Genomic DNA, 55,421 nt, shown 5'->3' with positions numbered 1-55,421 from the left:
ACCCCTGCACCGCACAACCCCCTCGACCCGGTAGAACCTCATCCCTTCCCGACCAGACAACCTACGAACACCTCGCGAGGACGCAACCGGAACCATGGCTGCTGGTATCCCTCGTCGGCGGATGTCGAGGCGCTGACCTGCGCGAACGATGCCAGAGTGCGAGTTCTCGCAACTTTCCGGCAGCGACGCGTCTTGGCAGGGGACGACGCCGCAGAGTCTGCTCCGCCCTGGCACCGAACAGCGGGCGCAAGGCGGCTCCGCCGTCAGCTCCGGGACCCCAGCGCCCAACCCGATGGCACCGCCGCTGAGCAAGCAGGCCTGCGGGGTGTCGCGCGGTAGTTAGCGGCGCGCAGCGGTGGTGTGCAGGACCTCATTCACGTCACGCACCTCCTCGCCTCCCACAGCGTGTGACGACCAGACCCAGCCCGCGATCAGCCGGCCCGGCCCAGACGCTCGAAGCCCGGAACCGTCCGCGCCCGTCGGTGGGAGGGGCTACCGTTCCGACGCAGTAGCCGGGAAGTGCAGCAGGGGGGATGGTCATGGGCAACGACGCGCCGGCGGGGTGGTACCCCACCGAGGCAGGGCAGCGGTACTGGGACGGGCAGCGGTGGACCCAGCACATCGTGCCGGCGCCGCCGACCTATGTCCCGCCTGCACAGCAGACCGCGACTCCGGCTTGGTCCGGCTCGCAGCACCCGGTACGACGGATGGGTCCGGCGGCCTGGGCGGGGTGGGGCGGGCTGGTGCTCACGGCGGGGCTGGGTGCCGCCAGCTCCGGGCTGAGCGGTCTGCTCATCATGACCAGCGTGTACGCCCTCGTCGTTGCGGTTGTCGGCCTGGCCCGTGGACACGTCTCCTGGGCGCGCCTGAGAGGCCGCGCCCAGGCCGGCGCCGCTCTCGCGGGTGCCATCGTGCTTGCCGGAGTCGGCGGCGCCACCGCCGACACGCCTCCACCGACCACCTCCGCTGTCGCCTCGGCAACGGCCCTCGCACCTGCAGAGGCGAGCGCGTCGCCGACCCCGACGCAGACGGCCGCCCCAACACCGACGGCGACGCCCAGCGCGTCCAGCCCTTCGCCGTCGCCCAGCGCGACCCCCACCACCACTCCGACCAAGCCGGCTGCGGGGCGCGGGACTGCTCTGGCGGCTCTGGCCGCCCTGGCGGTCAAGGGCCGCGCACCCAAGACCGGCTACGACCGGGCCAACTTCGGTCAGGCGTGGGCGGACGTGGACCGCAACGGATGCGACACCCGCAACGACATCCTGCGCCGCGACCTGCGGGGCATCACACTCAAGGCCGGCACGAACGGCTGCCTCGTCCTCACCGGCACCCTGCGCGAGCCCTACACGGGCAAGGACATGCGCTTCGTGCGCGGGCAGGGCACTTCTTCCGCCGTCCAGATCGACCACGTCGTCGCCCTCTCCGACGCGTGGCAGAAGGGCGCCCAGAAGCTGGATGCCGGCACGCGGGCCCGTTTCGCCAACGACCCCCTGAACCTGCTGGCCGTCCACGGCCCGACCAACCAGTCCAAGAGCGACGGCGACGCCGCCACGTGGCTGCCCCCGAGCAAGAGCTACCGCTGCGCCTACGTGGCCCGGCAGGTCGCCGTGAAGGCCAAGTACAAGCTCTGGGTCACCGCCGCCGAACACGACGCGATCGAGCGGATCCTGACCTCCTGCCCCACCCAAAAGCTCCCTACCACCAAGGCCATCCCGCTCGGCGGCGGCCGGGTGGAACCCGCAAAGACGGCAGCCCCCAAGCCCAAGCCTTCGGCGACCAAGCCACCGAAGCCGACCACCTCCACGGATCCCCACTTCGGGACATGCAAGGCGGCCATCGCCGCCGGCTACGGCCCGTACTACAGCGGCAAGGACCCCGAGTACGACTGGTACCAGGACCGAGACCACGACGGGGTCGTCTGCGAGTGACCGGGACCGCATAGTCGACGACCAAGCAGAAGGCCGGACGCACCTCCACGGCCCTGCGCATGCTTGACGTCTTCTTCGTCATCGGCGCCGGGGGCTGCCCCGTCACCCAGACCGTGTCGCTCTTCCGCAAGGTCGACGGCACATCGGCCATCCATGGCCAGGCCATCAACATTAGCTCTGGCGCCCTCGAACGCGAGAGCTGAGCCACGGGCATCTGGGGCGGAGCGAGGGCGCCACGCCCCCGCCGTGGCGAGGGTCCCTGAAGTCGTGGGAAAGCATGGACCGCAGCCTCCAGCGGAGACGTCTATCGCCTGGGACCGCCCCAGGCCCAAGGGAGGCCGTGAATCCGTTCCGCGCGCTGCTTTGGCCAAGGCTTCAAGGTTGCAGACGCAGGCTGCCCGACCGGTGTGCTGAAGAGTTCGGCCTCTAGGACGCCTCAAGGTAGCTGTCGGAAAGGTCGAAGGAGATGCGGGCACTCTTGAAGCGGTCCGCAGGAGGGCCGATCATGCTGCTCTGCAGTGCAACCTGTCGTGTTTTGCCGGGTCTGAATGATCCGGGCGTGAACCCGGAGCTTCCGCCGACCACGTTTCCATCGGCGTCGAAGTAGGCAATGTAGAACGGCATTCCATCGCTGGTTTTGACGTCGAGGCTGGACGTCACGGTTGCCCTAACTATGGCGTCGAAGGAACGCCCGCTCACGCTAACCCTGCTACCCAGCTCCCCCGAAATCGGGCTGTAATCCTCGGCGTAAGGGGAGTCATCACCGGAGATGTCAACCTCGATCCTCTTGACGCCCTTCTCATCGAACAGGCCCGCGACGTAGCTCTCGCCAGTGGGCACCCGGCTCAGGGTCTCGCTGGTGGTGGCGACCGCCTCTCCGGATTTGCTCAAACCGGTCACGGTGACGTCGACAAGGGAGAGGTCCGGACCGGCGTTGTCAAGAACGACCGCCCACGACATGAAGGCGCCGTCGGCCACCGTCCCAATACCTGACTTCCGCACACTGAGCGCACCCTCGCTCGTGGCTGGCTCGGCGGCATCACCGGTGCTGTCTTCCTCACTCGGTGTGGGCATCTCACTGGCTGTGGGGCTCTCTTGATCCGTTGCGGCGCTAGTCGAGAGGCTGGCCGTGGGCGTCGGGCTCGGCGAGGAAGCTGTAGCGGTACTGCTGGTCGGCGCCGCAGGGTTTGCGGCGCAGGAGCTGATCAAAAGGGCGATGCCGACAGCTGAGGCGGTGGTCAGGCCGACTCTGAACAATGTGTCCCCCTGGAAGGTGATGAAGTGGCCTCGCGGGCCGATGCGTTCAGCATCCTGCCACCCGTGGCCATGATCCGTGGATAGCGCGAGCAACAAGGGTCGTTGGACCGATCGATGTGGCTCTGACGACAGCTCGCGGGCGTGTGGACTTCGCGCAGAACCGAGCGGCGCAGACGGCTCTAACAGGCAGGGAAGCGGGCAAGAAAGTCATCAAATGCTTGAAGGCTTGGCCGCCAGTTGGGGGCGAAACCTAGATAGTGACGTTTGGTCGAATCCTCGTCCCAGCAGATAAGACCATGTCCGACAGGTCCGTCGGAATCCGACCGGCCTTAAGGATCGAGGCCAAGTCGATATTATTTTCCTCAAGAAGCGCTCTGGCCTTGCCTAGGAGGCGGGGAGATTCGGCAGGACCGAGCTCCCCGGGCTCCGGGAGGCCCCAGATGGCAAGCTGCTGGTTTGCCCTGCGGTACGAGGCGTCGCTGAGGCGACCCAGTTCGTGCGCGCGGTACACCAGCGCGCGCAAGCTGACCTGCCATGTCTGCTTCAGGTCGTGAAGTGTCGGCCAGTCGATGCGCTTGGGAAGAAGAGGCTCAATCTGCCTGCGTGGCATGAGGAACTCTGCCGCAAACGCGTGCGCCTGCCGCTCGACCGTCTTCGAGCCAGGTTCGGTGTCTGGGTGCAACACCAAGTGCCCGAGCTCGTGGGCCGCATCAAAGCGTCGACGGGCCTTGTCGCCAGCACCCGGCTTGAAGAAGACCAGGGGGCGACCGCCGGCGGCCGTGGAGAACGCGTCGACCTTCCTGTCCGTGGTCTCGGGCAGGGGAAGGGCCAGGATGCCGTGCGCTTCCAGGAGGCTGACCATGTTCGCGATCGGTCCTTCGGGGAGGCTCCAGGCTGCCCTGACCTCGGCGGCGCACGATGCGATTGCCTCTGGGGACATGCTCTCGGGCACGGAGATGTCGGGCAGGTTCAGCGGTGGGAAGTCGACGTAGTTCTCGATCAGCCGCACAACCTCCAAGCTGACTTCGCCGAACGCCAGGGCCTTTTCACGCTCAGTGGCGCTGGTGGAGCGCAAGGACCGGAAGTGCGCCTCGGAGGCGGGTAGGAGTGCCAACGGGTTGCCGGCTCCGAAGAAGTCACGTGGCAGGCCCAGCGTCAGGCACATCTGGGCCAGCACGCCGTGACTCGGTCTCGCGCCGCCTTTCTCGAACTGCGTGATGGCGGTGGGCGAGATCCCGACCTCGCGAGCGAGCGCGGCTTTGGACATGCCGCGCAGTCGTCGGGCCACCGTGAGGCGCGACGGGTCGAAGTCGGTGGACTGCCCGGAAGGCCTGGTCGCTCTCACGCCTCGCCCTGGCTGTCCCTCGGGCGGGCCTTGAGGCGCACGATGGGCTCGAGGTCACCCTGCGCGGCAATCGCCTCGTTGACCTCTTGCTCGTCGCGTCGGGCATCTGCGGTCGAGGACCCGTCTGCGTCTGCCCACAGCTGCGTGACGCCCGCGAAGTGGAGCTCGGGCCAGGCCACCGGAACAGTGAGCCAGCCCGAGGTCTCGCCCGTGTTGAGGTCGCCGCCCCACACCACCATGAAGTCACGGACCCTGCCCGGGGTGACTTGGTCCTCGGGCCCGAACGGCAGCTCGCCCTGCTGGGAGTTTCTCGGCGCGGTTCCACCCAAGACGACGGCGTTCTTGCGCGCCAGGTCCTGTCGGATGTAGCTCTCTGTCTCCCACTCTGGGAATCGGGCCCACAGCGGCTCCCGTCCTTGGACGTGTGGCGCCTTCTTGAAGACGAGTGAGATGCCGGACAAGCGCATGGTCAGGACGTTCTTGGGCGTTCCCACCCACAGGCCCGGGATGTCCCACCTTTCCTCGGCGGGGACGGCCTCGTCGCCCAAGAAGCGCCGGCTGGCGATCACCCTCAAGTTCTCGTAGCACTGCCAGCCCAACGACTTGCTGGTGTCGCCGTGCTCCTCGGGGGCGAAGCGGGCGACATTGGTCGACCAGACCTCACGCACCAGCTCGGACAGCGCGACGCCGAGCCCGCTGTCCCCCACCAAGGTAGCGGCGTCCGCGAGCGCGACCCCGGCGGCCTCCACAGATCGATTCATGCGTCGAGTGAACCACAAGCTGCGACTCCTGTCGACAGGATCAAGTCGGGGTGCGCAAAATATGCGAGAAAGTGAAGCGTATGGTCTTGTGCGGCGCTGCTACCGTGTGGTTCCGTAGTTAACGAGCATGAGGCCCCGACCGGGGTCTCCCGGTTCGAGGCCTCACGATCCACTGCCGAGCGGATCCGCCGAGGCTACTCGTCTTCTTCGTCGCCGAACACGGCGGCGGGCGGGTGTCGGTCCGGGAAGGCGCTCAGAATCGAGGCCATGTCATGGCCAAGTCCATCAACCGCAGCGCCCGCACCGGGCGCTTCGTCACGGCAGCAGCTGTGCGGCGGTCCCCGGCAACCACGACCACGGAGCGGGTCGGCCGGGGGACGGGCAACTCCCGCGCCGTGAACCGTTCCGCGAGTACGGGGCAGTTCGTCACCGATGCGGCGGCCCGCCGCAACCCCGGAGGCACCATCCAGCAGCAGGTGTGACCCGTGGGCGGTGGTGGCCACGCAGATGCGGGGCCACCACCGTCGTCGCCCTCGGAGAGAGCCGCCGCTCCCTCGAGCCGGGGAGGGATGGGAGGCGTTCAGGGGCTCTCGGGGCGGTGAGAGAGATGGCGCCGTCGTGCCGAAGAGCGGGGAGGTGTCGTGCCTCAGGCCGTCGATGGGTCACGCCCATCTGTGCTGGCGTGTCGCAGACGGCTGCGTACGGGGGAGTGCCAGGGGTGTCGCGGCCGTCACGTTGATCGCAGCTACGAGCGGAGGTCGCGGTGCGGATGCAGAGTCAGACCCTGGCGGGTTTCCGGCGGACACGGACATGTGTCTGCGTGGACACAACGAAGGAGAAGGTAGGCAGCATGATCGACCGGCTGGTTGAGCATCGCGAAGGAAGGCCGTGCGCGGCCCAAGACCAGGATCAGGGCGCATCTGCGCAGGTCACGGGCCTTGCACTGTCCTGCGACAGGTCTGGATTTCGGACTGGGGGCACCCGTCCGGTATCGTCTGGGCGTCCCCGCAAGGGGACGGGCGCCCGTAGCTCAACGGATAGAGCATCTGACTACGGATCAGAAGGTTAGGGGTTCGAATCCCTTCGGGCGCGCACTGTGTTGAGACAGTAGGACGGGCCCCGATCAGCGGAAACGCGGTCGGGGCTCTGCTCTGTCCGGGGTCTGGAGCTGCCCGATCGAGGGTCTGGGCCCCGGCTGCTGGCCCGCCGACGGGCTGCGAGCTCTCGCATCGGCCACGTGGGTGGTGGGACTTGCGGGCGGCATCGTGCCCCGCGTCAGAAGATGGCGCGCAGGCGTCGGTGGACATGCTCGACGAATGCCGGACTCGCAGTCTCCGGTCCGTCCACCCAGCCGGCCCAGATCTCGTCCAGGACCGCTTGCGCGTCCGGGTATGAGGGCGGCGGACGGAGCAGCCGGATCCTGCCCCGCGGGTCGGGGCGGAAGACCCAGCCCTGCCAGCATGCGGTTCGTGTCGTCCTCGGTCTCTGCGTATTCGGCGGCGGTCCACGGCAACCGCTCCGCGCGCCCGTCGCTGTCGGCCCTGGTGAGATGCCGGACGCGGCAGTCGCGGACCCAGGCCCGCTCACCCTGGGGCCTGATCGCCGGGACGAAGCACCACGGCGGTGCCTCGTCGGCCGGGTGAGTGCCCAGAGCCAGGGCGGCCGCGACCTCCCGCAGGTCCTCGGGCCGATCTGAGTGAACCGGCTCCCGGGACCACGTCGCGGGACCGAAGGACCCCGCTGCCTCGTCGACTCCCCAGTCGGGCTCAGCCATAGCGAGTGGTCGCACGTGGTCCGCTGCGACTGCCGGACCTGCGTTCCGACGCTCGACGTCGCATCCGACCGAGGCTCGTGTCTGGCTGACGGGATGCGGCAGGTGCGTGCGGTGCGACGACCATCCACGTCGTCACGGGGATGACGCGGAAGTCGGCGCGGGGCGGGGTCACATCCCTGCCACTTGCCGGTCTCCCCGCCATCACACGAAGCACGCGCTTCCTCACTCGGTCGGGCGACGGCCTTGCTCTGTTCGGGGGTGGTGCGCCGGTCTGCGTCAGGCGATCCGCGCGGCGAGCGACGAGGCCGCGAGCACCGACTCGACGATGCGCCGGCACGTGAGCGCGGGCTGCGGCGTCCGCGGCGAGGGTGCCTCCGCGAGCGCCGGCAGGTGGTCGAGCACCGCGCGCAGGGCCTCGCCGTCGTGGCGGTAGCCCGGGTCCATGTCCGGGCCGCTCAGGGTCGACAGCCGCCGCAGCCGGGCGACGCCGCAGGACGCGAGGGTGTCGAGGTCGTCCCGCAGCGCGGCGAGCGCCGTCGGCGGGAGCGCCCCGGTCGCGACCTGCCGGGCGAGGCTGTCGACGAGGCCGCCGAGGTGGTCCAGCTCCGCGACGAGGCGCAGCTCCGACGCGGTGCGCGGCAGGGCGTGGGGCGCCGCCACGCGGTGCGCGACCCGCACCCGGGCGCAGCAGTCCGCCCGGCGGCACGCGAGGCGCCGACGGCCCGAACCGCGCACGACGCGGCGGGCCGCCGTGGCGTCGCCCGACCGGGCCGCGGCCAGGGTCTGCTCGAGACCGGCCGCCACGAGGTCCGCGGCGGTCGCGAGCATCGAGCCCGGGCCTCCGGCCGTCGCGGCGGCTCGGCGGGTGGGGAGGGACGGGGCGGAGCTGGTGTCTGCGGTCACGACGACCAGCCTCGGCCGGTGGTCGGCCGGAGGGTCGCGTCGACGCACGATCTTGACGTGCCCTGACGCGTCTTGACGCCCTCCTGTCGGCCCGAGGGGTCAGGGGCGGTCGAGGGCGCGCAGGTAGCGGCGGGTCATCCACCGCTGGCCGGCCCGGCCGAGCGGGCCGGCCAGGCGGGCGAGCAGTGACGCGGGCCGCGAGACCGCCGTGATGCGGAAGCGGAGCCGCCCGTCGTCGAGCCGCTCCACGAGGAAGCGCTCCTCGCCCGCCTCGGGGTGGCCGGCCAGCGTCCCGTACGCGAAGCCCGCGCGACCCGGCTCGTCGATGACGTCGACGACGCGGCACGGGATGGTCAGCGCCAGCGGCCCGACGCCTCCGCGCATCTCGACCACGGTCCCGGTGCGCAGCGGCAGCTCGGAGGTGCGCACGTGCAGCCCCGCGCGCGCCTGCACCTGCCAGGTGAAGAGGTCGTGGGCCGCGCCCTCGAGGTCGGTGTGCGCCAGGACGACCGACTCGTCGAGGCGCGCGTACCCCTCCGGCGGGACGTCGAGGAAGCCGGTCCGCGCGTCGTACGACAGGCGTGCGGACGACAGCCGCGCCCGCTGGTGCGGGTCGAGGAAGCCGACGGTCATGGCTCGATCCTGCCTCCTCGGTGGCTCGCCCGGTGCGCAGGAGCGCGGTTGGTCCGTTCCTCCCTCTGGCCCGGGGGCCGCCGAGGGTGTAGGCAGGGCGTGGGCGCGGCCCGCGCCCTCCCCAGCACGAGGAGGACCCCCATGGCCACACTCGACAGCGCCGCGCTGCTGGCCGCGCTGGAGCCCACGGTCGAGGAGAACCTCAACCGTCACCTCGGCGCCGCCCAGGAGTGGATGCCCCACGAGTACGTGCCGTGGTCGCTCGGTCGCGACTTCAAGGAGCTCGGCGGCGAGCCGTGGTCGGTCGAGCAGTCGCAGCTCTCACCGATCGCCCGCACCGCGCTCGAGGTCAACCTCCTGACCGAGGACAACCTGCCGAGCTACCACCGCGAGATCGAGCGCGCCTTCGGCCGCGACAGCGCGTGGGGCGCGTGGGTCAACCGCTGGACCGCGGAGGAGGGCCGGCACGCGTTCTGCATCCGCGACTACCTGCTCGTCACGCGCGGCGTCGACCCCGACGAGCTCGAGCGGGCGCGGATGGACACGATGGAGACCGGCTACGACTCCGGCGACAAGCCGCTGCTCAACGTCTGCGCGTACGTGTCCTTCCAGGAGCTCGCGACCCGGGTGTCGCACCGCAACACCGGCCGCTTCACCGAGGAGCCCGTCGCCGAGAAGCTGCTCATCCGGGTGGCCAAGGACGAGAACCTCCACATGATCTTCTACCGGAACATCATCCAGGCGGCGCTCGAGCTGACCCCGAGCCAGACGATGCGGGCGATCACCGACGAGGTCGTGAACTTCCAGATGCCCGGCGCGATCATCCCGGGCTTCGGCCGCAAGGCCGTCCAGATGGCGATGGCCGGCATCTACGACCTGCGCATCCACCACGACGACATCGTCGCGCCGCTGCTGCGGCAGTGGGGCGTCTGGGAGCTCGAGGGCCTCGACGCCGACGGCGAGCAGGCCCGCGAGGAGCTCGCCGCCGCGGTGGCGGCCCTCGACGGCGAGGCGACCCGCTTCGTCGAGAAGCGTGAGGAGCGGGCCGCGAAGATCGCCGCGCGGCAGAACGCCTGACCGCGGCGTCACCACCCCGACGACCGAGGGGCCCCGTCCACGTCGGACGAGGCCCCTCGGGGCGTGCGGGGTGGGGTCAGCTCGCGGTCTGCAGCGCCTTGACCTCGTCGCGCGCGGCGACGACGTCGGCGTGCTGGCGCGCGACGACCTCGCGGAAGCCCGCGCTCAGGTCCTGCTCGAGGGCCTTCTCGTACTCCTTGACGGCGTGGTCCTCGCCCGTGACGGCGGCACCGAGCACGCTGTCGGGGCTGTCGCCGGTGACGGCGTCCTTGAGGGCGATCCAGCCGCGGTGGAGGGCGGCCGCGGCCGAGCCGCTCTCGTCGACGTCGTCGCCGTACTCGTGGCCGAGGGCGACGATCTCGCGGTGGAAGCCCGCGCGCTGCTCGGACAGGCGGTGCAGCGTCGTGGCCCACTCGGGGTGGTCGCTGTCGCGCAGCTTCTCGGCGGCGTCCGCGAACCCGCGCTCGCCGTCCTTGAGGGTCTCGACGAGCTCCTTGGCCGCCTTGGCGTCGTCCGACATGTCGTGCTCCTTCGTGTGCTGTGGTGGCTGGACCCCTGCGCTACCCCGGTGGCGCGCCCACGAACCGTCCTGTCGAGACGTTGTTCGCGACGCCTCAGCCGGGGGGGGCAGCCCGGCGAGCCGGCGCACGGCCGCCAGCCCGACAGGGCTGCCGGGCCAGTACCGCTCCAGCGCCTCCGGGCCGGCGCGACGGGTGACCGAGCGCAGGGCGAGGCCGCCCCCGAGGGCGAGCAGCGTACGCAGCCAGGCATCCACGGGACCATCCTGCTGGGGGCGGGCGTGCATCATTCGACACATTCGTCGATCGATGCTCGGGATGGAGCCGCGACAGGGCGGCCTGTTCGGCCCCCGCCGGACGGTCGGTGCTGACAACCGGTCGTTCCACCTGCGAGGATGTGCCGCGTGGAGCCGTTCGACGGAGCGCCGCGCACGCCGCGCCTCCCCCGCCAGGTGGGTCAGACACTGACCGAGCTGGCGCACGTCACGAACGAGCTCGTGCGGGCCACGACGGTCGACGCCGTGACCACCGTCGTCACCGAGCACATGGCCGACGCGGTGGGCGCGACGATCGCCGCGCTGGGCCTGCGCCACGGGCCCGACGAGGCCCGCCTCATCGGCGTGCGCGGGCTGCCGGAGGCCGAGGCGACCGCGTGGTGGACCTTCCCGCTCGACACCCGCAACTCGATGGCCGACGCGATCGCCAACGGCAAGCGCATCGTCGTGGTCGGCGCGGCCGAGATCAGCCGGCGCTACCCCGCCATCGCCGGTCGCGGCGAGCGCACCATCGTCACCGTCCCCCTGCGTGGCACCGAGTCGACGCTCGGGGCGATCCACCTCTCCATCCCGGAGGCCGCCCCGCCGCACCCGGCGGCCCTGGAGTTCATCGACGTCCTCGCCGACACCTGCGCCCAGGCCCTCGAGCGCATCGAGGCCGCGGCCGTCGCCGAGAAGCAGACGAGCCGGCTCGCGTTCCTCGCCGAGGCGTCCATCCAGCTCGCGAGCAGCCTCGACGTGCGCTCGACGACGGCGAAGATGGTGCGGATGACGGTGCCGCGCTACGCGGACTGGTGCGCGGTCGACGTCGTGCGCGGCGGCACGCTGCGCCGCCTCGCCTCGGCGCACACCGACCCCGCGGCCACCGAGCTCGTCGCGGCGATGCGGGACCGGTGGCCCGAGGGCGCCGCCGACGGCTCGTGGCTCGACCGCGTCGTCGAGACCGGCCGCCCGCTGCTCGTCCCCGACGTCACCGACGACGTCCTCGACCGGACCGCCCGCGACGCCGGCCACCGCGCGGCCCTCACGGCCCTCGACCTGCGCAGCGTCCTCATCGTGCCGCTCTTCGTCCGCGGACGGGTCGCCGGCCTCCTCACGTGGGGCTCCAGCCGGCCGGGCCGGCACTACGACGAGGACGACGTGCGCTTCGCCGAGCACCTCGCGCGCCGGGCCGCCAGCGCCCTCGACAACGCCGACCTCTACGGGCAGACCCGCGCCGTCGCCGAGCAGCTGCAGCGGGCGGTCCTGCCCGAGCTGCTCTCCGGTGACGACGACTTCGAGGTCGCGTGGCGCTACGAGCCCTCCGGCCGCACCGAGGTCGGCGGCGACTTCTACGACGCCTTCACCATCGGCGACGGCCGGCACGTCGCCTTCGTCGGCGACGTCATGGGGCGCGGCGTCGCGGCCTCGGCGGCGATGGCGCAGATGCGGGCCTCGGTGCGTGCCTTCGCGTCGGTCGACCCCACCCCGGAGTCGGTCCTCGACGCCCTGGACCGGATGGTGACCCGCTTCGAGAACGAGCAGCTCGTGACGCTCGTCTACGTGCTCGCCGACGCCCGCGCCGGCACCGTCCACGTCGCGAGCGCCGGCCACCTGCCCCCGTTGATCGCCCACCCCGACGGCAGCGTCGAAAGGCTGCCCGACGCCGACGGACCGCCCCTCGGGCTGGCCGACGGCCGCCACGGGCTCGAGCTGCCGTTCGGCCCGGGCGACTCGCTGCTCCTCGTGACCGACGGCCTCGTCGAGCGCCGCGACGAGGACCTCGAGACCGGCCTGACCCGCCTGCAGAACGCCATGCGTGCGCTGCAGGGGGCGACCCTCGACGACGCCCTCTCCCGGCTCGTCCGCACCGTCGGCGACGAGTCCGCGGACGACGACGTCGCCGCGCTCGTCCTGCGCCGCACCGCGACCGGGTCCAGCCTCGGCCAGGGGATGGCCTCCCCCCGGATGAGCGCCTGACCGCACGCGCGTGCCGCGCCGGCATCCCGGGCCCGTGACCGGGTGTGGATGGTGGCGCCCTGGGTAACGCCCTCGCGACGACAGTGGCGAGCGCCCTCCCGGGCGGCGAGGACGGTGGGGCGTGGCTGCCCGGGTGCACACGACGTGGCGGGCGCAGGAGTGGCGGCGCGAGGACCTCGAGGTCGCGGCGGGCGACGTCCTCGACGGGCTCGCCGTCGCGCGACGGGAGGCCGGTGTCGCCGAGCGGCTGGCGGCCGACCCGTGGCGCTACCTGTCGACGCTCGCGACCCTGGGGTCCCTGGACCTGACCGTCGCGCGCGCGGCCGAGCCGCACCTCGACGCGGTCGCGGTGCTCGCGCAGGCCGGGCACCCCGACCTGTCCTCGCTCGGGGTGGACGCCGCGAGCACCTTCGGCGTCTACGCGGCGCGGGCGCCGGGCGCCGTCCTGGTGTCGCGGACCGCCGCCGACGGCACGACCCGCGTCGACGGCACGAAGGCCTGGTGCTCCCTGTCGACGACCGTCAGCCACGCGCTCGTCACGGTCGACGCCGGTGCCCGGCCCGGCCTCCACGCCGTCCCCCTGCGCCACCCGGGCGTGGTCCACGACGACGGCCGGTGGGTGCCCCGCGGTCTCGCCGCGGTCCGCACCGGGTCGATGACGCTCACCGACGTCCCGACCGTCGCGGTGGGCGAGGGGGACTGGTACCTCGAGCGTCCGGGCTTCGCCTGGGGTGGGATCGGCGTGGCCGCGGTCTGGTTCGGGGCGGCGGCCGCCGTCGCGGGGCGCCTCGTCGACGCGGCGCGGCGCCGGCCCCCGGACCAGGTCGCCCTCCTGCACCTGGGGGCGGTCGACCGGCTGCTCCACGGCGCCCTGCTGTCGCTGCGGGACGCGGCCCGGGCCATCGGGGACGGGTCGGCCGACGGGCGGGCGGGCGCGCTGCTCGCGGCGCGGGTGCGGGCGGTCGTCGCCGACGCCGCCGAGGAGGTGCTGCGGGCCGTCGGGCACGGGCTCGGGCCGGCGCCGCTCACCGCGGACGACGAGCACGCCGGGCGGGTCGCCGACCTCACGGTCTACCTGCGCCAGCACCACGCCGAGCGGGACCTCGCCGCCCTGGGGGCCCTCGTGCTCGACGGGGAGGAGACCCGGTGACTGGCGCACCGGCGTTCCGCCACACCGACACCGGCACGTCGGAGAGCACCTGGCTCGGCGACCCTCGCTGGGCGCTCGCCCCGGTGCTCGACGTGCCCGCGCTCGCGGCCCGCCACGACGAGCTGCTCGTCCTCGCCGCTCACCCGGACGACGAGGCACTCGGGGTCGGCGGCCTCGTGGCGCTGGCCGACCGGGCCGGGATGCCGGTCAGCGTCGTCGTCGCGACCGACGGGGAGGGCTCCCACCCGGACGCCTCGGCGTGGGGTCCCGACCGGCTGGGTGGGGTGCGACGGCTGGAGGCGGCGGCGGCCGTCTCGGCCCTGTCGCCCCGTGCGGGCCTGACGCACCTCGGCCTCCCCGACGGCTCGCTCGCGGTGCGGCGTGGTGCGCTGCGGGAGGCGGTGCAGCGCGTCGTCCGGCCGGGCTCGCTCGTCGTCGCCCCGTGGAGCGGCGACCGCCACCCCGACCACGACACCCTCGGCGCCGTGGCGGCGGAGGTCGCCGCGGAGCGTGGGGCGACGTTGCTGCAGTACCCGATCTGGCTGTGGCACTGGGGTCTTCCCGATGACCTGCCGTGGGAGCGCGCATGCGTGGTCGAGCTCGACCGGGACGCCGTCGACCGCAAGGCGGCGGCGCTGCGCGAGTACCCGTCGCAGTCCTCGCCGCTCGGGCCGGCCGAGGGGGACCGGCCGGTCCTCCCGCCGGAGGTGCTGCGCCGGGCCGCGCGACCGCTCGAGCTGCTCGTCGCGGACGGTGGCGCTCAGCCCGCGAGCCGGACGAGCGCGGGGGGCGCCGAGGCGTTCGACGCGATGTACGAGGCGGGCGACGACCCCTGGGGCTTCCACGGGTCGTTCTTCGAGCGCCGCAAGCGCGACCTGACGGCGGGCGTCCTGCTGCGCGAGCGTTACGACCACGCGCTCGAGATCGGCTGTGCCACGGGGGTCCTCACGCGGCGTCTCGCCGAGCGCGCGGACCGGGTGACCGCCACGGACGTCAGCGTGCGAGCGCTGGACCTCGCCCGGGTCGACGCCCCCGAGCACGTCTCGTGGGTGCTCGGGCGGGTCCCCGAGGTACTGCCCGACGACCCCGGCCCGCAGGATCGCGTCGACCTCGCCGTCCTGTCGGAGGTGGGCTACTTCCTCCGCCCGACCGAGCTGCTCGAGACGCTGCGCCGCGTGCGGGACGCCCTCGCCCCCGACGGCGAGGTGCTCCTCGTCCACTGGCGCCACGGCACGCAGGACGTCCCCCTGGACGGACCGCTCGTCCACGACGTCGCGGCGGCGGCCCTCGACGACCTGCCGCACCGGCTGCACCTCGAGGACGACGACGTGCTCGTCGACCTGTGGGGCGGCCCGGCGGGGTCGGTCGCCGAGCGAGAGGGCCGCGCGTGACGCCGGTCCGGCACGTCGTCGTGGCCGTCCCCGCGCGGGACGAGGAGCTCGTCCTCGACCGCTGCCTCGGGGCCATCGGCCGAGCCGTCCTCGACCTGGGCCGGCGCCGCCCCGGGGTGACGGTGGAGGTCGTCGTCGCCCTCGACCGCTGCCGGGACGGCTCGGCGCTCGTCGCGGCGGCGCACCCCGTCCGGGTCGTCGCGCTCGACGCCGGGGCCGTCGGCGTCGCGAGGCACCGGGCGATCGTCGCGGGGCGCCGCGGCGCGCTCGCGGTGGGCGCGGGGCCCGCCGCCACGTGGCTGGCCCTCACCGACGCGGACACCGAGGTGCCGGCGCACTGGCTGACCGAGCAGCTGCGCCTGGCCGACGCCGGCCACGACCTCGTCGTCGGCACGGTCGAGCCGCGCCCCGCGCCGGTGCCGGGCCTCGTCGCCGCCTGGCGCGCCCGCCACGTGCTGGCCGAGGGGCACCCGCACGTCCACGGGGCCAACCTCGGCGTCCGGGCCGACGCGTACGAGGAGGCGGGCGGCTTCCCGCCCTGGCGGACCCACGAGGACGTCGAGCTGGTGCGGCGGGTCCGGGCGAGCGGTCGACCGTGGGTCGCGACCGACCGCACGCGTGTCCGCACCTCCGCCCGGCTGGTCGGCCGTGCGCCGGGGGGCTTCGCGGCCCACCTCGCCGCCCTCGTCACGACGACCGGGACGGACGTCGAGCCCGCCTGAGCGGTGGGGTCAGCGGCGGCGCCGGCGGACGGCGAGCAACGCCGCCGTGGCCGTCGCGGCGAGCGCTCCCGCGAGCGTCGTCCGGGCGCGCGGCGAGGGGCCGGCCGCCCGCAGGACGGCGGCCGCGGCGGAGGCCGTGGTCTCGCGCTCGCCGCGCTCGACGAGCGCCAGCCGGACCGGGCTGCCCTCGACGCGCAGCTCCGCCGACACCGACTCGTGGAAGCCGCGCAGCGCGGCCTCGGCCCCGGAGCGCGCCGACTGGCCGGCGCGACCGCGCCGGGCCGCGGCGGTCGCGACGTGGACGATGGTGCCGCTGCCGCGCTCGCGCATCCGCTCGAGGACGGTCATCGTCGCGTGGACGTGCCCGAGGTAGAGCTGCTCGGTGATCGCGCGGAACTCGCGCGGTTCGTGGTCGCGGAAGGTGCGCTCCGGTGGGTCGTCGGCGGTGTTGACCCAGACGTCCACCGGGCCGAGCTCGACCTCGACCCGCGCGACGGCCGACTCGACGGCGTCCGGGTCGGACGTGTCGACGACGACGCCCATCGCGTGGGCGCCGCTGCGGCGCAGCGCCGTGACCAGCTCGTCGACGGCGATCGGCGTGCGGGAGAGGAGGGCGACCTTGTCGCCGCGCCCGGCGAAGCGCGCAGCCGCCTCCACCGCTGTCTCGGAACACGCTCCGGTGATGGCCACGACCCTGGGCACGATGCTCCTTCCGGGACCACCGCCTGCTCGGCGTCCCGGGTCATCATGACAAGGCGGCGGCCGCGGGGCGACGGAACGAGGGATGACGTCCCCAGCGTTGTCTCAGCGCAGGTCGTCGAGGCCGTAGTGGCTGATCTTGCGGTAGAGCGTCGAGCGGCTCATCCCGAGCTCCGTCGCCGCCTGCTTGACCGTGACCCCCGGTGCGGTGAGCGTGCGGACGATCTCGTCGCGCTCGATCGACTCCAGCCGCGAGAGCCGGTGGCGGCGGGTCGCCGTCAGCTCGCCCGGGAGGTGGCGCACGTCGACGGTCCCGGCGCGCGTCGCGGCCGCGTGCACGACCCGGACGAGCTCGTCGACGTTGCCCGGCCAGGCGTACGTCGTCAGCACCCGCTCGGCGGCCGGCGTGAAGTCGACCTCGCGCATCCGCGTCTGGTGGCCGACGTAGCGCGCGAGCGGCATGACGTCGTCGGGCCGCTCGCGCAGCGGGGCGACGCGGACGACGGAGGCGACGAGCCCGGACAGCGGCGCCGGCACGGCCTCCAGCGACTCGGTCGTGACGCCCCACGCGAGGTCGGAGGGTTCGCCGGAGGGGGAGGAGCGCAGGGCGTCGACGGCCCGACGGTGCAGCTCGGCGGCGGCCCACGCCGGCAGCGTGTCGACGTTCTCGACGACGACGGCGGTGTCGGGCTTGGTCAGCTCCGGGGTCCACAGCGAGAGCCAGGTCTCGACGTCGTCCGGGGCCGGCGCGGCCGCGCTGAGGATGCGGTGGTGCGGGTGGGCGCGCCGCAGGGCCTGGGCGAGGAGGGTCGCGCGCCCCGATCCGGGTTCGCCGACCGCCGCCACGACCTGCCCGGTGGCCAGCCCCGCGGTCGCCTCCTCCAGGGCACGCACCCACGGCCCGGACACGCTGCGCAGGGTGCCGGCCCCCGGCTCGAGGCGGCCGCGCTGCACCCGGAAGACGCCGCCCTTCGGTGGGGTGCGCGGCGCGCGGCCCCGCGAGCGGGCGAGCATCATGGCGCTCGTCGTGCTCGCGGCCGACTGCGCGAGCGCCAGCAGCAGGTCGGCCGACGAGCGCGCCCAGGTCGTGATGTTGACGCTGCCCTCGAGCCGGCCGGTCAGCGGGTCGAGCACGGGCACGGCGGCGCACGTGTAGGTGCACAGGCTCGCGCTGTAGTGCTCCTCGGCCCGCACGAGCGAGGCGGTGCGGTCGGCGAGCGCGAGGCCGAGGCCGTTGGTGCCGGCCTCGCGCTCGGAGAAGGCGAACCCCGGCGCGAGGTGCACCGCGTCGAGGGCCCGCAGCAGGGAGGTGTCGCCGGAGAACCGGTTGAGGACCAGGCCGTCGGGGTCGGTCAGCATGAGCGAGAGGGGCTCGTTGGCGAGCGTGCGGTGCAGGTCGGTGAGGACGGCGCCGCCGCACTCGGCGAAGAGGGACCCGTCGACGACCGGGCCGACCCACACCGGCTCGACCGACTCGAGCGAGACGCCGTACTCCTCGCTGCGTCGCCACGAGGCCATCAACCGGTGGTCGACGGCCGGGCCCCGGACGCCGAAGGGCGCGGAGGCCCGCTCCGGGAGTGGTGCCCCGCCGCTCGGCCCCATCGCCGACTCCTTCCGACCTGCCGACGGTAACCCGGGGCGCGCCGCCCGGCCAGTGCTCCGTGTCCCAAAGTGGGACACGAGGGGTCTGGGAACGCCTCCGGGGCCGACCTAGCGTCGGGGCTGTCCACGACGACGAGGTCGTGGGGAACGGAGACATCGGGGATGTACACCAAGGACGGCGAGAGCTACTTCATCGTCGACGCGCACATCGCGCTCTGGGACGCTCGGGCCGAGAACCTGCGCAACCTCCACGGCAAGCAGTTCATCGACTGCTTCTACGACTACCACCGCAACCTCTCGCCGGAGAGCGAGGTGTGGACGTACGACGAGTACCTCTACCAGGGCGGTCAGCGCCTCATGAAGGACATCTTCGAGGACGGGCACGTCGACCACGCCATCTTCCAGCCGGCGGCGCTGACCGAGTTCTACCGCAACGGTTTCGGCCAGACCGAGGAGGCGTACCAGCTCGCCGCGGCCAACCCCGACCGGCTGACGTACAACCACAACTGGGACCCCCGCAACGGCGAGCAGGGCCTCGAGCAGCTGCGCGCCGACCACGAGAAGATGGGGTTCACCGGCGTCAAGCTCTACACGGCCGAGTGGCACGGCGAGTCGCGCGGCTGGAAGCTCACCGACCCGTGGGCCTACCGCTACCTCGAGGCCTGCCGCGAGCTCGGCGTCACGAACATCCACATCCACAAGGGCCCGACCATCCGGCCGCTGGACCGCGACGCCTTCGACGTGGCCGACATCGACCACGTGGCGACCGACTTCACCGACCTCAACTTCATCGTCGAGCACGTCGGCCTGCCGCGGCTCGAGGACTTCTGCTGGATCGCCACCCAGGAGCCGAACGTCTACGGCGGCCTCGCCGTCGCGATGCCCTTCATGCACACCCGGCCCCGCTACTTCGCGCAGATCCTCGGCGAGCTCCTCTACTGGATCGGCGAGGACCGGATCTTCTTCTCGAGCGACTACGCCATCTGGACGCCGCGCTGGCTCGTCGAGAAGTTCGTCGACTTCCAGATCCCCGAGGACATGACCGAGTACGCCCCGGTGACGACGGCGCAGAAGAAGAAGATCCTCGGCCTCAACGCCGCCACGATGTACGGCATCGAGGTGCCGGCCGAGCTGCGCCTGCCCGAGGCCGACGCGACCGAGACCGGTCCGCGCGACCCCGAGGCCGCCGACCTGGCGACCGTCTGATGACCGCCCTCGCCACCCGGGAGCTCACGGACGGCGACGTCCGTGACGCGCTCTCGGTCGTCCTCGACCCCGAGCTCGACGAGCCCATCACCGACCTCGGGTTCGTCCGCTCCGTCGAGGTCGACGGGGGCGACGTCACGGTGCACCTGCGCCTGCCGACGTCGTTCTGCTCGCCGAACTTCGCCTACCTCATGGCCTCGGACAGCAAGGAAGCCCTGACCGGCATCGAGGGGGTCGGGCGGGTGGTCGTCGAGCTCGACGACCACCACGACTCCGACCTCATCAACCGTGGCCTCGCGGCCGACGCGGGGTACCGGGGCACGTTCGGGCACGAGGCCGAGAAGGACCTCGAGGAGCTGCGGGCGACCTTCCGCCGCAAGGCCCACACCGCCGCGATGGAGCGCTGCCTCACCGCGCTGCTGCGGGCCGACTCCTCCCTCGCGGAGGACGGGCTGCGCTCGGTGCGCCTGCGCGACCTGCCGGCCGGACGGGAGCGCGACGCGCTGCTCTCCCGGCGGACGGCGCTCGGCCTGCCTGGCGACGGCGACGCCCCGGTGCTCGTCGACCACGAGGGCCGGCCGCCCGCGGCCGACGACACGGCGATGTTCCTGCGCCGCGCGCGCTCGACCCGCATCAGCATCGACGGCAACGCGCACTTCTGCCGCGGCCTGCTGCGCACGCGCTACGACGGCTCGGGCGCCGACCAGGCGCCCCGGCCCGAGGGCGCCGAGCCCGCCGACCACCACCACCTGCTGACCCTGACCCCCGTCACCCCCAAGGAGTCCTGACCCATGAGCACCATGCGCGCCGTCCAGGTGGTCGGCTACCACGAGAAGCTCGAGATGACGGAGAAGGCGATCCCCGAGGCCTCCGGGCCGTGGGACGTCGTCGTCCGGATCGGTGGGGCCGGCGTGTGCCGCACCGACCTGCACATCCTCGAGGGGCAGTGGGCCGAGAAGTCCCAGGTCGCCCTGCCGTACACCATCGGCCACGAGAACGCCGGGTGGGTGCACGCCGTCGGCTCGGCCGTCACCAACGTCAAGGAGGGCGACAAGGTCATCCTCCACCCGCTCGTCACCTGCGGCCTGTGCCGTGCGTGCCGCTCGGGCGACGACGTGCACTGCGAGAACAGCGCCTTCCCCGGCATCGACACGAACGGCGGGTACGCCGAGTACCTGCTGACGTCGGCGCGCTCCTGCGTGCGCATCGACGACTCGCTCGAGCCGGCCGACGTCGCGGCCCTCGCCGACGCCGGCCTCACCGCGTACCACGCGGCGGCCAAGGCGGCCCGTCGGCTCACGCCGCGCGACACCTGCGTCGTCATCGGCGCAGGGGGCCTGGGGCACATCGGGATCCAGGTCCTCAAGGCACTGACCCCGGCGCGCATCGTCGTCGTCGACCGCATCCCCGCGGCCCTCGACCTCGCCCGCTCCATCGGCGCCGACGAGGGCGTCGCGGCCGACGGGAACCACGTCGGGGCGGTGCTCGACCTCACCGGCGGTGCCGGCGCCGAGGTCGTCGTCGACTTCGTCGGCGAGAACGGCTCGACGGCCGAGGGTCTCGCGATGACCCGGCAGGCGGGCGACTACCACGTCGTCGGCTACGGCGAGAACGTCGACGTCCCGACGATCGACCTCGTCTCGAGCGAGAAGAACGTCATCGGCAACCTCGTCGGCTCGTACAACGACCTGCAGGACCTCATGGCGCTCGCGGCCAAGGGGCTCGTCACGCTGCACACCCAGAAGTACGCCCTCGACGACTTCCAGCAGGCCGTCACCGACCTCGACAACGGCGCCGTCCGCGGGCGCGCCATCCTCGTGCCCTGACCGGGCGCGACCCCACCTCACCTCTCGGACGAAGGAGTCCGTCGTGAAGAGCTACATCGGAGTCGCCGTCTCGATCGGCGTCCTCGCGGGCGTGTGGACCCAGGTCAGCACCGAGCTGGGCCTGGTCACCTGGATCGCGTTCATCGTGTGGGCCGGCTTCTACGCCGCCGGCGGCACCCGGGACGGGTTCGTCCGCATCCTCGCCTCGGCGCTGTCCGGCGTCGTGTACGGCTGGCTGGCCGTCTGGTTCGCCGGCGTCGCCACCTTCCCGGGCGCGCTCGCGGTCGCGGTCGCCGTCATCGCCGCCGCGATGTGCCTGCAGGCCGGATGGTTCGTCCTGTCGTTCATCCCCGGCGCGTTCTTCGGGGCGGCGTCGTACTTCGGCAACGCCGCGTCGTTCTGGTCGACCGTCGTGGCCATCGTCGTCGGGGCCGTCCTCGGGTGGGCCTCGGCGGTCGCCGGAGCCCGCATCCAGTCGCTCGTCGACGGACGCCCGACGGCCTCCCAGCCGCCGGCCGCCGAGCCGCCCGCCGCTCCCGCGGCGGCCTGACCCGGTCGCCCGCCCGGCCCGCGCCAGAGCGGGCCGGGTGGGCGCCCACCACCACCGCCCACCTACCGTGGGGCGGGTACCGACCCCCGGCAGAAGGAGACTCCCTTGATCCTCATCACCGTGAAGTTCCCCATCCGCGAGGACAGGCTCGAGGAGTGGAAGGAGCTGTCGCAGTACTACGTCGAGCACGTGACCGCCGAGCCGGGCAACGTGTTCTTCGAGTTCTCCGAGAGCGTCCACGAGCCCCGCACCTTCGTCTGCATCGAGGGCTTCCGCGACGCCGAGGCGGGTGGCGAGCACATGCGCCAGCCGCACGTCGAGCGCTTCATGGCCGAGATGCCGGACATCGTCTCGGCGCAGCCGCAGATCATCTACGTGGACGCCGAGGAGGTCGACGGCTTCGGCCCGATGGGCGAGATCCAGCCCCGCGGCTGACCCCCTGCCCCGTCGACCTCGGGCGCCGGTCTCCCACCCCTCCGGGAGGCCGGCGCCCTCGTCGTCCGCCGGTCCGCTCCGTCCGCGAGGATGGACCCGTGATCGGTGACCGCTGGGGTGTGACGGACGACGAGGTCGCGCTGCGCTACGGGTGCGACGCGATCGTGCCGCGGCCGGCGCTGCAGGCGTGGCGGGGCGTGACGGTGGACGCGCCGCCCGAGCGGGTGTGGCCCTGGGTGGCGCAGCTGCGGGTCGCGCCCTACTCCTACGACTGGGTCGACAACCTCGGCCGCCCCTCGCCGCGCGAGCTGCTCGACCTGCCGCCGCTCGCCGTCGGCGACCCGTTCACGAGCAGCGCCGGCCGCCCGGTCGGGCGCGTCGTGGCCGTGGCCCCCGGGCGCGAGCTGACCGGACGCATCCTCGGGGCCGTCATGAGCTACCGCCTCGAGCCGCGAGGCGAGGACGCGACCCGGCTCCTGCTCAAGCTCGTCATGGCGCGCGGCCGGGCGGTGGCGCCGCTCGTCGCGGTGGGCGACCTCGTGATGGCGCGCCGCCAGCTGCTCACCTGGAAGGCCCTCGCCGAGTCCTGACCCGGGGGGCCCGGCGGCCGGCGCCGGGATGCTCCCACGCCTCCCGCGTGCTGCGCGGCGCCGCGGGAGGTTCCCGGTGGGCGTGGCGGCACGGAGGGCTGCGCGCGCGGGCCACCGGCGCCCGCCGCCGCCCTACGCTGGGCTCCCCCCGAGAGACGGAGTCCCCCATGGCCGAGCTGCACGTCGTCGCCACCATCCCCGTTGCGCCCGAGCACGTCGAGCCGCTGCGCGCGGCCCTGCGCACGCTCGTCGAGGCCACCCGTCAGGAGGAGGGCTGCCTCGCCTACGACCTCTACGAGTCGGCCGCCGCCCCGGGCGTCTTCGTCACGGTCGAGCGCTGGACCGGCCAGGAGGCGCTCGACGCGCACATGGCCTCGCCGCACATCGCGGCGGCGCTCGGCGCGGCCGACGGGGCGCTGGCCGGCGACATCGCCATCCACCCGCTCGTGCCGGTCGACGCCGGCTGACCGCCGGCGCGCACCCGTCCCTCAGTTGAGGGGACGGGTGCCCTCGGGGAGCCCGCGTCCGTCGTGGACGCCCTCGACGAGCTGCTGCAGCGCGGTGAGCGCCACCCGCTGCGACCACGGCCCGTACGAGACGCGGGCGACCCCGAGCTGCTCGAGCTCGGCCAGCGGCAACGTGCCGGGGATGCCGATGAGCGTCAGGCGCTGCGGGCCGAAGGCCTCGACGAGCGCCTCGACGTGCGCGCGCTCGCTGGCGCGGGGGACGAAGACCAGCGGGGCGCCGGCCTCGAGGTAGGCCCGCCCGCGCTCGATGGCCACGTCGAGGCACTCCTGCGGGCTGCGGCCCTCGGCCTTGACGAACGCGTCGGTGCGGGCGTTGAGGCAGAAGTCCGGGACGCCGGCGTCGCGGGCGGCCCCCATCGCGGCCTCGACGGCCCGGACGGAGTCGGCGAGCGGGCGCATCCCGTCCTCGAGGTTGGCCCCGACGACGCCGAGGTCGACGGCCCGGCGGACGGTGCCGGCCGGGTCGCCGTAGCCGGACTCCAGGTCGGCCGTGACGGGCAGGTCGGTGGCGCGGACGATGCGCTCGACCGCGGCGAGCATCTCGTCGACCGGGATGTTCTCGCCGTCCTCGTAGCCGAGCATCGCGGCGATCGAGTGCGAGGCGGTCGCGACGGCCCGCGTACCCGGCACACCGGCGACGACGGTGGTCGAGACGACGTCCCAGACGTTGACGACGGTGAGCAGCTCCGGGGCGCGGTGCAGCTCGAGCAGGTGGGTGGCGCGGGCGGCGGTGTCGGTCACCGGCTCATCCTCACCCGCCGCACAGCCTTCGACAACCCGTCGGGACCCGGGAAGAGGGTCCGCGCCGCGGGTGTTGCGCCGGTGACCGGGAGCACCCGGGCAGCAGACCACGCGAAGGAGCGGACATGAAGGCCATCTGGAACGGGACCGTCGTCGCCGAGAGCGACGACACCGTCGTCGTCGAGGGCAACCACTACTTCCCCGCCGAGTCCGTGCGCGAGGAGCTGCTGCGCCCCTCCGCCACGACGACGGTCTGCCCGTGGAAGGGCACGGCGAGCTACCGGAGCATCGAGGTCGACGGCACGGTCAACGCCGACGCCGCCTGGTACTACCCCGAGCCGAAGGACGCCGCCCGCGAGATCACCGGCCGCTACGCCTTCTGGAAGGGCGTCGAGGTCACCGCCTGAGCGGCCCGGACCGAGACCTAGAGTGATGACGGCCCGACCGGGCCGCGGCCCGGGCTCGCCGGGCCACCCCGCCGCGCGGCGGGGCGACTGACGGGAGCCGGATGGACCTCGACCTCGGGATGCTCGTGCTGCGGCTCGCCCTCGGGCCCATGCTCGTCCTCCACGGTGCCAACAAGGTGTGGGGCGGTGGCGGTCTGTCGGGCACGGCCGGCTGGTTCGAGTCGCTCGGCCTGCGGCCGGGATGGCTGCACGCCCGCCTCGCCGCCGGCACGGAGATCGTCGCCGGCGTCCTCGTGACCCTCGGCCTGCTGACCGGTCTCGCGTCGATGGCGTTCGTCGGGCTGATGGCCGTCGCCGCCCTGACCGACCACCGGGGCAAGGGGTACTTCGTCTTCAAGGGCGGCTGGGAGTACGTGCTCCTCGTCGCGATGGCTGCCGTCGCGCTCGCGGTCGTCGGTCCCGGTGGCTGGTCCGTCGACGCCGCGGCGGGGCTGGACCTCGCCGGTGCGTGGTGGGGGCTGGCCGCGGCAGCCGGGGGCCTCCTCGCTGCCGGTGGGTTGCTCGCCGTCTTCCGCCGCCCGACCCCCGGTGGGGCCTGATGCCGGTCCGCACCGTCAGCGGCCCCGGGCCGTCCGTCTCCGACCTGCTCGCCGCGAAGGGGAGCACGACCGTCACGGTCGTCGTCCCCGCGCGCAACGAGGAGGCGACCGTCGGTGACGTCGTGGCGGGGGTGCGCCGCGCGTGGGTCGAGGGCGTCCCGCTCGTCGACGAGCTCGTCGTCATCGACTCCGACTCCACCGACCGCACGGCCGAGGTCGCTCGGGCCGCGGGGGCCACGGTGTTCGCGGCGGCCGACGTGCTGCCGCAGCTGGGGCACGCTCGCGGCAAGGGCGAGGCGCTGTGGAAGTCGTTGCACGTCACCGGTGGTGACGTGCTCGTGTTCCTCGACGCCGACCTCATCGAGTGGGGGACGCACTTCGTCACCGGGCTGCTCGGGCCGCTGCTCACCGACCCCGGTGTGGCCCTGGTCAAGGCGGTCTACGACCGGCCGCTGCTCGACGCCGACGGCCACGAGGCCGAGACCGGCGGCCGGGTCACCGAGCTCGTCGCCCGCCCGCTGCTGGCGTTGCACCACCCCGACCTCGCCGGCCTCGTGCAGCCGCTCGCCGGCGAGTGGGCCGTGCGCCGCAGCGCGTTCGAGCGCTTCTCGGTGCCGGTCGGCTACGGGGTCGAGATCGCCGCGCTCGTCGACACCGCCGCCCTGCTCGGGGCCGACGCCGTGGCGCAGGTCGACCTCGGCCGACGCACCCACCGGCACCACCGGCACGACACCCTGGGGCCGATGGCCGTCCAGGTGCTCGCGGCCGTCGAGTCACGCCTGCGCCGCGGGGTCGAGGCGGCCGCCGGCGTCACCGACGGGCGCGCGACGCTGACCCAGTACGAGCGCACGGCCGAGGGCTTCACGCCCCGGCCGCGCGCGGTCGACCTCGCGGAGCGGCCGCCGGCCGTCTCGGTCGAGGGCTACCCCACGAGGACGGAGACGGTGCGATGAGCGGGCCCGAGACGGGGCGTGGAGCGGTGCTGAGGCTGGGCCGGCACGAGTACCCGGCGACCGCCCGGCTCGTCATGGCCATCGTCAACCGCACGCCGGACTCGTTCTACGACAGGGGCGTCAGCTGGGCCGAGGACGCCGCCCTCGACCGCGTCCGGATGGTCGCCGACCAGGGCGCGGACATCGTCGACATCGGGGGCATCAAGGCGGCTCCCGGGGTCGAGATCGACGCCGCCGAGGAGAAGCGCCGGGTCGTCGGCTTCGTCGAGCGTGTGCGCGGCGAGTACCCCGACCTCGTCATCAGCGTCGACACGTGGCGCAGCGAGGTCGCGCGGGCCGTGTGCGAGGTCGGCGCGGACCTCATCAACGACGCCTGGGGTGGGGCGGACCCCGAGCTGCCCACCGTCGCAGCCGAGTTCGGGGCCGCGCTGGTGTGCACGCACACCGGCGGGGTGACGCCCCGCACGCGCCCGCACCGCATCGAGTACGACGACGTCGTGGCCGACGCCCGGTCCTCGCTGCTGCGGCAGGCCGAGCGCGCGGTGTCGATGGGCGTCGAGCGCGAGCGGGTGGTCATCGACCCGGCGCACGACTTCGGGAAGAACACGTGGCACTCGCTGGAGGTGACGCGGCGGCTCGACGAGCTGACGTCGCTCGGCTGGCCGGTGCTGGTCTCGTTGTCCAACAAGGACTTCGTCGGTGAGTCCCTCGACCTGCCCGTCGGCGAGCGTCTGACCGGCACGCTGGCCGCGACCGCGCTCTGCGCCTGGCTCGGGGCGCAGGTCTACCGCGTCCACGAGGTCGTCGAGACCCGCCAGGTGCTCGACATGGTGTCCGTCGTCGCCGGCGACCTGCGGCCGGCCCGCACCGTGAGGGGGCTCGCATGAGCCGCGCGCTCGTCGTCGTCCCCAGCGCACCGATGCTGCTGCCCGAGTACACCGGGCGCACCGACGCCGCTGCGGACCTGCGCGCCTGCGCGGTCGAGGCGCTCGGCTCGGCCGTCCCGGGTGGGGGTTCCGTCGTCCTCGTCGTCGCGACCGACCGCGAGCAGCGCGGCACCCGGGCGCCGCTCGGCGAGCGGGTCGGGCGCCACCTCGTGGAGCTGGCCGGGCTCGACGTGGCCGACGTCGTCGTCGTGCCCTGGGACGCGTCCGTCGCCGACTGCGTCGCGGCAGGGGAGTCCCTGGCGGCGACGCATCCCGACGCCTCCGTCGTCGTCGTCGCGGACGGCAGCGCGCGACGTGGCGAGAAGGCCCCCGGCCACCTCGACGAGCGCTCCTTCGCACTGGACGAGGCGCTCGTCGGGGCGCTGCGTGCAGCGGACGGCGAGGCGCTGCTCGCCCTCGACGCCGACCTCGCCGCCGACCTGCTCGTCCACGGCCGGGCGCCGCTCCAGGTCGCGGCGACCCTCCTCCGCCCGGCCGCCGACGGCTCCGCACCCGCGGGTGACGAGGGCTCCGGCGGGGCGCCGGCCACGGGGTCGGGGACCGCGCGGTGCGAGGCGCTGCACACGGAGGACCCGTCCGGCGTCCTCCACGTCGTCGCCCGCCTCACCCTCCCGTAGCCCTGCCACCCCTCCTCCTGCGCGCGAACGTGTGTGAACCCGCCGGGGATCCCCGGCGGGTTCACACACGTTCGCGGCTCGTGAGGGTCAGCGGACGGTGACCACCAGCGTCCCGACGACGTCGGAGCGGGTGTCGCCGGCGAGGACCGTCACCGTGTACCGGCCGGCCGCCGCCCACGCGTGCCGCCCGGTGAGGCCCACCGCGCCGTCCGACGACGTCGTGAGCGTCGCGTCCTCGGTCGCGCTGCCGTCGCCCCACTGGACGCGGGCCGTGTAGGCCTCGCCGGGCACGCCGCCCGACACGGTGCCGAGCTGCACCGTCGTCGCGCTGCCGCGGCGGGCGCTGACCGACCCCGCGGTGTCGAGGGCCACCGGCGCACCGTCGTCGGCCACAGCGAACACGTGCACCCGGCCGGCCGTCTGCGGGTCGCCGGTCTGCTCGGGCATCGTCACCGACTTCACGGTGCGACCGGACGGCACCTCGAGCGGCGCCGTGGCGAACAGCTTCAGGCGGCACGAGTCCGTCCCGGTGCCGTTCGTCCGGTAGGCGAGCTCGACGGCCACGGTGTTGCCGAACTTCGCGGAGCCGCACCAGTCGCCGTACTGCAGCGGGTACTCGACGCTCGACCCGTCGTCGAACGTCACCGTCGCCGTCGTGTCCTGGTCCTTCTGCGTCGCGGTGCCGATGAGCGACATCCGCGTCGCGCCGGGAGCCAGCGTGACGTCGAGGACCTGCCCGGCGCCCGTCGCGCTGTCGGGCTCACCCGCCGGGACGGCCGGCAGCGACCAACGCAGGTCGGTGCCCGGGACGGTCTGGAGGCGACCGGGGACGACCCCCTCGTCGGCGAGGGCCTGGCGGGCCAGGCCCGAGCGGCCGCCGTCGCACGGGACGGCGGTGCCGACGTCGCCGATGCACCGCAGGTCGAACCCGGCCGCGTACGAGGGCACGACGGCCTGGTGGACGGTGACGGCGGCCAGCCCGCTCGCGGACTCGCGGCCCGAGGTCACCGTGACCCGGGGCTGGTAGAACCCCGGCTCGCTCCACGTGTGCGACGCGGTGACCGTCGAGGTGCCCAGGTCGCCGACCCGGACCCGCCCCGGGGACGACGTGCCGTCGCCCCAGTCGACCGTCACGGTCGGCGTCGCGTCCTGCGGCCCACGGCCGCCGGCGAACGTCGCCACCGTGCCGGACCACTCACGGCCGACGGAGGTCTCGGCGGGGTCGCCCGCGGTGACCGACAGCGGACCCCGGGCGGCCTTCGACCCGTCGGTCAGGAGCTCGACCTCCGAGAGGTTGACGGCACCGTTCGCCGCCGTCACGACGAGCCGGTAGCTCGAGTACGTCCCGGGGTGGTCGACCTCGAACGGCCGGGTCTGCACCCGCCACGGGAAGGTCTCGCCGGAGCGCCGGTCGAGGGTCTTCCAGTGCCGGCCGTCCGTCGAGCCCTCGAGCCGCCAGGCCGTCGGGTCACCCTTCTCGGGGCCGGAGGTCAGCGTGTACCAGGTCGCCCGCTGGCCGAGGCCGGAGAGCGAGTACGACACCGTCGGACGACGGGTGGTGAACGTCGAGGACGTCCGCGACGTGTCGTCGAACAGGGCCTTGGCGGTGCTGCCCTCGGCGAGCCCGGTGGCCGAGGCGGAGCCCCGCCCGGAACCGGTGGCGTCGCGCAGCGGCTTCGGCGCGTCCGTGCCCTTCGTCAGCGCCGGCGGCAGGTCCTGCGGCCGCGAGCCGAACGAGGAGGGGCGGGTGCCCATCGCGAACCGGACGGTCGTCGGGCCCTTCAGCTGGGCCTGGTCGACCGACACGCTCGACTGGCGCTTCCCGTCCACGGTCACGCCCTGGACGTAGATGGCGCGCTCCGAGTTGCCGGGAGCCTCGACGACGAGGTCGCCCTGCGTGCGGTGGACGGTCGTCTTCGTGAACTTCGGTGAGCCGATGGCCCACTGGGACGACCCGACCTGCAGCGGGTAGATGCCGAGGGACGACAGCAGGTACCAGGCCGACATCTCGCCGTTGTCCTCGTCACCGGGGTAGCCCTGGCCGATCTCGCCGCCGACGTAGAGCCGACGCATGATCTCGCGGACCTTCTCGGCCGTCTTCCACTGCTGGCCGGTCCAGTCGTACATGTACGGGATGTGGTGCGAGACCTGGTTGCTCTGGCCGAGCATCCCCATCCGCACGTCGCGGGCCTCGAGCATCTCGTGGATGACCCCGCCGTAGCCGCCGGGCTTGGTCGCGGTCTCGGGCGTCGCGAAGAACTCGTCGAGCTTCTTCGCGAGACCGTCGCGGCCGCCGTAGAGGTTGGCCAGCCCGACCCCGTCCTGGGGGGCGTGGAAGGCGAAGTTCCAGCCGTTGGTCTCGGTGAAGTCACCGCCCCAGTCCTCGGGGTCGAAGGACGCCGCGTCCGGGAAGTCCCCGTCGGGTGCGCGCCCGCGGAAGAACCCGGTCTCGCGGTCGAAGCTGTTGACGTAGTGCGTCGCCCGCTCGAGGAAGTACGCCGACTCCTCGCGCAGCTGCGCCCGTCGGGCCTTCGGCGTCGCGCGGTCGGTGGCGAGCTTCTTCGCCATCTGCCCGATGCCGTAGTCGTTGACGAAGCCCTCGAGCCCCCACGACACCGACTCGTGCGTGGCGTTGCTCGTGTAGCCCTTGAACGTCGAGGTGTCGATGCCCTTGCGGCCCACCGCGCTCGAGGTCGGCAGCACCGTGGCGTTGCGCACGGCCGCGTCGTAGGCGGCCAGCGGGTCGGGCAGCTCCACGCCCTTGACGTAGGCGTCGGCGAACGCCACGTCGGAGCTCGTGCCGGTCATGAGGTCGGCGTAGCCCGGCGAGGACCAGCGCGCGACCCATCCACCGTCGCGGTACTGCTGGACGAAGCCGTCGGCGAGCTCGGCGGCGACCTCCGGGTAGAGGAGGCTGTAGGCGGGCCACACGGTGCGGTAGGTGTCCCAGAAGCCGTTGTTGACGTAGATCTTGCCCTTGACGACCTTCGCGTTCGTGCGGGTCGCGGTGGCCTCGCCGTCCTGCGGGGAGACCGGGCTCGCGTACATGTACTTCGGCGAGCGGGCCGTCCCGGTGTTCTCGAACTGGCTGTTGGGGTAGAGGTTGAGCCGGTAGAGGTTCGAGTAGAGGGTCGAGCGGTCGGTGGCGTTGGCGCCCTCGACCTCGACGACGCCGAGGCGGTCGTTCCACGCGGCGTTGGCGGCCTGGCGGACGCGGTCGAAGCCGAGCCCCGCGAGCTCGAGCGCGTGGTTGCGCCGCGCCTGGTCGAGCGAGATGAACGACGTCGCGAGCCGCAGCGTCACGGCGCGGCCGGCGCTCGTGTCGAAGGTCGCGTACCGGGTCCCCGCGTGCCCGTCCGGGGCCGTCCCCGCCTCGGTCGGCTTCTGCGAGAACGTGCCGTAGACGAACATCCGGCTCCGGCCGGCCGAGAGGCCGCTGCCGTTGTCGACCCAGCCGGTGACGGTGTTCGTCCCGGGCTTCACGGTGAACTCGCCGTCGTCGTCGACCGTGTCGAGGACGAGGTGCCCGGTCGTGGCGTCCTCGGGGAAGGTGAAGCGGAAGACGCCACCGTGGTCGGCGGGGGTCTGCTCGGCGACGGTGCCGTCCTCGAGGACCGCTCGGTAGTAGTCGGGGCGGGCGACCTCCGTCGCGTGGTCGAAGGCGAGGCCGCGCGCGTCGGCGTCACCGGTGGGGATGCCGGCCGCGGTCGAGGGCATGACCGACAGCTGGTTGCGGTCGCCCATCCACGGGCTGGGCTCGTGCGAGACCGCCAGGCCCTGCAGGACAGGGCGGTTCCGCTCGTCGTTCGCCGACTGGTAGTAGTACTGCCACGACTGCGACGTCGCGTCGGTCACCGGCGTGAGGAACGTGAACCCGTTGGGCAGCGCGCTGATCGGCAGGTTGTTGCCCCGCGAGAAGCTGCTCGAGGCGTTGGTCCCGCGGCGCACGTCGACGAAGTTCGTCAGGTCGCGCCCGTCGACGACGGCGGGGCGCCCCTCGATGGAGACGTCGTCCAGCCAGCCGCCGAACCGGGTCTGCGCGCTCGCGGTCGGGTTGTCGTAGCCGAGGAGGATCGCGTCGACCGTGCGCCCGGCGGCGACCTGCCCGAGCTCGACCGTGACGGCGTTCCACTGGTTGGCGTAGAGGATCTTGCCGCGGCCCTGGCCGCTCGGGCTCGCCTCGGTGCCGTGCGTGTCGGCGGCCCGCAGGTCGGAGAGGAAGGTGCCGTCGGTGAACCGCAGGTCGACCGACGTGTAGGTCGAGGGGTAGGTCAGGTCCCCGCTCACCATGTCGGGGAAGATCTTGTACGTGAGCCGGCTCGCGTGGCCGACCGGCACGTCGACGTCGAACAGCCGGTTCCACGCGTAGCCGCGGCCGGCCGCGGTGTGGCCGCCCGAGTAGCGCATCGCCGTGACGCCGGTCCAGCCGACGAGCGGCTTGATGTTGAAGCCGGAGATCGGGCCGGGGCCGGTGCGCGTCACCATCGGCGAGACGGTGCCCGGGCCGGTCGAGCCGTCGCTGATGTCCCAGTCGGCGAGCTGGACGAGGCCACCGGAGTGGTTGGCCGTCACGTCGAGCCGGTAGAAGCGGTACTCCGCCGGGGTGTCGACCTCGAAGTCGAGGGTGGCGAAGCGCTCCGGGAAGTCGAGGCCGGTGACGCGGTCGAGGTCGGTCCAGGTCGTCCCGTCGGCCGAGCCCTGGAGGGTGACGTCCTTCGGGTCGCGCTCGGGGGAGTCGTTGGCCGAGGTCATCGACCACTTGACGACGGTCGCCGGCCTCGCGAGCTCGTAGCGGACCCACGCGGCGGGCTCGAAGGCCAGCCACTTGGTGTCGGGGTTGGCGTCGGCCAAGCTGGCGGCCGCCTCGTTCGGGGTGTTCTCGGCGCTGGCCGTCACGTCGACGACCTGCCCGAGCAGGCTGCCGTCGGTCGAGGCCGTCCCCGTGACGTTCTGCTGGAGCGGTCCCTTCGGCCCCTGCTCGACGGTGGAGTCGGCCGGCTGCGGCTGGCCCTCCTCGAAGGAGGTCGAGAAGTCGCCCGGGGCCGGCGCGGCGGCGCTCGGCACCACCGCTCCCGACACCGTGGCGGCCGCGACCGCGAGGACGGTGGCCCCCGCGCGGAACCTCGTCATGACACCCATGGGTCCTCCGTGCTCGCCCGTGGCGGGCGTCGTGCCGGCTGTCCCGGGCGGCGACGACGCGGCAGGTGAGGCCGTCGAGGGGGCGTCGCTGCCCACCGGTGCGGCGAGCCTCCGTGGCCGCCGGGGTGGCGGCAACCCGGGCCGCGGGCTTGTCCGGTCAGGACATCGGACCGGACAACGGACGCGCGCGTGGGGCGGCCCGTCCGCTCGCCGCGCCGGTCGTGGCGGGGTGTGGTGTCATGACGCGGTGACAGCGATGTCGGCCAACCGGACACCGGGGCGCCCCACGATGGCCGAGGTGGCCGCCGAGGCGCACGTGTCGGTCAAGACGGTCTCGCGGGTCGTCAACCACCAGTCCGGCGTGCGCCCGGACACCGCCGAGCGCGTGCGGGAGGTCATCCGCCGCACCGGGTTCCGTCGCGCGGGCGGGCTGACGACCGTCCGCGAGGGGCGCACCTTCACGATCGGTCTCGCGGTCGAGGAGCTCGCGAACCCCTTCTACTCGCAGATCGCCGCCGGGGTCGAGCGCGAGGCCCGGATGCACCAGTACCACCTGATCACCGCCTCGGCCGAGAACTCCCCGAACCGCGAGCGGGCGGTCATCCGGGCGCTGCTGGCCCGCCGCGTCGACGGCATCGTCGTCGTGCCCGCCGGCGAGACACCGGTGGCCGACCCCGAGGCCGAGGGGGCCGGCGCGCCGATCGTCCACCTCGACCGCCCGGTCCGCGGCGCGAGCTGCGACACCGTCCTCAGCGACAACGTCGGCGGGATGCGCAGCGCCGTCGAGCACCTCGTCGCGCACGGCCACCGGCGCATCGGCTTCCTCGGCGACGACCCGGAGTTCTGGACCGCCCGCCAGCGTCGCGAGTCCTTCCTCGCGACCCACGGCTCGCTCGGGCTGCCGACCACGCCCCCGGTCGCGATGGGTCCGCACTCGGCGGAGTCGGTGCGAACGGCGCTGGGGGAGTGGGCGAGCGACCCGGAGCCGGTGACCGCGGTCATCACCGGCAACAACCGCGTCACCGTGCTGACCCTCGTCGCGCTGCGCGACCTCGGGCTCGACCTCTCGCTCGTCGCCTACGACGACTTCGAGCTGGCCGAGCTCGTCGACCCCCCGGTCACCGCGGTGCACCAGGACCCCACGGCGATGGGGGAGAAGGCGGCCCAGGTGCTCTTCGCGCGGCTGCTGGGGGACGAGTCGCCGCCGCGGACCATCGTCCTGCCGACGCGTCTCGTCGTCCGTGGCTCCGGCCGCCGCCGCTGACCCCTGCTGCACCCGCGAACGTGTGTGAAGAACGTCGGTATGCCGCCCCTCTTCACACAAGTTCGCGGGAGGGTCCGAGCCGTGATCAACTTGACGGTTGATCAACACTCTGGTTGAGTAGGTCTCATGGACGACGAGCTGGTGGACCGGGGCTTCGCGGCCCTCGCCGACCCCGTGCGGCGGGCGGTCGTCGCCCGGCTCAGCCGCGGGCCGGCCACGGTCGGCGAGCTCGCCGAGCCCTTCGGGATCAGCGTGCAGGCGGTCTCCAAGCACATCCAGGTCCTCGAGCACGCCGGCCTGGTCACCAAGGGCCGGGACGCCCAGCGGCGCCCGGTCCACCTCGAACCGGCCGCCCTCGAGCGCCTCACGGCGTGGCTCGACGGCTACCGGCTCGCCCACGAGCGCAGCTACCGCCGCCTCGACGCCCTGCTCGGGGAGCAGTGGCAGGACCTCACGAAGGAGTGAGCAGCATGGCCCACAGCCTCGACCTCGACATCCCGGCCGGCGTGCCGTGGATCGACTTCACCCGCACGTTCGACGCCCCCGTCTCCGCGCTCTTCGCGGCTCACGCCGACCCGGAGCTGGTCCGGCAGTGGCTCGGGCCGCACGGCTACGCGATGGACGTCCCGCACTGGGACTTCCGCGACGGCGGTGGCTACCGCTACGTCCACCGCTCACCGGGCGGCGGCGAGTACGGCTTCCGCGGCAGCTTCCACACGGTGCGCCCCGACGAGCTCGTCGTCCAGACCTTCGAGTTCGAGGGGATGCCCGACGAGGTCGCGCTGGAGCACCTCCGGTTCGAGGACCTCGGCGGCGGGCGCTCGCGGTTGCACGGCCGCAGCATCGGCTCGAGCGTCGAGGGGCGCGACGCGATGGTCGCCTCCGGCATGGAGTCGGGGATGACCGACGGCTACATCAAGCTCGACGCCCTGCTGGCGCGGGCCTGAGCGACGAGGAGCGCGCGATGGACTGGACCCTCGAGGTCGTCGTCGTCCCCGTGTCGGACCTCGACGCGTCGGTCGCCTTCTACCGCGACCGCGTCGGCTTCCACCTCGACCACGACACCGACGCCGGCTTCGGCCGGATCGCCCAGCTGACCCCGCGCGGGTCGGGCTGCTCGGTCGTCATGGGGACCATGCCGAACCTGCAGTCGATGCCGCCGGGCACGCAGCACGGTCTGCAGCTCGTCGTCGCGGACGCGCGGGCGGCCCACGCCGAGCTCGTCGGGCGCGGGGTCGAGTGCGACGACGTCGTCGTCCTCGACGCGCGCGACGGCGGGACGCTCTTCGGGTTCCGCGACCCGGACGGCAACGCCTGGACGGTGCAGGAGATCCGGGCCCGGGCGCAGCGCCCGCTCATCCCGCGGGCCGACGACGCCTGAGCCCGGCGGTCAGCGACCGGTGCGCCCGCCGTCGTCCGGGGCGTCCGACCCGTCCGGGGCGACTGCATCCGGTGCCACGGCCTCGTCGAGGCGGGTGCGCAGCCGGTCGCGCACCTCGTCCGGCGCGTAGGCGCGGCGGGTCCGCTCGTCCCGGGCGACGAGCACCCCGGTCGCGACGACACCGGCCGCTCCGGCGACCCCCAGCAGCTTCCACACGCGGTTGCGGTCCACGGCGCCACCCTAGCGAGCGCGGCCCGGCAGACTGGGCGCCATGGCGCACACCGGAACCCGCCCCGTCCCCGTCGACGAGGCCGTCGCGGCGTCCCGCACGGGGGACCTGTGGATCTTCCGCGGCGGCACGGTGGCCGACCGCGTCATCCAGGCCGCGAGCAACGCGCCGGTCAACCTCGTGGGGATGGCCCTCGTCCTCGACGACCTCCCCCCGCTGCTCTGGCACGCCGAGCTCGGCCGCTCGATGCGCGACCACTGGACCGGCGACCACCACCGCGGCGTCCAGCTGCACGACCTCGCCGAGGCCGTGACGACCTGGCAGGTCCGGTACGGCCAGCGGGCGTGGCTGCGCCAGCTCGAGCCCCGCGCCGGGCGGGCGGAGGAGGACGCCGCGCTGCGGACGGTGGCCCGGCTCGACGGCGTCTCGTTCCCCTCGACCGTGCGGCTCGGCTGGCGGTGGCTGAAGGGCCGTGACGCGCACCTGACCCGACGGGCGCGCGACGTCAAGGGCCTGCGCCCCGAGGACGCGTACTGCGCCGAGGTCGTCGCGGCGACCCTCGAGGACATGGGCGTCCTGCGGCCGGACGTGCCGACCAACTGGTACGACCCGGGCCGGTTCTGGAGCGGCGACACCCTGCCGCTGGCCGAGGGCTGGTCGTACGGGCTCGAGGTCGAGGTGGCCGCGGGCGACCGCTGAGCGATCCCTCGACCTCGGGGGTTCCCCACCCGTGCCCCCTGCCCCTACGGTGGCGCGCGGACGCACCGCCGCGTCCATCCCGACGGCAGGAGACACACGATGCGACGATCTCGCATGGTTGCGATGACGGGAGTCGTGGCGCTGGCCACGGCGACCCTGGGGGCGGTGACGGCGACGGCATCCGCGCAGCCGACCGCGGCCACGGCCTCGACGGCCCGCACGGCCTACGCCGTGCTCGCCGACGAGGGCACCGACGCGCGGGCGCTGGCCCAGCGCCTCGAGAAGGCCGGCGCCACGGTGACCGCGGTCAACACCGACATCGGCCTGGTCTCGGTCACCTCGACCCGCGGTGGGTTCGCCGCCGCCGCCCGGTCGATGCCCGGGGTCTCGGCCGCCGCGAAGGACGGGGTCATCGGGCGCACGCCGGACGCGGGCCAGGCCAAGGACCGCGTGACGCGTGAGCAGCAGGACACCACCGCGCGCAGCTCCGCCGCCCGCCACGGCCGGGGCGAGCACAAGCCGCCGAAGCCGCCGAAGGGCGCCAAGGCCGACCCCCTCGACTCCCTGCTCTGGGGCATGGACCTCATCAACGCCCCGCAGGCGCACCGCACCGAGCTGGGCGACAAGCGCGTCCGAGTCGGCGTGATGGACACCGGTGTCGACGGCTCGCACCCCGACCTCGCCGCGAACTTCGACCGCCGCCTCTCGCGCAACTTCACGACCGACATGCCCGACATCGACGGCCCGTGCGAGTACGCCGGCTGCGTCGACCCGGCCGACCACGACGACGACGGCCACGGCACCCACGTCGCCGGCACCATCGGCGCCGCGATGAACGGCCTCGGCGTCTCGGGCGTCGCCCCGAACGTCGACCTCGTCAACGTGCGCGCCGGCCAGGACAGCGGCTACTTCTTCCTGACTCCCACCGTCAAGGCGCTCACCTACGCGGGCGACGCCGGCCTCGACGTCGTCAACATGTCGTTCTACGTCGACCCGTGGGCCTACAACTGCGTCGGCGGCGCCCCGGAGGACAGCCCGGAGGAGGCGGCCGAGCAGGACCTCATCATCCGCTCGATGACGCGGGCGCTGAACTACGCGCACCGCAAGGGCGTCACGCTCGTCGCGGCCCTCGGCAACAACAACGAGGACATCTCGAACCCGCGCACCGACACCTCGAGCCCCGACTACCCCGGCGGCACGGAGCACCCGCGGACCATCGACAACGCGACCTGCCTCGACCTGCCCGTCGAGGGCCCGCACGTCCTCGGCGTCTCGTCGGTCGGCCCGTCGCAGCGCAAGGCCGACTACTCCAACTGGGCCACCGACCTGCGCTCGGGCGAGATCGAGGTCTCGGCGCCGGGCGGATGGTTCCGTGACGGCCTCGGCACCGACACCTACCGGACCAACGGCAACCTCATCCTCTCGACCGCTCCGCTCAACGTCATGCAGGCCGAGGGCCAGGTCGACGAGAACGGCGACATCACCCCGGCCGGCGAGGCCGTGGGCACGATGAAGGACTGCCGCGTCGTCAGGGGCCGCCAGGTGTGCGGGTACTACCAGTACCTCCAGGGCACCTCGATGGCCTCGCCGCACGCGGCGGGTGTCGCGGCGCTCGCGGTCTCGGCGCACGGGAAGTCGCAGCGGCACGGCGGCTTCGGCCTCGCGCCCGACACGGTGCGCGCCCTCGTCATGCGGTCGGCGCAGGACCACGCCTGCCCGGCCGGTGGCGTGCAGTCGTACACCGACGTGGGTCGCTCCGACCTCTACACCGCCACCTGCGTCGGCGGGAAGGGGTTCAACGGGTTCTACGGCGCCGGCATCGTCGACGCCGCCGGTGTGGTGGCGAAGGGCCACCACGGGCACGGTCACTGACCGGCCCCGCCTCACCGGACGCGCCGCCCGCCCCGCTCTCGCGGGACGGGCGGCGCGTTCGTGCGTCGCCACCGTGGCCCAGGCTCGCCGTGCCTCAATCGTCGAATGTGTCGATCGGTGCACGGGGCGGGGGTGCTGGCGTGCATCAATCGTCGAATGTGTCGATCGGTGCACACCGGCCGGGGAGCCGGCGTGCATCAATCGTCGAAAGTGTCGATCGATGTACACCGGCCGTGCCGGGGCTGGGCTGGGAGGGGTCAGGCGGCGAGGGCGTAGCCGAGCGCGGCGGCGCCGAGGCCGAGGACGAGCGAGAGCCCGAGGTTGGCCGCGGCGGCGACGGGACGCCGGTCGTCCAGCGCCTCCCACAGCTCGAGGGCCAGCGTCGAGAAGGTCGTCAGCGCACCGCAGAACCCGGTGCCGAGCAGGGCCAGGGTCGACCCGCCCACCGCGTCGCCGACGAGCACCCCGAGCACGAGCGACCCGACGACGTTGACGGCCAGCGTCCCGGCCGGGGGTGCCGCGCCGAGGCGCTCGCGGGCGTAGTGCGCGACGGTGAGCCGCAGCGGCGCCCCGACAGCGGCCCCGAGCGCGACGAGCAGCGCGTGGGCGGCGGTCACGGGCCCGGCCAGACGCGCCGGCCGCCGAGCATCCCGGCGCCGACGGCGAGCGTGCCGACGAGGAACGTCGCGACGACGTAGAGCAGGGCGAGCTGCGCGTGGTGCGTCGCCCCGAGCTGCACCGCGTCGACGGCCAGCGCCGAGAACGTCGTCCAGCCGCCGAGCACCCCGACCCCCACGAACGGGCGGGCCAGCCGGTGCACCCCGGGCCGGTCGACGAGGAACGCGACGAGCAGCCCCATCGCGAAGGCACCGGTCACGTTGACGACGAACGTCGCCCACGGGAAGGCGCCGACCGTGTGCGGCAGCGCGAGGCCGACCCCCCAGCGCCCGAGCGACCCCAGGACGCCGCCGGCCGCCACGACGCCGAGCATCGCTGCATCGGGAAGGGCTGCGGCAGAGGCCATCCGGTCAGGCACGCATCGCCGCGAGGTGCTCGGCGATGCGGCCGATCGCCTCGGTGAGCACTTCCTCGTCGGGGAGGGTCACGAGCCGGAAGTGGTCGGGCTCGAACCAGTTGAAGCCGGTGCCGTGCGTCACGAGGATCTTCTTGGCGCGCAGCAGGTCGATGACGAACGCCTCGTCGGACTCGATCGGGTAGACCTCGGGGTCCAGCCGCGGGAAGCAGTAGAGCGCGCCCTGCGGCTCGACGCACGACACCCCGGGGATCTCGTTGAGCAGCCGCCAGGCGAGCTTCGACTGCTCCCGGAAGCGTCCGCCCGGCCCGATGAGCTCCTCGACCGACTGGTACCCGCCGAGCGCGGTCTGGATGGCGTGCTGCGCCGGCACGTTGGCGCACATCCGCATGTTCGCGAGCAGCGTCAGCCCCTCGAGGAAGTCGGACGCGAGGTGCTTCGGGCCGGAGACCATGACCCAGCCGGCGCGGTAGCCGCAGACCCGGTAGGCCTTGGAGAGACCGCTGAAGGTCAGGCAGAGGACGTCCTCGCCGGCGAAGGACGCGGCGTGGTGGTGCACGGCGTCGTCGAAGAGGATCTTCTCGTAGATCTCGTCGGCCATGACGACGAGGTCGTGGCGCCGGGCGATGTCGACGAGCGCCCGGACCGTCTCCTCCGAGTACACGGCCCCCGTCGGGTTGTTCGGGTTGATGACGACGATCGCGTGCGTGTTCGGGGTGATCTTGGCCTCGATGTCCTCGAGGTCGGGGTTCCAGCCGTTCGACTCGTCGCAGCGGTAGTGCACCGGGGTGCCGCCGGACAGGGACACCGCGCCGGTCCACAGCGGGTAGTCCGGGGCGGGCACGAGGACCTCGTTGCCGTCGTCGACGAAGGCCTGCAGGACCATCGTGATGAGCTCGGAGACACCGTTGCCGATGTAGACGTCCTCGACGCCGGTGTCGCGCAGCCCGCGCGACTGGTAGTACTGCGCGACCGCGGTGCGTGCCGAGTAGATGCCCCGGGAGTCGGCGTAGCCCTGGCTCTCGGGGAGGTTGTGCACCATGTCGGCGACGATGGCCTCGGGTGCCTCGAAGCCGAACGGCGCGGTGTTGCCGATGTTCAGCTTGAGGATCTTGTGGCCCTCGGCCTCGAGGCGCTGGGCCTCGACGAGGATCGGGCCGCGCACGTCGTAGCGCACGTGCTGGAGCTTCTGGCTCTGGACGATCCGGCGCATGCGCGACAGTCTCGCAGGCCACACCCGTCCCACGCCCGGGTGTTTCGCGGGGTGTCGTCCACCGGATGCCCGCCGCTGGCGCCGTCGGGCAGACTCCTCGCCGTGGACGACGTGCTCGTGGAGCGGGTGCTGCGCGCGGTGGAGCAGGTGCCGCGCGGGTGCGTCGTGTCGTACGGCGACCTCGCCGCGCTCGTCGGCATCGGCCCGCGCCAGGTGGGCTCGATCATGAAGGTCTACGGCGGCAACGTGTCGTGGTGGCGGGTCACCAACAGCTACGGCGACCTGCCCGCGCCCCTGCTCGAGCGGGCCCGCGAGACGTGGGCCGAGGAGGGCATCCTCCTCAAGCGCAACGGTCTCGGGTGCGCCATCCGCGAGTACCGCGCCGACCTCGACGCGCTCGCCGACGCCTACGAGCGGGCCGTCGCCGACCTGCCCTGACCTGCCCCGGCCGACCGGGCGGGCGCTGTCGAACGCCGACGACGCGCGTGGCCCCGGCCCGTGGCGGATGTGAGACTGGGGCATGGGAACGCGTCGCTCGACCGCCGTCCGCCGCACCGCGGCCCTCGCCGCCTGCCTCGGCCTCGTGCTCGTCGGCGGGTGCTCCTCGGGCGACGACGACGGCTACGGGGAGGTCCCGGCGCGCCCCACCGCGTCGCCGAGCGGCAGCACGAGCGCCCCGGCGTCGACGAGCCCGGCCCCGCGCAGCACGCAGGAGCCCGAGCTCGACGTCGAGGAGGTCGCCGGCGGCCTCGAGCACGGCTGGGACATCGGCTTCCTCCCCGACGGCTCGGCCCTCGTCACCGAGCGCCCCGCCCGCCTCTCGCTCGTCTCGGGGCTGCGCGAGGGCGCGACGGTCACCCGCGTGCGCGCCGACCTCGACGACGTGTACGTCAGCGGCGAGGGCGGCCTCCTCGGGATGGTCGTGCACCCCGACTTCGCGCAGACCCGGCGCTTCACGACCTGCCAGACCCACCAGGAGGGCGGGACCCCGACGGACATCCGCCTCGTGACGTGGCGCCTGTCGGCGGACGGTCGCTCCGCCGAGCGGGTCAGGACCCTCCTCGACGGTCTGCCGATCTCGACCGGCCGGCACTCGGGGTGCCGCCCCGAGCTCGACGCCGACGGCGCGCTCGTCGTCGGGACGGGCGACACGGCCGTCGGCAGCATCCCGCAGGACCTCACGAGCCTCGGTGGCAAGACGCTCCGGCTCGACCTCGAGACGGGGAAGCCCGTGGACGAGAACCCCTTCCCCTTCGCCGAGGACCCCGCGCAGCGCTACGTCACGAGCTGGGGCCACCGCAACATCCAGGGCGTCGCGCTCCAGCCGGGCACGGGGCGCATCTTCACGGCCGAGCACGGACCGTCGAACAACGACGAGGTCAACCTCATCGAGCCGGGCAAGAACTACGGGTGGGACCCGGCGCAGGGCGGCACCGTCGGCGGCTACGACGAGGGCGTCCCGATGACCGACACCGGGCGCTACCCCGACGCGATCCCCGCGGTGTGGCAGAGCGGCCGGACGACCCAGGCGGTCTGCGCCGCCGAGTTCCTCGAGGGCGAGCAGTGGGGGGCGTGGGACGGCGCGCTGGTCATCACCGCGCTCAAGGGGGCCAAGCTGCTGGTGCTCAGCCTCGACGACGACGGCTCCGTCACCGACGTGGCCATCCCCGAGGCGACGAACGGCCCCTACGGACGCTTGCGGGCCGCGCGCCTCGGCCCCGACGGCGCCCTCTACGTGACGACGACGAACGGCGACGACGACAAGCTGCTGCGCATCACGCCGCGCACCTGACCGCCGGCGACGCCGGGACGCGGTAGGACTGGTGCTGTGCGGATCCTCGTCGCGTACCTCGTCGTCATGGTGCCGCTGCTCGGCCTCGCCGCCGCGGCGCTGTGGCCGCCGCGCCGGTGGCAGGCGGCGCTCCTCGTGGCGGGGCCGGCCCTCGCCGCGCTCGCGGCCGCGGGGTTCCCGGGCGTCGAGCGGCTCGGCTGGCTGCTCGTCCTCGGTGTGCCGTGGGCGCTCGCCCTCGTCCTCCCGCTCGTGCCGTGGCGGCGCGAGTGGGCGCGCCTGGCCATCCCGCTCGTCGTGCTCGCGCTCGTCGTGACCGGTATCGCGCTGGCCCGCGGCGCCGTCGCCGCCGTCGTCTACCTGGGTCTGCCCGGGGCGGCGGCCGTGCTGGGGCTCGGGCTCTTGGCCCTCGCCCGGCACGACCGGCGTGTCGACGCCGCTGCCGCTGCCGCTGCCGCCGCTGCCGCGACCGTGGGCCGCTGAGCGTCAGGCGACGTCGACGATGGTCGTCGTCACCTCGGTGACCGACGGGCGTCGTGGCGTCGACGAGAACCCGAAGCGGCACGGCGGGTCGACGGGCGCCAGCGCACCGAGGTCGGCCCCGTCGAAGCGGCCGGACATCCCGGTCACCGCGTGGACGTCGCTGGCGCCGTAGTACTCCCGCCGCCCGGCGCGCGCCACCCCGCGGGTGCGCACGCCCTTCAGCACGACGCGGGCGACCGGGTCGGCGAGCGTGGCGAAGGCGGGGCTCGTGGCCAGCGGGGCGGGGACGAGCCCCAGCAGGGCGCCGAGCGGGGTGCGCCCGCCGACGTCGACGGCCAGCGACAGCGAGGGGGAGGACACCGTCAGGCCCCGGGTCGCGGCCGCGTGCACCTCCACCGGCTGCAGGCGCACCTCGTCGAACGTGTACGTCGTCGAGACGAGGTCGACGACCTCCGGCGTCGGCGCGAGCAGCACCCGGTGCCCGGTGGCGGTCTCGACCATCGCGTCGGCGAACGACCCGAAGGGCGACTCGAGCCACCACCCGACGACGACCCGTACCCCGGAGGTCGACCCCACGCCGACGATGCGTCCCCGGAACCTGCGCCGCGTGCCCATCGGCCCATCATCGCGGGCGGTGCCCGTGCGGCCCGCGCCGAGTCCCTGCCGATCGGCCGTCGGGGCCACTAGGGTCCGGCCATGGACGAGCGCGGCGTCGCGGTGGAGCGGTCCGCCCTGCCCGCGTCCGTGCGGCGCGGATACGGGCTGGGGTCGGTCGCGACCGGGTCCTTCGGGACGGTGCCGGGGCTGCTGCTCCTGCCCTACCTCACCGACCGGCTCGGCGTCACCGCCGGTCTCGCCGGGCTCGTCGTCCTCCTGCCCAAGGCCTGGGACGTGCTCCTCAACCCGGTCGCGGGGCGCATCAGCGACCGCTCGACGCATCCGGCCGGCCGCCGCCGGCCGTTCCTCCTGCGCGCCGGGCTCACCCTCGCCGTGGCCTTCGTCCTCCTCTTCGCCGGCCCGACGAGCCCGACCGCGCTCGCCACGACGTGGGTCGTCGTCCTCTTCCTCGCCTGCGCCAGCGCCTACGCCTTCTTCCAGGTGCCGTACGTCGCGATGCCGGCCGAGCTCACCGACGACTACGACGAGCGGACCCGGCTCATGACGTGGCGCGTCGCGGTGCTGGCGCTCGCCATCCTCGTCAGCGGCGGCCTCGCTCCCGTGGTCCGCGACGCCGTCGGCCCCGAGCAGGGCTACCGCGCGGTCGGGCTCTTCGTCGGCGCGCTCATCCTCGTCGGCACGGTGGGGGCGTGGTGGGGGACGCGCGCCGCGCCGGTGCGCCGGGCCGCCACCGCCGGGGGGAGCCTGCGCGACCAGCTGCGCGTCGTCGGCTCCTCGCGCGAGTTCCGCACCCTGCTGGGTGTGTTCGTGCTCCAGGCCCTGGCCACGGGCGCGATGCTGGCCGGCGTCGACTACGTGGCGCGCGTGCAGCTCGGCCGCCCCGGAGCCTCGGCCGTGCTCTTCGTCTGCTTCGTGGCGCCGGCACTGCTCGTGACCCCGCTCTGGCAGCGGGTCGGCGAGCGGCACGGGAAGCGCACCGGCTACCTCTGGGGGTCGGTGCTGCTCGGCGTCGGGGCGCTCGCGACCCTCGTCGCCCTGCCGCTGGGCACGGCCGCGACCGCCGTCACCGTCGGCGTCGTCGGTGTCGGGTACGCCGCCTGCCAGATGTTCCCCCTCGCGATGCTGCCCGACGTCGCGGCGGCCGACACCGCGCGCACCGGCGAGGACCGTGCCGGCACGTACACCGGCGTCTGGACCGCGGGCGAGACGCTGGGGCTGGCCGTGGGGCCGTTCCTCTACGCCCTCGTGCTGACGCTGGGCGGGTACGTGTCCTCGACCGATGCCGCTGCCGCGCAGCCGGACTCGGCGCGGACCGCCATCGCGCTGGGCTTCACCGTCGTCCCGGCCGTGCTCGTCGCCGCGTCCGTCCTCGTGCTGCGCCGCTACCGCCTCGACCCGAAGGAGACCGGATGACCCGGCCCAGCATCCCGACCGGCGCCGCCGCCGCGGACGTCCTCGACGAGCTGCGGGCCCTGCGCTCCGCCGACCTGCCGACGCACGGCGGCCGCACCCTCGCCTACGTCTACGACTCCGGGCTCGCGGAGGCGGACGCGCTCGGGCGCGAGGCGCTCGCGATGTTCTCGTCCGCCAACGGCCTCGACCCCACCGCGTTCCCCTCGATCCAGCGGATGGAGAACGACCTCGTCGCCCGGGCCGGGGCGCTGCTGCACGCGCCCCCGGGGTTCACCGGGGTCGTGAGCTCCGGTGGGACGGAGTCGATCCTGCTGGCCGTCCTCGCCGCCCGCAACGCCGCGCCGCACGTCGCCTCCCCGAGCATGCTGCTGCCGGCCTCGGCCCACGCCGCGTTCCGCAAGGCGGCCGAGTACCTCGGGGTGCGGGCGGTCGTCGTCGACGTCGACCCCGTCACGCTGCGCGCCGACCCCGACGCGATGGCCGAGGCCGCCGACGGCTCGACCGTGCTCGTCGTGGCCTCCGCGCCGTCCTACGCCCACGGCGTCGTCGACCCCGTGGCGACCATCGCGGAGCTCGCGCTCGACCTCGGCGCCCGCTGCCACGTCGACGCGTGCATCGGCGGGTGGGTGCTGCCCCACCTCGACGACGTGCCGCCGTGGGACCTCGCCGTCGACGGCGTGACGAGCATCAGCGTCGACCTGCACAAGTACGCCTACACGCCCAAGGGGGTCTCGGTGCTGCTGCACCGCGACGCCGACCTGCGGCGCGGCCACCTGTTCGCGTCCGCCGACTGGCCGGGCTACACGATGCTCAACACGACGACCCAGTCGACGCGCTCGGGCGGACCCGTGGCGGCCGCCTGGGCGGTGACCCGGTTCGTCGGCGACGAGGGCTACGCGCGCCTGGCCCGCGAGACCCGCCGGGCGACGCTCGAGGTCGCGCGCGCCGTCGAGGACGTCGACGGCCTGCGCGTCGTCGCCCCGCCGGACTCCACCCTCCTCGCGCTCGCCGCCGACGACACCTGCGACGTCTTCACCGTCGCCGACGAGATGCTCGCCCGCGGCTGGTTCGTCCAGCCGCAGATGACCTTCCGCGACCTGCCGCCGACCCTGCACCTCACCTTCTCGGCCGCGACCGCCGCGGCGGTGCCCGAGGTGGTCGAGGCCCTGCGGGAGTCCGCGGCCGCCGCGCGGGCCGCCGGGCCGGTGCGCCTCGACCCATCCCTCGCCGGGATGCTGGCCCACCTCGACCCCGCCGGCCTCGACGACGAGGGCTTCGCGCGGCTGCTCGCCGCGGCCGGGCTGGCCGGCGAGGGCGGCGGCATCGCCCTCCCGTCCCGGATGGCCCCGGTCAACGCGCTCCTCGACGCGAGCCCGCCGGCGCTGCGCGAGGCGCTGCTGGTCGGCGTCCTCGACCGGCTCTCCCGCCCCACCCCGTCCTGACCCCCGACGACCGGAGGACCCCGTGGTCTCGACCCTCTCGAGCAGCTGGCGCTGCCAGCAGTGCGGCCGCAGCGTGCACGGACCGAAGCACACGACCCAGCTGGGCCGCACCATCTGCACCTCGTGCCAGCACGACCACGACGCGCTCGTCCTCGGGTCGTGGAGCGGCGGCGGGTTCGGCGACGTCGTCGCGGTGCGCGGGGCGCGGCGCTGGATCCGCCGGGCGCTCGGCCGCGACTGACCGCGCGATGACCCGGCAGGTGCGGGCTTATCGCGGTCCGGTTGCCTGGTCGCCCGCGATATCCCCGCACGTGCGGGCTTTTCGAGATCCGGGTGACCCAGCAGACGCGATGACCCGGCACGTGCGGGCTTTTCGTGGTCCGGGTGGCCCAGCAGGCGCAACGACCCCGCACGTGCGGGCTTTCCGTGGTCGGGTTACCTGGCTGCCCGCGATATCCCCGCACGTGCGGGCTTTTCGAGATCCGGGTGACCCAGCAGGCGCGATGACCCGGCACGTGCGGGCTTTTCGTGGTCCGGTCCCGGGGCGGGTCGTGGCGAGGCGGCGCTCGGTTGCCCGGCGGGCCGCGGACGTGTTGGGTGGTCCCGTTGGCACCGCCGCCGAAGGGACCCCGATGACCGTCACGCCCGACTCCGCTCTCTCGCACACGGTCGGCCCGCTCGACCCGCCCCTGCTGGAGCAGACGATCGGTGACGCCCTCGACGCCACGGTCGAGCGCTTCGGCGACCGCGACGCGCTCGTCGACCGGGCGCAGGACCTGCGGATGACGTGGTCCGAGCTGGGGGAGGCCGTCGACCGGCTCGCGCGCGGGCTGCTCGCGACCGGCCTGGCCAAGGGCGACCGCGTGGGCATCTGGGCCCCGAACTGCGCCGAGTGGACCCTCGTGCAGCTCGCGACGGCCAAGGTCGGGCTCGTCCTCGTCAACATCAACCCGGCCTACCGCACCCACGAGCTGACCTACGTCCTGCGGCAGGCGGGCATCCGGGTGCTCGTGACGGCCGCGTCCTTCAAGACCTCCGACTACGTCGCGATGGTCGAGACCGCCCGGCCCGAGTGCCCGGACCTGGAGCAGGTCGTCGTCATCGGCCGCGAGACGTGGGACGCCCTGCTCGCCGGCGCCGACGACGTCAGCCCCGAGCGGCTGACGATGGCCCAGCGCGACCTCGACCCGTACGAGCCGATCAACATCCAGTACACGTCGGGGACGACCGGCTTCCCCAAGGGCGCGACCCTCTCGCACCACAACATCCTCAACAACGGCTACCTCGTCGGCGAGCTCTGCCGCTACACCGAGGCCGACCGCATCTGCATCCCCGTGCCGTTCTACCACTGCTTCGGGATGGTCATGGGCAACCTCGCGGCGCTGACCCACGGCGCCTGCATGGTCATCCCCGCGCCCGGCTTCGACCCTGCGCTCACGCTGGCTGCCGTCTCCGAGGAGCGCTGCACGTCGCTCTACGGCGTCCCCACGATGTTCATCGCGGAATGGGCTCTGCCGCAGTTCGACTCGTACGACCTCACGTCGGTGCGCACCGGCATCATGGCCGGCTCGCCGTGCCCCGCGTCGATGATGACGAAGCTCATCGAGTCCGGGATCGAGGAGGTGACGATCTGCTACGGCATGACCGAGACCTCGCCGGTGTCGACCCAGAACCGCACCGACGACACCTTCGAGCAGAAGGTCAACACCGTCGGCGCCGTGCACCCCCACCTCGAGATCAAGGTCGTCGACCCGCTGACCGGCGAGACCGTGCCGCGCGGGACGCCGGGCGAGTTCTGCACCAAGGGCTACTCGGTGATGCTCGGCTACTGGGAGGAGCCGGAGAAGACCGCCGAGGTGCTCGTCGACGGCTGGATGCACACCGGCGACATCGCCGTCATGGACGAGCGGGGCTACGCCCAGATCACCGGCCGGATCAAGGACATGGTCATCCGCGGCGGAGAGAACGTCTACCCGCGCGAGATCGAGGAGTTCCTCTACACGCACCCGGACGTCCTCGACGCCCAGGTCATCGGCGTCCCCGACGAAAAGTACGGCGAGGAGCTCTGCGCCTGGGTCCGGATGCGCGACGGCGCCGAGCCGCTGACCGCCGAGGCGCTGCGCGAGTTCTGCTCCGGCCGCCTCGCGCACTACAAGGTGCCGCGCTACGTCAAGGTCGTCGAGGAGTTCCCGATGACGGTGACCGGCAAGGTGCGCAAGGTCGAGATGCGCGAGAAGACGGTCGAGGAGCTCGGGCTCTGACCCGGCCGACCCCGGCCTGACCTGCGGCGACGCCGCGGGGGCGGCGCGGCGGGCCCGGTTGCCGCCGTGGGCGCGGACCCCCTAGGTTCTCCTCTCGCAGGGGAAGGTCGGGCGACGCCCGGCGGTGCTGCCGGGCGCGTGCCCGACGGTAGGTTGGTCCGACGCCGTCTCCCGGCGTGCTCTCGACAGGAAGACCCCACATGTCCATCGACACGCCCCTCCTCGTCGCCGTCGTCGCGGTCGTCGTCATCGGCCTCCTGGTCGCCTGGCTGCTCGTCCGCCGCTCGTCGGCACGCAAGGACGCCGCGCGCGCCGAGGCCGCCGGCCTGCGCGCGCAGGCCGAGGGGCTCGCCCCCGCCGTCGCCGGCCAGGAGGCGTTCGCCGCCCAGTCCGAAGAGCGCGCGGCCGTGGCCCGCGCCGAGGCCGAGCGCCTCGCCGCCGAGGCCGAGGCCCGCCGCGCGGACGCCGAGGCGACCCGGACGGACTACGAGGAGCTGCTCACCCGCGCCGACGTCGTCGACCCGGACGTCGAGACGCCCGAGCACGCGCAGGAGGCCGTCGCGGCCGCCGCCGAGCCGGCCCCGGTCGACGCCGCGGCCGACGAGGACGCCGACCCCGCGCCGACGACCCGCGCCGAGGCCCGCCGCCTGCGTGAGGAGGCCGAGCGCTCCGCGTGGGCCGGCAGCCCCGCCGCGCCCGTGCCGGGCGCCGCCGGCGCCGCCGTCATGGGGGCCGAGATCGCCGCCGAGGGCCACCACGCCGCCGGCGAAGAGCCGACCACGTCGGACGAGGCCCCCGACGCCGGATGGTCCCCCGCCCGGGTCGCGACCCCCGAGGAGGCCACGGCCCCCGTCGACGCGAGCACCACGCAGACCCTGCCCGCCGACGAGGTGCGCGCCGACGAGGTGCACGACGCCGACGTCGTCGACGAGCCGGTGGACGCCGACCCGGTCCCCTCGGCCCCGGAGGACGTCGTCCCGGCCTCGGCCCCGGCGCCCCTCGAGTCGGTCACGGCCCCGGTCGAGGACGCCTCCGAGCCGTCCGCCGCCGACCACGCCAGCGCGCGCATCGCGACCGCGGCCGACTACCGCGACGACACGGCCGACGGCACCGACGTGTGGACCGCGCCGGTCGTGGGTACTGACGACGCCGTGAGCAGCGACCACGACGAGACGTCCGCCGCCGACGACGCCCGGACCCCGTCCGGCGAGTGGGGCGGCCCGCGCGAGCCCGAGGGCGAGACGGCTGCGGCCGCCGAGGAGCCCACCACGACCCCGGCCCCGGCCGGGGACGCCCCCGCCGTCTCCGAGCCCGCGGTGGGCGAGGCCGGCACCGAGGACGAGACCGACACCGTCGGCGCCACCGAGGACGCCGGCGACGAGCCGGCCCCGGTCTCCCCGACGCCCGACACCGACGGCCCCGAGGCCTCCCGGGTCGTCGAGGACCCCGCCGCGGGCGCCTTCGCCGAGCCCGAGGAGCCGGTGCCCGGCGACGTGCACGACCCGTCGACCGAGCGCGACTGGTCGGCCGACGAGGCCGAGCTGCTCGACGAGAACCGCGAGCGGGGCGACCGCCTCGCCCAGGAGCGCGCCGAGATGGACCGTGACGCCGCCGCCGTCGGGATGGACCCGGTCGACCCCGCGTCCGCCGACGACACCCCCGCGCACGACGAGACCGCGCACGACGAGACCGCGCACGACGAGACCGCGCACGACGAGACCGTGGACGAGCCGGCCCCCGCGCCGGTGGACGAGCCGGTCGCCGGCGAGCCCGCCGACGTGACCTCCACCCACGACGCCGACGCGGTTGCGGCCGAGGGGTCCCACGACGACGCCCCGGCCGACGAGCCCCAGGACGACGCCACCCCGGCGACCGCCCGCCGGGTCTCGGAGTTCCACGAGGTCCGCGACGGCGGCTACGGCATGGGCTCCGCGGCCGCCCTCGACGACGGCGCCCAGCCGCTCGACCACCCGGTGCAGGCCTACCGCGACACGATGTCCTACCGCCTCCCCGACGACCCGGGCTACGCCGACGCCGTCGCCGACGTCTGGTTCTACGACGCGGCCGCCGCCGAGCGCAGCGGCTTCCACCGCTCGCAGGGCTGAGGCCCGCACTCCCCGGCGCGCCGGTCCCCTCGGGGGCCGGCGCGCCGCGCGTGTGCCCCGTGCCACACGTCGCGAATCCCCGGGCCCGACCCGCTAGGTTCGGACGGAGTCCGCCCCGGCATCGGAGAGGAAGCCCCGTGCGCATCGGAGTCCCCAGGGAGTCACGACCGGGGGAGACCCGTGTCGCGGCGACCCCCAAGACCGTCGAGCAGCTCGTCGGCCTCGGCTACACCGTCTTCGTGGAGGCCGGCGCGGGTGCGCGCGCGAGCTTCACCGACGAGGCCTACCGCGAGGCCGGCGCCGACGTCATCGAGGGCGCCGTCTGGAACGCCGACGTCGTCCTCAAGGTGACGGCGCCGACCGACGCCGAGGTGGCGCGACTGCGCCCGGGCACGGTGCTGGCGTGCCTCCTCGCGCCGGCCCTCGACCCCGACCTCGTGCAGCGCCTGGCCGACGCCGGCGTCACGGCGCTCGCGATGGACGCCGTGCCGCGCATCAGCCGCGCGCAGTCGCTCGACGTCCTGTCCTCGATGGCCAACATCGGCGGCTACCGGGCCGTCGTCGAGGCCGCGCACGAGTTCGGCTCGTTCTTCACCGGCCAGGTCACCGCGGCGGGCAAGGTCCCGCCGGCGAAGGTGCTCGTCGTCGGTGCCGGAGTCGCGGGGCTGGCGGCCATCGGCACGGCGAGCAGCCTCGGCGCGGTCGTGCGGGCCTTCGACGCGCGCCCCGAGGTCGCCGAGCAGGTCGAGTCGATGGGGGCGCAGTTCCTGCGGATCGACGTCGACGACGACGGTCCCTCGGCCGACGGGTACGCGAAGCAGACGAGCGCCGACTTCGACGCCAAGGCCGCCGAGCTCTACGCCGCGCAGGCCCGCGACGTCGACATCGTCATCACGACGGCGCTCATCCCGGGTCGTCCGGCGCCTCGTCTGCTGACCGAGGAGATGGTCGCCGCGATGAAGCCGGGCTCGGTCGTCGTCGACATGGCCGCGGCCAACGGCGGCAACGTCGCGGGCACGGTCGCGGGCGAGAAGGTCGTCACCGACAACGGCGTGACGCTGCTCGGCTACACCGACCTCCCGGGCCGACTGCCGACCCAGGCCAGCCAGCTCTTCGGCACCAACCTCGTCAACCTCGTCAAGCTGCTGACGCCGGGCAAGGACGGCGAGGTGCACCTCGACCTCGACGACGTCGTCCTGCGCGGCATGACCGTCGCCAAGGACGGCGAGGTGATGTGGCCGCCGCCGCCGGTGCAGGTCTCGGCCGCCCCGGCGCCGGGCACCGACGTCGTCACCGTCGACACGAGCGCCAAGCCCGCGAAGCAGCCGATGAGCGGCTCGACCAAGCTCGCGCTCGGCGCCGCCGGGGCCGCGCTCTTCCTGCTCGTGTCGGCCTTCGCGCCGCCGCCCTTCCTCGGCCACTTCATGGTCTTCATGCTCGCGGTCGTCATCGGCTTCTACGTCATCGGCAACGTGCACCACGCGCTGCACACGCCGCTCATGTCGGTGACCAACGCGATCAGCGGGATCATCGTCGTCGGCGCGCTGCTCCAGGTCGGGCGCGGGAGCGTCGCCGTCTCGGTGCTCGCGTTCGTCGGCATCCTCGTCGCGAGCATCAACGTCTTCGGCGGGTTCCGGGTGACCGCCCGAATGCTCGAGATGTTCAAGCGCGAGGAGCCCGTCCGATGAGCTCGACCCTCACGCAGGGCGCCTACATCGTCGCGGGCCTGCTGTTCATCCTCGCCCTCGCGGGGCTCTCGCGGCACGAGTCCGCCCGCCGCGGCAACCGCTTCGGCATCGCCGGGATGGCCGTCGCGCTCGTGGCCACCGTGCTCGCCGCGACGATGGGGCTGCGCGAGTCCTCCGGCGGCCTGACCGTCGAGACAGGCGGCTCGGGCTGGGTCGGCCTGCTGCTCATCGTCGTCGCGATGGGCATCGGCGCCGCCATCGGCCTGGACCGGGCCCGCAAGGTCGAGATGACCGGGATGCCCGAGCTCATCGCGATGCTCCACAGCTTCGTCGGGCTCGCGGCCGTGCTCGTCGGCTGGAACTCCTCCTACGAGCTGACGGCCTACCCGACGATCCACGACGTCGAGGTGTTCGTCGGCGTCTTCATCGGCGCGGTGACGTTCACCGGCTCGATCGTCGCCTACCTCAAGCTGTCGGCCCGCATCCCCTCCAAGCCGCTGATGCTGCCGCACCGCAACCTGCTCAACGTGGGCGCGCTGGGCCTGTTCGTCGTGCTGACCGTCGTCTACGTCGCGGTGCCGGACCACGCCGTGTTCGTGCGGCACCTGCTGCTCGGGCTCGTCACGCTGCTGGCCCTCGGGCTCGGCTGGCACCTCGTCGCGTCGATCGGCGGCGGCGACATGCCGGTCGTCGTCTCGATGCTCAACAGCTACTCGGGCTGGGCGGCGGCCGCGGCCGGCTTCCTCCTCGGCAACGACCTGCTCATCATCACCGGTGCGCTCGTCGGCTCCTCGGGTGCGTACCTGTCGTACATCATGTGCCGCGCGATGAACCGGTCCTTCATCTCGGTCATCGCGGGTGGCTTCGGGGTCGAGGCGGGCACCGCCGCGGCCGGCGACGTCGACTACGGCGAGCACCGCGAGGTCACGGCCGAGGGCGCGGCGTCGCTGCTCACCGCGGCGCGCTCGGTCGTCATCACCCCGGGCTACGGGATGGCCACCGCCCAGGCGCAGCACGCCGTCGCCGAGCTGACCAAGCGGCTGCGCGCCCAGGGCGTCGAGGTGCGCTTCGGCATCCACCCGGTCGCCGGGCGCCTGCCGGGGCACATGAACGTCCTGCTCGCCGAGGCCCGGGTGCCCTACGACATCGTCCTCGAGATGGACGAGGTCAACGACGACCTCGCCGAGACCGACGTCGTCCTCGTCATCGGCGCCAACGACACCGTCAACCCCGCGGCCGCCGAGGACCCCACCTCGCCGATCGCCGGCATGCCGGTGCTGCGGGTGTGGGAGGCCAAGGACGTCGTCGTCTTCAAGCGCTCGATGGCCACCGGGTACGCCGGTGTCCAGAACCCGCTGTTCTTCCGCGAGAACACGCAGATGCTCTTCGGCGACGCCAAGGCCCGCGTCGAGGACATCATCGCCGCCCTCTGACCCGGTCGGGCCGGCGGGTCAGACGAGAGGCGCCTCGCGCCACGTGCGCCGAGCGGTGACGACGGCGCCCACGAGAACCGCCCCCGTGAGCACGAGGACGAGCGGGGTGCTGATGACCATCGGGTCGAGGAAGAGGGCGCCGGCGACGACGGCCACCGTCATCGCCGGACCCAGCAGCGCGAGCTCCACCTTGGTGCGCGTGGCGGGTTGTGCGCCCACGACCGCCACGGTGGTCGCGACGAGCCAGATCGGCAGCAGGAGCGGCTGGGTCAGCATCGCGATCTCGAGGGGGTGGGGGAACACGAGCCCCCACTGTCCCTGGGACAGGACCTCACCGATCCGGCCGACGAACACGAGGGCCGCGGGGAGCGCCACCGTTGCGAGGGACGCGACCACCGCGATCCGCACCCGCAGCGGATGCAGCGGCCGGGGCGGGGCGACGGTCCACGACGGCGGGGGCGTGGCGGGCTGGTCGGCGCGGGCCTCGGCGGCGATGCGCTCGGGCGGGCCGAGCCGGACCAGGGCGGCCTCGAGGGCGCCGGGGTCGTCGGGGTGCTCGGTGGCGACGGCGTCGAGGTGCTCGCGCACGCCGGCCAGCACGTCGTCGCGCGTGCCGGGGTCGAGGTCGGAGAGCATCCGGGCCAGGTCGTCGAGGTAGGTGGTGACGCGGGTGTCGGAGCCGTTCACGGGTGTCCTCCCTGGAGGGTGGTGTCGACGGCGTCGCGGAAGGACTTCCACGTGCGCCGGAAGGTCTCGAGGGCGATGCGCCCCTGCGCGGTGAGCGTGTAGTAGCGCCGCGGCGGGCCGGCGCTCGACTCGGCCCACGTGGTCTCGACGAGCCCCTGCTTGCGCAGCCGGGAGAGCAGCGGGTAGAGCGTGCCCTCGCCGGCGAGCAGCACCCCGTCGTCGCCGAGGCGCCGGGCGAGGTCGAGGCCGTAGGTCGGCTCGGTGTCGAGCAGCGCGAGGACGCAGTGCTCGAGCGCGCCGCGACGCAGGTGCGTCAGGATGGCGCTGTCACCCGGTTCCATGCGTCACAAGGTAGCGCTCCGGGTCGGGGCGCGGCAAGCATCCGGTCGCCCTCCGTCCGGCGCGGGGAGGGGCCGGGGGCGCGGGCACGGACGGGCCGGGCGGCCCGGCCTCGGTAGGCTGCGCGGCGTGAGCGACACCGAGCAGCCCACCGCCATCACCTACGCCGCGGCGGGGGTCGACGTCGAGGCCGGTGACCGCGCCGTCGAGCTGATGAAGGAGTCCGTGCGCCGGGCGACCCGCCCCGAGGTGCTCGGGGGTCTCGGCGGCTTCGCCGGGATGTTCGACGCCAGCGCGCTCGCGTCCTACCGCCGGCCGGTGCTCGCGACCTCGACCGACGGCGTCGGCACGAAGGTCGCCATCGCGCAGGCCCTCGATCGGCACGACACCATCGGGTTCGACCTCGTCGGGATGGTCGTCGACGACATCGTCGTCTGCGGCGCCGAGGCGCTGTTCATGACCGACTACATCGCCTGCGGCAAGGTCGTGCCCGAGCGCATCGCGGCCATCGTCTCCGGCATCGCCCGCGCCTGCGAGCAGGCGCGCGTCGCGCTCGTCGGCGGCGAGACCGCCGAGCACCCCGGCCTGCTCGACCCCGACGAGTACGACGTCGCGGGCGCGGCCACCGGCGTCGTCGAGCACGACGCCGTCCTCGGGCCGCAGCGGGTGCGGGGCGGCGACGTCGTCCTCGGCCTCGCGAGCAGCGGCCTGCACTCCAACGGCTACTCCCTCGTCCGTCGCGTCGTCGCGCACGCCGGGTGGGGTCTCGACCGGCACGTCGACGAGTTCGGCCGCACCCTCGGCGAGGAGCTGCTCACCCCGACCCGGGTCTACGCCGCCGACCTGCTCGACCTCGTCCGGCTCGACGGCGTCGACGTCCACGCGCTCTCGCACGTCACCGGCGGTGGGCTCGCGGCCAACCTCGCGCGTGTGCTGCCGCA

Annotated in this window: 56 protein-coding genes and 1 tRNA gene (2 of these 57 cut by a window edge); 38 read left to right on the top strand and 19 right to left on the bottom strand. The window is 73.8% G+C overall.

Translation table 11 applies throughout. The annotated features are described in order from the left end of the window. Positions 1–10, bottom strand: partial view of a hypothetical protein gene (locus HL663_RS02190; RefSeq protein ID WP_173026853.1) — the 5' portion only. The gene continues 284 nt to the left of window position 1, outside the view; only the first 10 of its 294 coding nucleotides appear in the window; it begins with the start codon at positions 8–10; its stop codon lies off the left edge, out of view. Positions 11–539: 529 nt separating this feature from the next. On the opposite strand from HL663_RS02190, the gene HL663_RS02185 reads away from it, so the two are divergent. Both HL663_RS02185 and HL663_RS02180 read left to right on the top strand, forming a co-directional pair. After that, on the top strand, positions 540–1,928 hold the full coding sequence (locus HL663_RS02185; protein ID WP_173026852.1) for a GmrSD restriction endonuclease domain-containing protein: 1,389 nt from the start codon (positions 540–542) through the stop codon (positions 1,926–1,928). Positions 1,929–1,987: 59 nt separating this feature from the next. Continuing rightward, positions 1,988–2,131, top strand: a complete 144-nt coding sequence (locus HL663_RS02180; RefSeq protein ID WP_173026851.1) for a hypothetical protein — start codon at positions 1,988–1,990, stop codon at positions 2,129–2,131. 223 nt (positions 2,132–2,354) lie between these two features. On the opposite strand, the gene HL663_RS02175 is transcribed toward HL663_RS02180, so the two are convergent. The 3 genes from HL663_RS02175 to HL663_RS02165 form a co-directional block, all read right to left on the bottom strand. Then, positions 2,355–2,906: a hypothetical protein gene (locus HL663_RS02175; RefSeq protein ID WP_173026850.1), complete on the bottom strand. Its 552-nt coding sequence runs from the start codon at positions 2,904–2,906 to the stop codon at positions 2,355–2,357. Positions 2,907–3,435: 529 nt separating this feature from the next. After that, positions 3,436–4,452 carry an XRE family transcriptional regulator gene (locus HL663_RS02170; RefSeq protein WP_173026849.1) on the bottom strand — a complete coding sequence of 339 codons (1,017 nt, stop codon included), beginning with the start codon at positions 4,450–4,452 and terminating at the stop codon, positions 3,436–3,438. A gap of 74 nt (positions 4,453–4,526) precedes the next feature. Next, entirely contained in the window at positions 4,527–5,279 is a 753-nt protein-coding gene (locus tag HL663_RS02165) for a hypothetical protein (RefSeq protein WP_173026848.1), read from the bottom strand. Positions 5,280–5,563: 284 nt separating this feature from the next. Between HL663_RS02165 and HL663_RS02160 the strand changes: the two genes are divergently transcribed. After that, positions 5,564–5,773 (top strand): ABC transporter ATP-binding protein, encoded by a 210-nt coding sequence (locus HL663_RS02160; RefSeq protein ID WP_173026847.1) that lies wholly within the window; start codon positions 5,564–5,566, stop codon positions 5,771–5,773. A gap of 537 nt (positions 5,774–6,310) precedes the next feature. Continuing rightward, positions 6,311–6,383, top strand: a tRNA-Arg gene (locus HL663_RS02155). A 31-nt stretch (positions 6,384–6,414) separates the two neighbouring features. Here the strand turns inward: HL663_RS02155 and HL663_RS19500 are convergent. From HL663_RS19500 to HL663_RS02145, 3 genes are all read right to left on the bottom strand, one after another. After that, positions 6,415–7,065 carry a DUF5956 family protein gene (locus HL663_RS19500; protein ID WP_502709038.1) on the bottom strand — a complete coding sequence of 217 codons (651 nt, stop codon included), beginning with the start codon at positions 7,063–7,065 and terminating at the stop codon, positions 6,415–6,417. A gap of 276 nt (positions 7,066–7,341) precedes the next feature. Further along, positions 7,342–7,968: a hypothetical protein gene (locus HL663_RS02150; protein WP_173026846.1), complete on the bottom strand. Its 627-nt coding sequence runs from the start codon at positions 7,966–7,968 to the stop codon at positions 7,342–7,344. A 99-nt stretch (positions 7,969–8,067) separates the two neighbouring features. Then, on the bottom strand, positions 8,068–8,601 hold the full coding sequence (locus tag HL663_RS02145; RefSeq protein WP_173026845.1) for a DUF1990 domain-containing protein: 534 nt from the start codon (positions 8,599–8,601) through the stop codon (positions 8,068–8,070). A gap of 141 nt (positions 8,602–8,742) precedes the next feature. Between HL663_RS02145 and HL663_RS02140 the strand changes: the two genes are divergently transcribed. Next, complete coding sequence (locus HL663_RS02140; RefSeq protein ID WP_173026844.1) at positions 8,743–9,678, top strand: acyl-ACP desaturase; 936 nt, start codon at positions 8,743–8,745, stop codon at positions 9,676–9,678. Positions 9,679–9,754: 76 nt separating this feature from the next. Here the strand turns inward: HL663_RS02140 and HL663_RS19310 are convergent, their stop codons facing one another. Then, on the bottom strand, positions 9,755–10,453 hold the full coding sequence (locus HL663_RS19310; protein WP_286175868.1) for a ferritin-like domain-containing protein: 699 nt from the start codon (positions 10,451–10,453) through the stop codon (positions 9,755–9,757). Positions 10,454–10,600: 147 nt separating this feature from the next. On the opposite strand from HL663_RS19310, the gene HL663_RS02130 reads away from it, so the two are divergent. The 4 genes from HL663_RS02130 to HL663_RS02115 all read left to right on the top strand — a co-directional run bounded on the left by HL663_RS02130 (position 10,601) and on the right by HL663_RS02115 (position 15,693). Continuing rightward, the gene (locus tag HL663_RS02130) at positions 10,601–12,430 is read left to right on the top strand and encodes a GAF domain-containing SpoIIE family protein phosphatase (protein ID WP_173026843.1); all 1,830 of its coding nucleotides are present in this window, start codon (positions 10,601–10,603) and stop codon (positions 12,428–12,430) included. Between the two features lie 121 nt (positions 12,431–12,551). Further along, positions 12,552–13,580, top strand: a complete 1,029-nt coding sequence (locus tag HL663_RS02125) for an acyl-CoA dehydrogenase (protein WP_173026842.1) — start codon at positions 12,552–12,554, stop codon at positions 13,578–13,580. Next, the gene (locus HL663_RS02120; RefSeq protein WP_173026841.1) at positions 13,577–14,971 is read left to right on the top strand and encodes a bifunctional PIG-L family deacetylase/class I SAM-dependent methyltransferase; all 1,395 of its coding nucleotides are present in this window, start codon (positions 13,577–13,579) and stop codon (positions 14,969–14,971) included. Before HL663_RS02125 ends, HL663_RS02120 begins: the two co-directional genes overlap by 4 nt. Next, positions 14,968–15,693: a glycosyltransferase family 2 protein gene (locus HL663_RS02115; protein ID WP_173026840.1), complete on the top strand. Its 726-nt coding sequence runs from the start codon at positions 14,968–14,970 to the stop codon at positions 15,691–15,693. Before HL663_RS02120 ends, HL663_RS02115 begins: the two co-directional genes overlap by 4 nt. A gap of 9 nt (positions 15,694–15,702) precedes the next feature. Here HL663_RS02115 and HL663_RS02110 read toward each other — a convergent pair whose 3' ends face one another. Then, positions 15,703–16,350, bottom strand: a complete 648-nt coding sequence (locus HL663_RS02110; protein ID WP_173026839.1) for an SDR family NAD(P)-dependent oxidoreductase — start codon at positions 16,348–16,350, stop codon at positions 15,703–15,705. A 147-nt stretch (positions 16,351–16,497) separates the two neighbouring features. Continuing rightward, the gene (locus HL663_RS02105) at positions 16,498–17,994 is read right to left on the bottom strand and encodes an AAA-type ATPase lid domain-containing protein (RefSeq protein WP_173026838.1); all 1,497 of its coding nucleotides are present in this window, start codon (positions 17,992–17,994) and stop codon (positions 16,498–16,500) included. Positions 17,995–18,156: 162 nt separating this feature from the next. On the opposite strand from HL663_RS02105, the gene HL663_RS02100 reads away from it, so the two are divergent. The 7 genes from HL663_RS02100 to HL663_RS02070 all read left to right on the top strand — a co-directional run bounded on the left by HL663_RS02100 (position 18,157) and on the right by HL663_RS02070 (position 23,068). After that, on the top strand, positions 18,157–19,200 hold the full coding sequence (locus tag HL663_RS02100) for an amidohydrolase family protein (protein ID WP_173026837.1): 1,044 nt from the start codon (positions 18,157–18,159) through the stop codon (positions 19,198–19,200). Further along, positions 19,200–19,988, top strand: a complete 789-nt coding sequence (locus tag HL663_RS02095) for an iron-sulfur cluster assembly protein (RefSeq protein WP_173026836.1) — start codon at positions 19,200–19,202, stop codon at positions 19,986–19,988. The genes HL663_RS02100 and HL663_RS02095 overlap by 1 nt, the downstream gene beginning before the upstream one ends. A gap of 3 nt (positions 19,989–19,991) precedes the next feature. After that, a complete protein-coding gene (locus HL663_RS02090) occupies positions 19,992–21,026 on the top strand; it encodes an NAD(P)-dependent alcohol dehydrogenase (RefSeq protein ID WP_216842652.1) in 1,035 nt (344 codons plus the stop codon). A 43-nt stretch (positions 21,027–21,069) separates the two neighbouring features. Continuing rightward, positions 21,070–21,576 carry a DUF1097 domain-containing protein gene (locus HL663_RS02085; protein WP_173026835.1) on the top strand — a complete coding sequence of 169 codons (507 nt, stop codon included), beginning with the start codon at positions 21,070–21,072 and terminating at the stop codon, positions 21,574–21,576. Positions 21,577–21,681: 105 nt separating this feature from the next. Next, positions 21,682–22,011, top strand: coding sequence for a putative quinol monooxygenase (locus tag HL663_RS02080; RefSeq protein WP_173026834.1), 330 nt, complete (start codon positions 21,682–21,684; stop codon positions 22,009–22,011). A 98-nt stretch (positions 22,012–22,109) separates the two neighbouring features. Beyond that, positions 22,110–22,601, top strand: a complete 492-nt coding sequence (locus HL663_RS02075; protein ID WP_173026833.1) for a polyketide cyclase — start codon at positions 22,110–22,112, stop codon at positions 22,599–22,601. A gap of 167 nt (positions 22,602–22,768) precedes the next feature. Beyond that, positions 22,769–23,068: a putative quinol monooxygenase gene (locus HL663_RS02070; protein WP_173026832.1), complete on the top strand. Its 300-nt coding sequence runs from the start codon at positions 22,769–22,771 to the stop codon at positions 23,066–23,068. A 21-nt stretch (positions 23,069–23,089) separates the two neighbouring features. Here HL663_RS02070 and HL663_RS02065 read toward each other — a convergent pair whose 3' ends face one another. Next, a complete protein-coding gene (locus tag HL663_RS02065) occupies positions 23,090–23,869 on the bottom strand; it encodes an isocitrate lyase/PEP mutase family protein (protein WP_173026831.1) in 780 nt (259 codons plus the stop codon). A 125-nt stretch (positions 23,870–23,994) separates the two neighbouring features. On the opposite strand from HL663_RS02065, the gene HL663_RS02060 reads away from it, so the two are divergent. The 5 genes from HL663_RS02060 (at position 23,995) to HL663_RS02040 (ending at position 27,392) form a co-directional block, all read left to right on the top strand. Beyond that, the gene (locus tag HL663_RS02060) at positions 23,995–24,276 is read left to right on the top strand and encodes a DUF427 domain-containing protein (RefSeq protein WP_173026830.1); all 282 of its coding nucleotides are present in this window, start codon (positions 23,995–23,997) and stop codon (positions 24,274–24,276) included. A 101-nt stretch (positions 24,277–24,377) separates the two neighbouring features. Then, positions 24,378–24,875, top strand: coding sequence for a DoxX family protein (locus HL663_RS02055; protein WP_173026829.1), 498 nt, complete (start codon positions 24,378–24,380; stop codon positions 24,873–24,875). Further along, positions 24,875–25,828, top strand: a complete 954-nt coding sequence (locus HL663_RS02050) for a glucosyl-3-phosphoglycerate synthase (RefSeq protein ID WP_173026828.1) — start codon at positions 24,875–24,877, stop codon at positions 25,826–25,828. The genes HL663_RS02055 and HL663_RS02050 overlap by 1 nt, the downstream gene beginning before the upstream one ends. Beyond that, positions 25,825–26,715 (top strand): dihydropteroate synthase, encoded by an 891-nt coding sequence (gene folP / locus HL663_RS02045; protein WP_216842651.1) that lies wholly within the window; start codon positions 25,825–25,827, stop codon positions 26,713–26,715. The genes HL663_RS02050 and folP overlap by 4 nt, the downstream gene beginning before the upstream one ends. Next, on the top strand, positions 26,712–27,392 hold the full coding sequence (locus HL663_RS02040) for a class III extradiol ring-cleavage dioxygenase family protein (protein WP_173026827.1): 681 nt from the start codon (positions 26,712–26,714) through the stop codon (positions 27,390–27,392). Before folP ends, HL663_RS02040 begins: the two co-directional genes overlap by 4 nt. Positions 27,393–27,479: 87 nt before the next feature. On the opposite strand, the gene HL663_RS02035 is transcribed toward HL663_RS02040, so the two are convergent. Continuing rightward, positions 27,480–32,522 carry a GH92 family glycosyl hydrolase gene (locus HL663_RS02035; RefSeq protein ID WP_286175865.1) on the bottom strand — a complete coding sequence of 1,681 codons (5,043 nt, stop codon included), beginning with the start codon at positions 32,520–32,522 and terminating at the stop codon, positions 27,480–27,482. Between the two features lie 265 nt (positions 32,523–32,787). On the opposite strand from HL663_RS02035, the gene HL663_RS02030 reads away from it, so the two are divergent. From HL663_RS02030 to HL663_RS02015, 4 genes are all read left to right on the top strand, one after another. Beyond that, positions 32,788–33,795 (top strand): LacI family DNA-binding transcriptional regulator, encoded by a 1,008-nt coding sequence (locus tag HL663_RS02030; RefSeq protein WP_286176038.1) that lies wholly within the window; start codon positions 32,788–32,790, stop codon positions 33,793–33,795. A 126-nt stretch (positions 33,796–33,921) separates the two neighbouring features. Continuing rightward, positions 33,922–34,260, top strand: a complete 339-nt coding sequence (locus HL663_RS02025) for an ArsR/SmtB family transcription factor (protein WP_173026825.1) — start codon at positions 33,922–33,924, stop codon at positions 34,258–34,260. Positions 34,261–34,265: 5 nt separating this feature from the next. Continuing rightward, a complete protein-coding gene (locus HL663_RS02020; protein WP_173026824.1) occupies positions 34,266–34,742 on the top strand; it encodes an SRPBCC family protein in 477 nt (158 codons plus the stop codon). Positions 34,743–34,759: 17 nt separating this feature from the next. Then, positions 34,760–35,176: a VOC family protein gene (locus HL663_RS02015; protein WP_173026823.1), complete on the top strand. Its 417-nt coding sequence runs from the start codon at positions 34,760–34,762 to the stop codon at positions 35,174–35,176. Between the two features lie 9 nt (positions 35,177–35,185). Here HL663_RS02015 and HL663_RS02010 read toward each other — a convergent pair whose 3' ends face one another. Continuing rightward, positions 35,186–35,407, bottom strand: coding sequence for a hypothetical protein (locus tag HL663_RS02010; RefSeq protein ID WP_216842650.1), 222 nt, complete (start codon positions 35,405–35,407; stop codon positions 35,186–35,188). A 40-nt stretch (positions 35,408–35,447) separates the two neighbouring features. Here HL663_RS02010 and HL663_RS02005 point away from each other — a divergent pair, with 40 nt between their 5' ends. Continuing rightward, the gene (locus tag HL663_RS02005) at positions 35,448–36,104 is read left to right on the top strand and encodes a hypothetical protein (protein ID WP_173026822.1); all 657 of its coding nucleotides are present in this window, start codon (positions 35,448–35,450) and stop codon (positions 36,102–36,104) included. Between the two features lie 114 nt (positions 36,105–36,218). Next, positions 36,219–37,976: a S8 family serine peptidase gene (locus HL663_RS02000; RefSeq protein WP_173026821.1), complete on the top strand. Its 1,758-nt coding sequence runs from the start codon at positions 36,219–36,221 to the stop codon at positions 37,974–37,976. Between the two features lie 257 nt (positions 37,977–38,233). On the opposite strand, the gene HL663_RS01995 is transcribed toward HL663_RS02000, so the two are convergent. The 3 genes from HL663_RS01995 to HL663_RS01985 are packed head-to-tail and all read right to left on the bottom strand — an operon-like array spanning position 38,234 to position 40,222. Then, complete coding sequence (locus HL663_RS01995; protein ID WP_173026820.1) at positions 38,234–38,593, bottom strand: fluoride efflux transporter FluC; 360 nt, start codon at positions 38,591–38,593, stop codon at positions 38,234–38,236. Then, the gene (locus HL663_RS01990; protein WP_173026819.1) at positions 38,590–39,000 is read right to left on the bottom strand and encodes a fluoride efflux transporter FluC; all 411 of its coding nucleotides are present in this window, start codon (positions 38,998–39,000) and stop codon (positions 38,590–38,592) included. The genes HL663_RS01995 and HL663_RS01990 overlap by 4 nt, the downstream gene beginning before the upstream one ends. Positions 39,001–39,004: 4 nt before the next feature. Further along, positions 39,005–40,222: a pyridoxal phosphate-dependent aminotransferase gene (locus HL663_RS01985; protein ID WP_173026818.1), complete on the bottom strand. Its 1,218-nt coding sequence runs from the start codon at positions 40,220–40,222 to the stop codon at positions 39,005–39,007. A 102-nt stretch (positions 40,223–40,324) separates the two neighbouring features. Here HL663_RS01985 and HL663_RS01980 point away from each other — a divergent pair, with 102 nt between their 5' ends. The 3 genes from HL663_RS01980 to HL663_RS01970 all read left to right on the top strand — a co-directional run bounded on the left by HL663_RS01980 (position 40,325) and on the right by HL663_RS01970 (position 42,494). Further along, positions 40,325–40,660 carry an MGMT family protein gene (locus HL663_RS01980; RefSeq protein WP_173026817.1) on the top strand — a complete coding sequence of 112 codons (336 nt, stop codon included), beginning with the start codon at positions 40,325–40,327 and terminating at the stop codon, positions 40,658–40,660. An 82-nt stretch (positions 40,661–40,742) separates the two neighbouring features. Continuing rightward, positions 40,743–42,014, top strand: a complete 1,272-nt coding sequence (locus HL663_RS01975) for a PQQ-dependent sugar dehydrogenase (protein WP_173026816.1) — start codon at positions 40,743–40,745, stop codon at positions 42,012–42,014. A 36-nt stretch (positions 42,015–42,050) separates the two neighbouring features. Further along, entirely contained in the window at positions 42,051–42,494 is a 444-nt protein-coding gene (locus HL663_RS01970) for a hypothetical protein (protein ID WP_173026815.1), read from the top strand. A 3-nt stretch (positions 42,495–42,497) separates the two neighbouring features. Here HL663_RS01970 and HL663_RS01965 read toward each other — a convergent pair whose 3' ends face one another. Continuing rightward, positions 42,498–43,109, bottom strand: coding sequence for a hypothetical protein (locus HL663_RS01965; RefSeq protein ID WP_173026814.1), 612 nt, complete (start codon positions 43,107–43,109; stop codon positions 42,498–42,500). Between the two features lie 81 nt (positions 43,110–43,190). On the opposite strand from HL663_RS01965, the gene HL663_RS01960 reads away from it, so the two are divergent. The 7 genes from HL663_RS01960 (at position 43,191) to pntB (ending at position 53,454) form a co-directional block, all read left to right on the top strand. Next, complete coding sequence (locus tag HL663_RS01960) at positions 43,191–44,525, top strand: MFS transporter (protein ID WP_173026813.1); 1,335 nt, start codon at positions 43,191–43,193, stop codon at positions 44,523–44,525. Next, entirely contained in the window at positions 44,522–45,967 is a 1,446-nt protein-coding gene (locus HL663_RS01955) for a pyridoxal phosphate-dependent decarboxylase family protein (RefSeq protein ID WP_173026812.1), read from the top strand. The genes HL663_RS01960 and HL663_RS01955 overlap by 4 nt, the downstream gene beginning before the upstream one ends. 22 nt (positions 45,968–45,989) lie before the next feature. After that, the gene (locus HL663_RS01950; protein ID WP_173026811.1) at positions 45,990–46,208 is read left to right on the top strand and encodes a hypothetical protein; all 219 of its coding nucleotides are present in this window, start codon (positions 45,990–45,992) and stop codon (positions 46,206–46,208) included. Between the two features lie 391 nt (positions 46,209–46,599). Further along, on the top strand, positions 46,600–48,228 hold the full coding sequence (locus HL663_RS01945; RefSeq protein ID WP_173026810.1) for an AMP-binding protein: 1,629 nt from the start codon (positions 46,600–46,602) through the stop codon (positions 48,226–48,228). Positions 48,229–48,428: 200 nt separating this feature from the next. Beyond that, on the top strand, positions 48,429–50,333 hold the full coding sequence (locus tag HL663_RS01940) for a sunset domain-containing protein (protein WP_173026809.1): 1,905 nt from the start codon (positions 48,429–48,431) through the stop codon (positions 50,331–50,333). A 137-nt stretch (positions 50,334–50,470) separates the two neighbouring features. Next, a complete protein-coding gene (locus HL663_RS01935; RefSeq protein ID WP_173026808.1) occupies positions 50,471–52,021 on the top strand; it encodes a Re/Si-specific NAD(P)(+) transhydrogenase subunit alpha in 1,551 nt (516 codons plus the stop codon). Continuing rightward, positions 52,018–53,454 carry a Re/Si-specific NAD(P)(+) transhydrogenase subunit beta gene (gene pntB / locus HL663_RS01930; RefSeq protein WP_173026807.1) on the top strand — a complete coding sequence of 479 codons (1,437 nt, stop codon included), beginning with the start codon at positions 52,018–52,020 and terminating at the stop codon, positions 53,452–53,454. Before HL663_RS01935 ends, pntB begins: the two co-directional genes overlap by 4 nt. An 18-nt stretch (positions 53,455–53,472) precedes the next feature. On the opposite strand, the gene HL663_RS01925 is transcribed toward pntB, so the two are convergent. Continuing rightward, on the bottom strand, positions 53,473–54,141 hold the full coding sequence (locus HL663_RS01925; RefSeq protein ID WP_173026806.1) for an HAAS signaling domain-containing protein: 669 nt from the start codon (positions 54,139–54,141) through the stop codon (positions 53,473–53,475). After that, complete coding sequence (locus tag HL663_RS01920) at positions 54,138–54,482, bottom strand: PadR family transcriptional regulator (protein WP_173026805.1); 345 nt, start codon at positions 54,480–54,482, stop codon at positions 54,138–54,140. Before HL663_RS01920 ends, HL663_RS01925 begins: the two co-directional genes overlap by 4 nt. Positions 54,483–54,609: 127 nt before the next feature. Here HL663_RS01920 and purM point away from each other — a divergent pair, with 127 nt between their 5' ends. Next, positions 54,610–55,421, top strand: partial view of a phosphoribosylformylglycinamidine cyclo-ligase gene (gene purM / locus HL663_RS01915; protein WP_286175863.1) — the 5' portion only. The gene runs 316 nt beyond the window's last position; only the first 812 of its 1,128 coding nucleotides appear in the window; the start codon lies at positions 54,610–54,612; its stop codon lies beyond the right edge, outside the window.

This window comes from Arthrobacter sp. NEB 688 (assembly GCF_013201035.1).
Classification (GTDB): Bacteria; Actinomycetota; Actinomycetes; order Actinomycetales; family Dermatophilaceae; genus Phycicoccus.
The sequence above is the reverse complement of the archived record's forward strand: the minus strand, read 5'-3'. Positions and strand labels throughout refer to the sequence as shown.

Coding starts and splice junctions, on each gene's coding strand:
- HL663_RS01975 (WP_173026816.1), top strand. CDS start 40,743: ATGGGAACGCGTCGCTCGACCGCCGTCCGCCGCACCGCGGCCCTCGCC.
- folP (WP_216842651.1), top strand. CDS start 25,825: ATGAGCGGGCCCGAGACGGGGCGTGGAGCGGTGCTGAGGCTGGGCCGG.
- HL663_RS02180 (WP_173026851.1), top strand. CDS start 1,988: ATGCTTGACGTCTTCTTCGTCATCGGCGCCGGGGGCTGCCCCGTCACC.
- HL663_RS02015 (WP_173026823.1), top strand. CDS start 34,760: ATGGACTGGACCCTCGAGGTCGTCGTCGTCCCCGTGTCGGACCTCGAC.
- HL663_RS02030 (WP_286176038.1), top strand. CDS start 32,788: ATGTCGGCCAACCGGACACCGGGGCGCCCCACGATGGCCGAGGTGGCC.
- HL663_RS02060 (WP_173026830.1), top strand. CDS start 23,995: ATGAAGGCCATCTGGAACGGGACCGTCGTCGCCGAGAGCGACGACACC.
- HL663_RS02035 (WP_286175865.1), bottom strand. CDS start 32,522: ATGACGAGGTTCCGCGCGGGGGCCACCGTCCTCGCGGTCGCGGCCGCC.
- HL663_RS02145 (WP_173026845.1), bottom strand. CDS start 8,601: ATGACCGTCGGCTTCCTCGACCCGCACCAGCGGGCGCGGCTGTCGTCC.
- HL663_RS02070 (WP_173026832.1), top strand. CDS start 22,769: ATGGCCGAGCTGCACGTCGTCGCCACCATCCCCGTTGCGCCCGAGCAC.
- HL663_RS02020 (WP_173026824.1), top strand. CDS start 34,266: ATGGCCCACAGCCTCGACCTCGACATCCCGGCCGGCGTGCCGTGGATC.
- HL663_RS01955 (WP_173026812.1), top strand. CDS start 44,522: ATGACCCGGCCCAGCATCCCGACCGGCGCCGCCGCCGCGGACGTCCTC.
- HL663_RS02000 (WP_173026821.1), top strand. CDS start 36,219: ATGGTTGCGATGACGGGAGTCGTGGCGCTGGCCACGGCGACCCTGGGG.
- HL663_RS02140 (WP_173026844.1), top strand. CDS start 8,743: ATGGCCACACTCGACAGCGCCGCGCTGCTGGCCGCGCTGGAGCCCACG.
- HL663_RS02185 (WP_173026852.1), top strand. CDS start 540: ATGGGCAACGACGCGCCGGCGGGGTGGTACCCCACCGAGGCAGGGCAG.
- HL663_RS01990 (WP_173026819.1), bottom strand. CDS start 39,000: ATGGCCTCTGCCGCAGCCCTTCCCGATGCAGCGATGCTCGGCGTCGTG.
- HL663_RS01940 (WP_173026809.1), top strand. CDS start 48,429: ATGTCCATCGACACGCCCCTCCTCGTCGCCGTCGTCGCGGTCGTCGTC.
- HL663_RS02170 (WP_173026849.1), bottom strand. CDS start 4,452: ATGTCCAAAGCCGCGCTCGCTCGCGAGGTCGGGATCTCGCCCACCGCC.
- HL663_RS02005 (WP_173026822.1), top strand. CDS start 35,448: ATGGCGCACACCGGAACCCGCCCCGTCCCCGTCGACGAGGCCGTCGCG.
- HL663_RS02090 (WP_216842652.1), top strand. CDS start 19,992: ATGAGCACCATGCGCGCCGTCCAGGTGGTCGGCTACCACGAGAAGCTC.
- HL663_RS02055 (WP_173026829.1), top strand. CDS start 24,378: ATGGACCTCGACCTCGGGATGCTCGTGCTGCGGCTCGCCCTCGGGCCC.
- pntB (WP_173026807.1), top strand. CDS start 52,018: ATGAGCTCGACCCTCACGCAGGGCGCCTACATCGTCGCGGGCCTGCTG.
- HL663_RS01965 (WP_173026814.1), bottom strand. CDS start 43,109: ATGGGCACGCGGCGCAGGTTCCGGGGACGCATCGTCGGCGTGGGGTCG.
- HL663_RS02095 (WP_173026836.1), top strand. CDS start 19,200: ATGACCGCCCTCGCCACCCGGGAGCTCACGGACGGCGACGTCCGTGAC.
- HL663_RS01920 (WP_173026805.1), bottom strand. CDS start 54,482: ATGGAACCGGGTGACAGCGCCATCCTGACGCACCTGCGTCGCGGCGCG.
- HL663_RS19500 (WP_502709038.1), bottom strand. CDS start 7,065: ATGGCTGAGCCCGACTGGGGAGTCGACGAGGCAGCGGGGTCCTTCGGT.
- HL663_RS02025 (WP_173026825.1), top strand. CDS start 33,922: ATGGACGACGAGCTGGTGGACCGGGGCTTCGCGGCCCTCGCCGACCCC.
- HL663_RS02050 (WP_173026828.1), top strand. CDS start 24,875: ATGCCGGTCCGCACCGTCAGCGGCCCCGGGCCGTCCGTCTCCGACCTG.
- HL663_RS02105 (WP_173026838.1), bottom strand. CDS start 17,994: ATGGGGCCGAGCGGCGGGGCACCACTCCCGGAGCGGGCCTCCGCGCCC.
- HL663_RS01985 (WP_173026818.1), bottom strand. CDS start 40,222: ATGCGCCGGATCGTCCAGAGCCAGAAGCTCCAGCACGTGCGCTACGAC.
- HL663_RS02160 (WP_173026847.1), top strand. CDS start 5,564: ATGGCCAAGTCCATCAACCGCAGCGCCCGCACCGGGCGCTTCGTCACG.
- HL663_RS01945 (WP_173026810.1), top strand. CDS start 46,600: ATGACCGTCACGCCCGACTCCGCTCTCTCGCACACGGTCGGCCCGCTC.
- HL663_RS01960 (WP_173026813.1), top strand. CDS start 43,191: ATGGACGAGCGCGGCGTCGCGGTGGAGCGGTCCGCCCTGCCCGCGTCC.
- HL663_RS02040 (WP_173026827.1), top strand. CDS start 26,712: ATGAGCCGCGCGCTCGTCGTCGTCCCCAGCGCACCGATGCTGCTGCCC.
- HL663_RS02100 (WP_173026837.1), top strand. CDS start 18,157: ATGTACACCAAGGACGGCGAGAGCTACTTCATCGTCGACGCGCACATC.